This window comes from Frankia torreyi (assembly GCF_000948395.1).
GTDB classification, from domain to species: Bacteria; Actinomycetota; Actinomycetes; order Frankiales; family Frankiaceae; genus Frankia; species Frankia torreyi.
Genome location: NZ_JYFN01000055.1, coordinates 1 through 46,183, shown reverse-complemented (window position 1 = coordinate 46,183; position 46,183 = coordinate 1). Strand labels below are relative to the sequence as shown.

32 protein-coding genes and 1 pseudogene are annotated in these 46,183 nt (G+C 74.1%); 21 read left to right on the top strand and 12 right to left on the bottom strand.

What is annotated here, in order from left to right; genetic code table 11:
* A partial coding sequence (locus tag FF36_RS40135) for a TIR domain-containing protein (protein ID WP_052681396.1) occupies nucleotides 1-4,601 on the bottom strand: 4,601 nt, incomplete at its 3' end.
* A gap of 100 nt (nucleotides 4,602-4,701) precedes the next feature.
* Nucleotides 4,702-5,256: a pyridoxamine 5'-phosphate oxidase family protein gene (locus tag FF36_RS24755; RefSeq protein ID WP_044887567.1), complete on the bottom strand. Its 555-nt coding sequence runs from the start codon at nucleotides 5,254-5,256 to the stop codon at nucleotides 4,702-4,704.
* A gap of 33 nt (nucleotides 5,257-5,289) precedes the next feature.
* Here FF36_RS24755 and FF36_RS24750 point away from each other — a divergent pair, with 33 nt between their 5' ends.
* The 3 genes from FF36_RS24750 to FF36_RS24740 all read left to right on the top strand — a co-directional run bounded on the left by FF36_RS24750 (nucleotide 5,290) and on the right by FF36_RS24740 (nucleotide 8,287).
* On the top strand, nucleotides 5,290-6,345 hold the full coding sequence (locus tag FF36_RS24750) for a helix-turn-helix transcriptional regulator (protein WP_044887566.1): 1,056 nt from the start codon (nucleotides 5,290-5,292) through the stop codon (nucleotides 6,343-6,345).
* 129 nt (nucleotides 6,346-6,474) lie between these two features.
* Nucleotides 6,475-6,924 carry a DUF456 domain-containing protein gene (locus FF36_RS24745; protein ID WP_082122198.1) on the top strand — a complete coding sequence of 150 codons (450 nt, stop codon included), beginning with the start codon at nucleotides 6,475-6,477 and terminating at the stop codon, nucleotides 6,922-6,924.
* 193 nt (nucleotides 6,925-7,117) lie between these two features.
* On the top strand, nucleotides 7,118-8,287 hold the full coding sequence (locus FF36_RS24740; protein WP_242422824.1) for an arginine deiminase family protein: 1,170 nt from the start codon (nucleotides 7,118-7,120) through the stop codon (nucleotides 8,285-8,287).
* On the opposite strand, the gene FF36_RS24735 is transcribed toward FF36_RS24740, so the two are convergent.
* On the bottom strand, nucleotides 8,256-8,519 hold the full coding sequence (locus tag FF36_RS24735) for a hypothetical protein (protein ID WP_236706543.1): 264 nt from the start codon (nucleotides 8,517-8,519) through the stop codon (nucleotides 8,256-8,258). The genes FF36_RS24740 and FF36_RS24735 overlap by 32 nt on opposite strands.
* 161 nt (nucleotides 8,520-8,680) lie before the next feature.
* Between FF36_RS24735 and FF36_RS24730 the strand changes: the two genes are divergently transcribed.
* On the top strand, nucleotides 8,681-9,322 hold the full coding sequence (locus tag FF36_RS24730) for a hypothetical protein (protein WP_044887563.1): 642 nt from the start codon (nucleotides 8,681-8,683) through the stop codon (nucleotides 9,320-9,322).
* A gap of 231 nt (nucleotides 9,323-9,553) precedes the next feature.
* Here FF36_RS24730 and FF36_RS24725 read toward each other — a convergent pair whose 3' ends face one another.
* Nucleotides 9,554-11,149, bottom strand: a complete 1,596-nt coding sequence (locus FF36_RS24725) for an FUSC family protein (RefSeq protein ID WP_044887562.1) — start codon at nucleotides 11,147-11,149, stop codon at nucleotides 9,554-9,556.
* A gap of 99 nt (nucleotides 11,150-11,248) precedes the next feature.
* Between FF36_RS24725 and FF36_RS24720 the strand changes: the two genes are divergently transcribed.
* Both FF36_RS24720 and FF36_RS24715 read left to right on the top strand, forming a co-directional pair.
* Entirely contained in the window at nucleotides 11,249-11,749 is a 501-nt protein-coding gene (locus tag FF36_RS24720) for a MarR family winged helix-turn-helix transcriptional regulator (protein ID WP_044887561.1), read from the top strand.
* Nucleotides 11,746-13,146: an alpha-amylase family glycosyl hydrolase gene (locus FF36_RS24715; RefSeq protein ID WP_242422821.1), complete on the top strand. Its 1,401-nt coding sequence runs from the start codon at nucleotides 11,746-11,748 to the stop codon at nucleotides 13,144-13,146. The genes FF36_RS24720 and FF36_RS24715 overlap by 4 nt, the downstream gene beginning before the upstream one ends.
* A gap of 73 nt (nucleotides 13,147-13,219) precedes the next feature.
* Here FF36_RS24715 and purU read toward each other — a convergent pair whose 3' ends face one another.
* From purU to FF36_RS24700, 3 genes are all read right to left on the bottom strand, one after another.
* The gene (purU, locus tag FF36_RS24710) at nucleotides 13,220-14,164 is read right to left on the bottom strand and encodes a formyltetrahydrofolate deformylase (protein ID WP_044887559.1); all 945 of its coding nucleotides are present in this window, start codon (nucleotides 14,162-14,164) and stop codon (nucleotides 13,220-13,222) included.
* 232 nt (nucleotides 14,165-14,396) lie between these two features.
* A complete protein-coding gene (locus FF36_RS24705) occupies nucleotides 14,397-15,182 on the bottom strand; it encodes a 4'-phosphopantetheinyl transferase family protein (RefSeq protein ID WP_044887558.1) in 786 nt (261 codons plus the stop codon).
* A gap of 5 nt (nucleotides 15,183-15,187) precedes the next feature.
* The gene (locus FF36_RS24700) at nucleotides 15,188-16,138 is read right to left on the bottom strand and encodes a metallophosphoesterase family protein (protein ID WP_110431510.1); all 951 of its coding nucleotides are present in this window, start codon (nucleotides 16,136-16,138) and stop codon (nucleotides 15,188-15,190) included.
* A gap of 297 nt (nucleotides 16,139-16,435) precedes the next feature.
* On the opposite strand from FF36_RS24700, the gene FF36_RS24695 reads away from it, so the two are divergent.
* The gene (locus FF36_RS24695; RefSeq protein WP_044887576.1) at nucleotides 16,436-16,810 is read left to right on the top strand and encodes a YkvA family protein; all 375 of its coding nucleotides are present in this window, start codon (nucleotides 16,436-16,438) and stop codon (nucleotides 16,808-16,810) included.
* A 45-nt stretch (nucleotides 16,811-16,855) separates the two neighbouring features.
* On the opposite strand, the gene FF36_RS24690 is transcribed toward FF36_RS24695, so the two are convergent.
* Nucleotides 16,856-18,208 carry a WD40 repeat domain-containing protein gene (locus tag FF36_RS24690; RefSeq protein WP_052681395.1) on the bottom strand — a complete coding sequence of 451 codons (1,353 nt, stop codon included), beginning with the start codon at nucleotides 18,206-18,208 and terminating at the stop codon, nucleotides 16,856-16,858.
* Between the two features lie 595 nt (nucleotides 18,209-18,803).
* Here FF36_RS24690 and FF36_RS24680 point away from each other — a divergent pair.
* Nucleotides 18,804-19,412 (top strand): DsbA family protein, encoded by a 609-nt coding sequence (locus FF36_RS24680; RefSeq protein WP_044887556.1) that lies wholly within the window; start codon nucleotides 18,804-18,806, stop codon nucleotides 19,410-19,412.
* A gap of 158 nt (nucleotides 19,413-19,570) precedes the next feature.
* On the opposite strand, the gene FF36_RS24675 is transcribed toward FF36_RS24680, so the two are convergent.
* Nucleotides 19,571-20,146 carry a TerD family protein gene (locus tag FF36_RS24675; protein WP_044887555.1) on the bottom strand — a complete coding sequence of 192 codons (576 nt, stop codon included), beginning with the start codon at nucleotides 20,144-20,146 and terminating at the stop codon, nucleotides 19,571-19,573.
* Nucleotides 20,147-20,518: 372 nt separating this feature from the next.
* Between FF36_RS24675 and FF36_RS24670 the strand changes: the two genes are divergently transcribed.
* The 8 genes from FF36_RS24670 (at nucleotide 20,519) to FF36_RS24635 (ending at nucleotide 34,945) form a co-directional block, all read left to right on the top strand.
* Entirely contained in the window at nucleotides 20,519-20,737 is a 219-nt protein-coding gene (locus tag FF36_RS24670; RefSeq protein ID WP_011603482.1) for a hypothetical protein, read from the top strand.
* Between the two features lie 233 nt (nucleotides 20,738-20,970).
* Entirely contained in the window at nucleotides 20,971-22,347 is a 1,377-nt protein-coding gene (locus FF36_RS24665; RefSeq protein ID WP_044887554.1) for a toll/interleukin-1 receptor domain-containing protein, read from the top strand.
* Nucleotides 22,344-24,365: a TIR domain-containing protein gene (locus FF36_RS24660; protein ID WP_242422817.1), complete on the top strand. Its 2,022-nt coding sequence runs from the start codon at nucleotides 22,344-22,346 to the stop codon at nucleotides 24,363-24,365. Before FF36_RS24665 ends, FF36_RS24660 begins: the two co-directional genes overlap by 4 nt.
* A 175-nt stretch (nucleotides 24,366-24,540) precedes the next feature.
* Nucleotides 24,541-25,278 carry a hypothetical protein gene (locus FF36_RS24655; protein WP_044887553.1) on the top strand — a complete coding sequence of 246 codons (738 nt, stop codon included), beginning with the start codon at nucleotides 24,541-24,543 and terminating at the stop codon, nucleotides 25,276-25,278.
* The gene (gene fxsT, locus FF36_RS24650; RefSeq protein WP_242422816.1) at nucleotides 25,271-29,305 is read left to right on the top strand and encodes an FxSxx-COOH system tetratricopeptide repeat protein; all 4,035 of its coding nucleotides are present in this window, start codon (nucleotides 25,271-25,273) and stop codon (nucleotides 29,303-29,305) included. Before FF36_RS24655 ends, fxsT begins: the two co-directional genes overlap by 8 nt.
* Nucleotides 29,306-29,376: 71 nt before the next feature.
* Complete coding sequence (locus tag FF36_RS24645; RefSeq protein WP_044887571.1) at nucleotides 29,377-30,543, top strand: hypothetical protein; 1,167 nt, start codon at nucleotides 29,377-29,379, stop codon at nucleotides 30,541-30,543.
* Nucleotides 30,544-30,671: 128 nt separating this feature from the next.
* The gene (locus FF36_RS24640; protein WP_044887552.1) at nucleotides 30,672-33,050 is read left to right on the top strand and encodes an aKG-HExxH-type peptide beta-hydroxylase; all 2,379 of its coding nucleotides are present in this window, start codon (nucleotides 30,672-30,674) and stop codon (nucleotides 33,048-33,050) included.
* A gap of 116 nt (nucleotides 33,051-33,166) precedes the next feature.
* Complete coding sequence (locus tag FF36_RS24635) at nucleotides 33,167-34,945, top strand: bifunctional 3-(3-hydroxy-phenyl)propionate/3-hydroxycinnamic acid hydroxylase (RefSeq protein ID WP_242422813.1); 1,779 nt, start codon at nucleotides 33,167-33,169, stop codon at nucleotides 34,943-34,945.
* A gap of 168 nt (nucleotides 34,946-35,113) precedes the next feature.
* Here FF36_RS24635 and FF36_RS24630 read toward each other — a convergent pair whose 3' ends face one another.
* On the bottom strand, nucleotides 35,114-35,479 hold the full coding sequence (locus FF36_RS24630; RefSeq protein ID WP_044887551.1) for an ArsR/SmtB family transcription factor: 366 nt from the start codon (nucleotides 35,477-35,479) through the stop codon (nucleotides 35,114-35,116).
* A 386-nt stretch (nucleotides 35,480-35,865) separates the two neighbouring features.
* Here FF36_RS24630 and FF36_RS24625 point away from each other — a divergent pair, with 386 nt between their 5' ends.
* Both FF36_RS24625 and FF36_RS24620 read left to right on the top strand, forming a co-directional pair.
* The gene (locus FF36_RS24625; protein ID WP_082122199.1) at nucleotides 35,866-36,264 is read left to right on the top strand and encodes a MerR family transcriptional regulator; all 399 of its coding nucleotides are present in this window, start codon (nucleotides 35,866-35,868) and stop codon (nucleotides 36,262-36,264) included.
* The gene (locus FF36_RS24620; RefSeq protein WP_044887550.1) at nucleotides 36,264-37,241 is read left to right on the top strand and encodes an aldo/keto reductase; all 978 of its coding nucleotides are present in this window, start codon (nucleotides 36,264-36,266) and stop codon (nucleotides 37,239-37,241) included. Before FF36_RS24625 ends, FF36_RS24620 begins: the two co-directional genes overlap by 1 nt.
* Here FF36_RS24620 and FF36_RS24615 read toward each other — a convergent pair.
* Both FF36_RS24615 and cobN read right to left on the bottom strand, forming a co-directional pair.
* Nucleotides 37,231-38,055, bottom strand: coding sequence for a response regulator transcription factor (locus tag FF36_RS24615; RefSeq protein WP_082122197.1), 825 nt, complete (start codon nucleotides 38,053-38,055; stop codon nucleotides 37,231-37,233). The genes FF36_RS24620 and FF36_RS24615 overlap by 11 nt on opposite strands.
* A gap of 214 nt (nucleotides 38,056-38,269) precedes the next feature.
* Nucleotides 38,270-42,067, bottom strand: a complete 3,798-nt coding sequence (gene cobN, locus FF36_RS24610) for a cobaltochelatase subunit CobN (RefSeq protein WP_044887549.1) — start codon at nucleotides 42,065-42,067, stop codon at nucleotides 38,270-38,272.
* Between the two features lie 131 nt (nucleotides 42,068-42,198).
* On the opposite strand from cobN, the gene FF36_RS24605 reads away from it, so the two are divergent.
* The 3 genes and pseudogenes from FF36_RS24605 to FF36_RS24595 form a co-directional block, all read left to right on the top strand.
* Nucleotides 42,199-43,611 (top strand): nitrite reductase, encoded by a 1,413-nt coding sequence (locus tag FF36_RS24605; RefSeq protein ID WP_044887548.1) that lies wholly within the window; start codon nucleotides 42,199-42,201, stop codon nucleotides 43,609-43,611.
* An 11-nt stretch (nucleotides 43,612-43,622) separates the two neighbouring features.
* The gene (locus tag FF36_RS24600; RefSeq protein WP_199865489.1) at nucleotides 43,623-44,267 is read left to right on the top strand and encodes a precorrin-8X methylmutase; all 645 of its coding nucleotides are present in this window, start codon (nucleotides 43,623-43,625) and stop codon (nucleotides 44,265-44,267) included.
* Nucleotides 44,264-45,886: pseudogene (locus tag FF36_RS24595) on the top strand (precorrin-2 C(20)-methyltransferase); the annotation flags it as partial. The gene FF36_RS24600 and the pseudogene FF36_RS24595, both read left to right, overlap by 4 nt.
* Between the last annotated feature and the right edge of the window lie 297 nt (nucleotides 45,887-46,183).

Sequence of the window (46,183 nt, the reverse complement as noted above, 5' to 3'; positions counted from 1 at the left end):
CCGTCGGGGGAGAAGGCGACCGAGCGGACCGACGCCTCGTGGCCGGCAAAGGTGCGGAGCGCCTGACCGAAGGCGATATCCCAGAGCGTGGCGTTGCCATCGGCGGCGCCGGTGGCCAGCAGGGTGCCGTCGGGGGAGAACGCCACCGAGCGGACCGGGCGGTCGTGGCCGGCCAGGGTGCGCAGCGGGTGGCCGGTGGCGACATCCCACAGGCGGGCGGTGCCGTCGGTGGCGCCGGTGGCCAGCAGGATGCCGTCGGGGGAGAACGCCACCGCCCACACCCAACCGTCGTGGCCGGTGAGGGTGCGCAGGGGCCGGCCGGTGGCGACATCCCACAGCCGGGCGGTGCGGTCGTCGGCGGCGGTGGCCAGCAGGGTGCCGTCGGGGGAGAACGCCACCGACCACACCGAGCCGTTGTGGCCGGTGAGGGTGCGCAGGGGTTGGCCGGTGGCGACATCCCACAGCCGCGCGGTGCCGTCGGCGGCCGCGGTCGCCAGCATGCTCCCGTCGGGGGAGAACGCCACCGAGTTCTGGGGCGCATCGGCGGGCGCCGTCACCGTGTCCGCCTCGTCCGAGCCGGGAATCGCGGCCGCGCCGAGTTCCGTCGCGCCCGCCGCGGACCCGAGTGATCCGCCGAGGACGGCGGCCCGCGACCAGTGGCTGCCCGCCACCCTGGCGTCCGTCACCGTCACGGCGGTGAGGGTTGCGCCCGACAGGTTCGCGCCCGACAGGTCCGCCCCGGCGAGGACGGTGCCCGTCAGCCGGGCGCCGCGCAGGGAGGCGTCGGTGAGTATGAGGCCGCTGTGCCGTCCGCCCTCGATCCGGGCGCCGTCGAGCACGGCCCCGGCCGCCTCGACATGCTCGGACACCACGTCTACGAGCGTGGCGCCGGTGAGGTCCGCCCCCCTCAGGTCGGCGCCGGACAGCCGGGTACCGCGCAGGGACGCCCCACCGAGGATCGCCGTCCTCAGGTCGGCGTCGCGCAGGTCGGCGCCGTCGAGCCGGGCGTCGGTGAGGTTCGCCCCCTGCAGGTCGGCGCCGCGCAGGGCGCGTCCGGACAGATCGCGTCCGGACAGATCGATGCCCGCGAGCCGGGCGCCGTTACCGAGAAGCACGTCGAGGCGCCGCGCCACCAGGACGGCGTTCTCCCGGGCGATCGCGGGCGCGTCCGGGTCGCTCGCCGTGGACTCCGCCCAGGCGATCAGTCGGCTTCGGGGGGCCAGATCGACCAGGAAGTCGAGCATGAGACCGGACATCTCCTCGGCGGCGAGCAGGTCGCCGGCGGTCGCCGGAGCCTCGGCGCTGACGACCTCGGCCGGGGGTGCACCGCGCCGGGACACCGTGGCCTCCTGGGCGGCTCCGGCGAGCCCGGCGGCGACCTCGACCGCGACGAGGTATTCGAGCACCGAGCGGTGGATGAACGAGAAGCGGCCGTCGGGATCGCGGCGCAGCGCCGTACCAGAACCGAGCAGATGCGCGGTCTCGTCGACGCTGAGGACGCTGGGCCGGCCCATCACGCGCAGCACCTGTGCCGCGATCTCGGTGAGCCGGGCCAGATCGACGGCCACCTCGCCGCCACGCCACATCGCGACCGCCAGCTCGCGGACCGCCGTGCGGCGCCCGGCCAGGGTGAGCTCCACAGACCGCTTCGTCTCGTACGTCAACCACTGATCGACAAGCTCGGCGTAGAGCGCGGCGCGGGTCACGCGGCCGTCGCCGGTGCTCGCGGCCCGGTCCCGGACGGCGCGCAGTCGCTCGTCGTCGATCTCGACGATGAACGACAGCAGCCGCGGGTTCCGGGCGAGCTCGAGCAGGTCGTCGACGTCGTCGATGAGCGCGAGGCGGGTGGCCGCCTGCCGGGCCGCCTCGGCAAGGGCGGTCTCGTCGGCCGGCCGGCCCGCGGTCAGCGCCCGGGTGAAGTGCCCGACCAGGTAACGCTCGATCTGCGCCGGGGTGAAGTCCTCCAGCCGGACGATGAAGCGGCCCAGCGTCCGCTCGACCTTCTCGCCGGTCTTTTTCAGCACATCGTCGTCGTTGATGAAGAACTCGGCCCGGCTGGTCACGACGACCTTCGCCCGGTTCGGCCCGGCCGCGCCGCCGCCCGCCGCCGACCCGGTGCCGTCGAGGATCGCGAGCAGGCCGTCGAGATAGGCGCTCGCCCGCGCGTAGGTGACCCGGGCGGCCAGCTCGTCGAAGCCGTCGAAGATCAGCACCACCCGGCCCTCGCGGACCATGTATCGGAAGGCGTCCAGGTCGGGCTGGCGCACCCCGGCATCGACCAGGTGCTGGACGGCGAGCAGGTCGAGGTCGAACGACTTCTCCAGCTTGCCGAGTTCGATCAGCATCGGGTCGACGTGCGGGAGGCGTTCGGGCACGGCCAGGGCGAGTTGGCGGGCGAGGAACGTCTTGCCATGGCCGAACGTGCCGAGCACCAGGATGAACCGTGCGTCGTCGGTGGCCAGCCAGTCCAGCACCATCTCGAGGGCATCGCCGCCGACCGGCGTCCGGCTGCGGTCGATGCGGCGGATGTGCTGCGGGACGTAGGCGGCGGGCGGGTAGTCCGGGTCGCTGAGCAGTTCCTCGGTCTGGCGGACCCGGTAGTCGCGCAGGTCGAACACGCCCTGGTACTCCGGCATGCTCAGCAGCCGGACGTCCCGGCCGCGGGCGAAGGCCACCAGCTTCGGCGAGGCCGGGTCGTCGCCGGTGTACACCAGATCCGTCAGCCGTAACGGGAACGCCAGGTAGGCCCGGGTCATCTCGGCCGCGAAGGACTCGATGGCGAGTTCGTCGGCTCCGCCCTCGACCAGGCCGATCAGGCGCAGCTCGACGATGCGGCCCTCCCGTCGCCACCCCCGCAGATGCGTCGGCGTGTCCCCGGCGGCCTCGACCCGCTCGACGACGGCGTCCCGGTGGTGCAGCCGTGCCACCTCGGCGAGCTCGTCGAGGGTGTCCCGCGGCCGGGCGACCGCCGCCGGCCGCCGCCGCTGCGAGTCGTCGGCGTCGAAGGCGTCGTCAGGCTCGGCCTGTTCGGCCGAGGCTCGGACCGTGTCCTGAGCGGGCCAGGCGTCGTGACCGAACGTCTCGCTCGCCGGGTCGAGCGAGAGCGAGACGCGGGCCGACAGCGCGTCGTCGGCCTCGAAACCGGCCGGGGTGCCCGGCGCGAACACGCGTGACCTGCGCTCGAATCCCGCCGCGTCGATGTCGATGAGCTGGTAGCGGCCTGGTCCCGGGGCCTGCACCGCGGCGGCGGCGTCGGCGCTGCGCGGGTCCGCCGGCCCGGGCCCTGCCGGGATCGCCAGCAGGCCGGCCGGAAGCCGGCCGATGCGGCCGTCGCCGTGGCCGCCGTGCAGCAGCAGGTGCAACCGGGGTGCGAGGAGCCGGTCCAGCTCCCCGCCATCGTGGAGGAGGGCCCCGGCATCCGTGCCGGCGACGCTCGCCGGGCCGTGGTGCACCGCGCCGATCCGCAGCCAGCCCTCCCATCCGCCCTGGTCCAGTTCCTTCACCACCGCGCTCAGCTGGCGCTCGCCGACCTCGCCGGTGCGCACCTCGTGGGTCTGCGCCATCGTCGAGTTCAGCCCGGCGACGACAACCTTCAGCTCCGGGAAGGCGACGACCGACCATTCGTGTCCCTGCTGGAAGCGTGCCTCGGCCTCCGCCCCGTGCAGCCGCCGCAGGAAGCCGGCGAAGAACGCCCACTTCGGCCAGTGCGGCGGTACGGCTGTGCGATGGTAGGCGTCTTCCAGCGCGACATACGCCTTGCAGAGCGCGGCGTTGACGTCGAGGTCGCCGGGCACGACGACGATCCGCTCCCGGGCGAGGCCCAGGCCGTCGGCGAGACCGGCCAGGAAGTCGTGGGCCCGATCGAACTCGTCCTCGGACGCCGTCCGGGTCAGGTCCCCGGTCACGATCATCAGGTCGGCGATCGCGGCGTGTCCGTCGACACCGGACCGCTTCGCGCCGAGGCCGCGTAGGTCGTCAAGCATCGGTGTCAGTGTCGACTGCGCATCGCCGTCAGTCTCGTCGGAGCCACCGAAGCGCAGGTCGGACAGGTGCAGCACCGAGATGGACCGCCGTCGCCGTTCGCCCGCGCGGCTATCCGCCCCCGGCGGGGGAGGCAAGGTGGGCGGACCCGGGAAAGGGGGAGCGGTCGCCGGCCTCGCCCGACCCGCCACCGTGGCGTGCATCTGCGCGGCCAGCGTCGCCGTGGCCGCGGCCTCGTCCAGGCCGACCAGGTCGATGTAGCCGCGGCCGGCGAGCAGGCCAGTCGGCGTGCACAGCCGCGCGCGCACCGGGACGATCACTCGCCCGGCACCGAGCGGGTCGCGGCGGAATCCGGCCTGCCACTCCGCCTGTCCGTACGAGGACCGTTCGAGGTACGCCTCCGACAGGACGGGCACGATCCGTTCGGCCCGGGTCAGTCCGTCCTGCATGCACGTGACGAAGTCGGTGCCCGCGACGAAGTCCCAGGCCTGGACGAAGACCCGAAACGGTTCACCCGGCGTGCGCTCCAGATTTTCGAGCTGCCAGGCGATCCACTCCGCCCAGGCCCTGTCGTCGCCGGTGTAGCTGATAAAGAAGTCGTGCTCCCATGCCCGTGTCACCCCGTTCGGCATTTATCGAGCATGCCATAGCCGGATCGCCGCCGGCCGGCAATGGAGGAGGTTTTTCGTCCGCTCGTGACAAGTCTGGTGTCGGCGCAGGTCACGGGTTTGCTCTGGCCCAGGTTTCGTGGATGGTGGCAGAATTGTTGCCGCGGCGCTGGAGGCGCACCGCGGAATAGCCGGGGCGCCAGCTTGCCAGGACGATCTCCTCGGCGGGCTCGTCGACGGTGGTGCGGACGATCTCGGTGAGCTCGACGCGGAACAGGTCGAACGGCTCGGGGGGCTGCACCTGTTCGGCGAAGCGGGCCTGGGTCGCCGGGTCGTCGACCCAGCGGGCGAAACCCGCGATCCGGACGTCGCCGCCGGCCATGTCGGTGCCCGGCCCGGGGTTGGCGGACAGCGCGAAGCGGGGGTCGCGGCGCAGGTCGCGGGACTTTCGGGCGGCGGGCATGCTGCCGAGCCACAGCTCGCCGGAGCGGAACGTGACCTCGATGCCGCTGGTGCGCGGGGAGCCGTCGGCGCGGATCGTGGCCAGGATGTGATGGCGGAAAGCCTCGAACCGGGTGCGCATGGTGTTGGCGAGGGCGGGTTGGGCGGTCTCGAAGTCGCGCCAGGATGTCGTCACCCGGCCATCCTGCGGCGCAAACCCTGCCATCCTCCGTCATGGTTTCCGGCCTAGCATCGCGGGGTGCGATCGAGCCGGCTGACCGCGTTGCTGCTGCACCTGCAGGCCGTGCGGCGGGCGACGGCGGCGGAGCTGGCCGCCGAGCTGGAGGTGTCCGTCCGCACGGTGCATCGCGACATCTCGGCGTTGCAGGACGCCGGGGTGCCGCTGTGGACCGAGCCGGGCCGGGCCGGCGGGGTGCGGTTGATGGACGGTTGGCGCACCAGCCTCGACGGGCTCACCGGCGACGAGGCGGCGGCGCTGCTGCTGCTCGGCGCGGGGCCCGAGGTGCTCGGCGGGCTGGGGCTCGCCTCGGTCGCCGCGGCCGCGCGCACGAAGATTCTCGCCACGCTGCCGCCGCGGCCTCGAGCCCAGGCAGGGCAGGTCCGCCAGCGGTTCCTGCTCGACGCGCCGGGATGGTTTCACCGCGAGGAGGCCGTGCCGCACCTGGCCACGCTCGCCGAGGCGGTGTGGGCGGGTCGCCGCGTCGATCTGCGCTACGGGGATCTGCGCTACGGGGATCTGCGCTACCGGCGGGAGAGTGCCGCCGCGGCTCCCCCCGGCCCGTCGCCGGACGGCGTCGATCAGGGCCGTGTCGATCAAAGTGTGGCGCGCCGCGTCGATCCGCTCGGCCTGGTCTGCAAGGCGGGTACCTGGTACCTGGTGGCCCGGCACCGGGGCGATGTTCGCAGCTACCGCGTCGGGCGGATCCCCCAGGCCAGCGTGCGGGCGGAAACGTTCGACCGGCCGGACGACTTCGACCTCGCCGCCTGGTGGCGGGCGGGCAGCGACGAGTTCGCCCGCTCCCTGCTGCGCTGGAGTTGTCGGCTTCGGCTGTCCCCGGCGGCGCTGCGCGGCTTGCGGCACGCCGTCGACCCGTTCGCCGCCCGCGACGCCATCGCCGGCGCGTCGGCGCCGGACGGTGCCGGCTGGCGGGTGGTGGAGCTGGCCACCGAGGGCCCGGATGTCGCGCTGTCCCAGGTGTTGGCGCTCGGTGACGGGGTCGAGGTGCTGGCGCCGGAGGAGCTGCGGGCCGCCCTCGCCGAGACCGGGCGGCGCATCGCCGCACGCAACGCCTGACGAGAACTGCGTGGTCGCGCGTTTGTCAGGCGGGTCCGGGGAGGTCCCGGTACCGGTACCTTCTCGGAAAGGCGGTTCGAGGGAGGTCGCGCCATAAGTACCGGTGAGCTGCTCGCCGTCGCCCTGGTGATGGCCGTGGGCCTGGTCGGGATCGTCCTTCCGGTGCTGCCCGGTCTGGTCCTCGTCTGGGGCGCGGGGCTGTGGTGGGTGATCGCGGACGGCGGCGGGGTGGGTCGCTGGATCGTGCTGGCCCTGATGACGGCGCTGTTCGTGATCGGCGCGCTGACGAAGTACGTCCTGCCCGCGCGGGCCACCGCCGGGCGGGGGGTGCCCTGGCAGAGCCTGGTCCTCGGCGCGGTCTGCGCGATCGTCGGCTTCTTCATCGTGCCGGTTCTCGGGCTGCTGATCGGCGGCGTCTTCGGCATCTACGTGGCGGAGCTGATCCGCCTCGGTGACTATCGCACCGCGGGCGGCACCACCTGGGCGGCGATCGTCGCGTTCGGCGTCGGCGTGCTCGTCGAACTCGTCGCGGGCGTCGCGATGGCGGCCGTCTGGGCCGTCGGTGAGCTCGTACTCTGACCCCGCCGACACACCCGGGTCGCCATCTTCGCGCATTCCGTAGAAGAAAAGTCCTTCGCCGCGGCGATGAGTCGGTCTATCGATAGACCGGATTTCGTCAGACCGGATTTCGTCGTGGTGATGTGGCGAGCCGGCGGCCATCGTGGTTCCGTGCGCCGTTGCATACTGCCCAGATGAAATGTGGCGGCGCGCGGTGAGCGGGCCGATGGTGCTGATCCAGAATCCGACGGTCGTGCAGCCGGTGGAGACGTCGGTGTTCCGGCCGGGCCGGCCCGCCTACGACCCGGTCCGGGCTGCGGCGGAGTCGGCCGCCGTGCGGGCGGCGCTGACCGACCTCGGGGCCGATCCCCGCGCGCCGTCGGAGATTCTCGCCGCCCTACCCCGTGAGGTCCTGCTCGAACTGGCCGCCCGCGCCGTCAGCGCCGACGACGACGCCCGGCTGTCCGCGGCCCGCGACGTGATGCGCGACTGGTCCGTCCCGGCGCTCGTCCCGGTTGTGCTGCGCCAGCCTCGGCTGCTGCTCGACCCAGCCGCCGGCGGCGGCGTGATCGGCCCCGACCAGCCGGACGAGAGCTACGCCCTGCGCCCGCTCGCCGGCCTGATGTTTCCCCGCGACCACTACGTCGACCTCGGCGGGGCGATCGCCATCGGCCGGCTGCGCCGTCGCGACCGGGCGCGGGAGACGGTCGTGATGGCAGCGGTCCTGCGCGGCCTGCGGGGACGCTCGGCGGAGGTGCGGGTGCCCGAGCCACTGTTCCTGGCCGGCGGCGACCTCGTCACCTGCGACGGTGTCGCCGTCCTCGGCACCGGCGCGCGGACCAGCCCGGCGGCGTGGGGGCTGTTGCGCCCGCACCTGCTCGCCGCGTTCGGCCGGGTCGTGCGGGTTCGCGACGAGCTGCTCCGCCCGGGTGAGCCACACCTGGACCACTGGCTGGGGCTCGGCCCCGGCATCGCGCTGGTTGCCGCGGACCGGCTGCACGCGCCCGCCGTCGTCGAAAGTTACGGCGCGGCCAGCCGGGAGACGACCCTCGTCGACGCGCTGCGCAGCATCGAACTGGCCGTCTGCCCGCTGGCTCCGGAGACGGTCGCCGCGTTCGCCGCGGGGGTGTTCTTCCTGCCCGGCCCGCGGCCCGGGGCCTGGACGGCGGGCGGCGACGAGCCGGCGGCGCTGGTGTCGACGGCCAGCGCGCCGTGGACCGAGCCGGTGCTGTCCCGGTTTGGCGTGCACACCGTCGCCGTCCCGTTCGACGAGCATCACAAGCAGCTCGGCAGCCTGCACCGCGCGCTCAACACCGTCCCCGGTGTGCTCGGGGACGAGCCCGGCCGGGCGATCAGTGGATGGCGTCAGGACGCTGTCGGGTGAACCGGCGCGGCAGCCGGCCGAGCAGCCGACCGCGCCGCGTTTCGGTCGGCTCGGCGGCGACGCCCGGTTCATGATCGGCGGATGTCGGGGGTGGCGCGCTCGCGTCGGCGGCCGCCCGGGCCTGGAGCCGGGCGCGAATCTCGTCGGGGGAGTAGGAGCCGCGCTGGCGCTGGTCGCGGGCGACCAGGACGCCGGTCGCGGCCACCCCCGCCAGCCCGGCGACGCCGAGCACCTTCCCCCACCGGGCGAGCTGCAGCCCGCCGGCCGGACGCCCCCCGCCGGCCTGACGCGTTCGTCCAGGCTGACGCGTTCGTCCAGGCTGACGCGTGCCTCCAGGCTGATGCACTCCGTCAGGCTACGGCGTACCGGCCCGGATGGGGCATCCTTACCGGCATGCCCGATACGCGGATCGGCCTGACCGACGCCCTGGAGCTGGCCCGCACCGGTGACCTGTGGCTGTTCCGCGGTCGCACGGCGGCGGACCGAGCCATCCAGACGACGACGAACAGTCCGGTCAACCACGTCGGCATGGCGATCGTGCTCGACGATCTCCCCCCGCTGCTGTGGCACGCGGAGCTGGGTAAGTCGCTTCCCGACGTCTGGGCGGGCACGCACCACCGCGGGGTGCAGCTCCACGACCTGCGGGCGGCCGTGGAGGTCTGGGCCCGCCGCTATGGCCAGCGGGCCTGGCTGCGGCAGCTCTCGCCGGCGGTCGGCACCGGACGGGAGGACGCCGCGCTGCGCACGGTCGCCCGCCTCGACGGCACCCCGTTCCCGTCCACCGCCCAGCTCGCGACGCGCTGGCTACGCGGACGGTTCCCGCGCCCGCGCCGGGCGGTGTCCCCGCAGGCGCTGCAGACCGCCTACTGCGCCGAAGTCGTCGCCGTCACCTACGAGGCGATGGGCCTGCTCCCGCCCAACCGGGCGCCGAACTGGTACGACCCGGGGCGGTTCTGGAGCGGGGACGCGCTGGAGCTGCGCGCCGGCTTCAGCCTCGGCGGCGAGATCGCCGTGGACCTCACTGCCGGCACCTGACTGGGCTCGCGAGTCTGGTTGCGATCAGGAAAGGTTCGGCTGTGCTCCCTGATCCGGATCGTCGAGGCATGGAAGCAGAGACGCATTGATCGCGGCGGCTGCGATCGGGCAGCGCGGCGCGGCTCTGCGGCTCCGCGGCTCCGCGGTTCCGCGGAACCGCACGATCGCTGGGACCTGGGCCTGAGGCCGGGCGGTCTCGTGCGGTTCCGGGGCACACCACCGGCGCCTGATTCAGTGGCGGGCCGCGGCGGCAGCGGCGCGGCCCATGGCGCGACGGGTCTCGACGACGATGGTGCGTGCTCGAGCGATGTCGCGGCGCGCGACGGGGCCAGGTGGGGCGCCGCGGGCGTCGAGTTCACGGGTCAGCGCGCACAGGGCCGGTCGGCAGGCGAGCAGGGCCGCGACGGCGTCGTACCGGTGCGGCCGGATGGCCTGGCCGGGTCGGCGGTGTCGGCGTGGTCGGCGGGTCAACGCCCGGTGCGCCCGTAGCGGCGGGGCGACCAGGGCGAGCTGATCGAAGGCGGTCTCCAGCCGGTCGTGTGCATCGGCGAGGGCGGCCCGCATGACCTCGGGTGTCGTCCTGCTCGGGCGTGGCATGCGGGCGCGGCCCGTCTGGCAGACGACCAGGTAGTCCGTCAGGGCGGCAAGGAGGTCGGCGATCCGTCGGCGCAGGACGTCGCCCGTGCGCACCGGCAGGACGAACCAGGCCGCGGCCAGACCGATCGCCGCGCCCAGCACCACCGCGGCCAGCCTTTCCCGCAGCAGCCCCGTTCCGGTCTGCCCGTAGTACCCGTAGAGCAGAGCGAGCACGCCGGTGACGCACGCCGTCCAGTAGGCGTAGGACGCCGACCGCAGCCACACCCCGAGCGCGAGCAGGACGAAGATGAGCACGATCGACACGTCGTCGCCGGCGGGGAAGCGGCCCGCGACGACGGTGGCCGCCGCCGTCCCCACCGCCGCGCCGGCCAGCCGCTGCGCGCAGCGGTAGGCGACGTCGCCCCGGCCGCGGTTGCCGCTGTGGACCAGGTAGGCGGTGAGAACGAGCCAGGACCGGTGCTCGCCGAACACGTGGCGCCCCACGGCGAAGGCCGCCCCGAGGGCCACCGCAAGCTGGACCGCCATCCGGGTGCTCGCGGGAAGTCGCCGCCTGCGCCGTGCGATCCCGGGCGCCGAAGGCGGCGCGACTCCGGGCGCCGAAGGCGGCGCCGTCCGATCGGCCGCGACCGGCCTTGCTGTCGGCTGTTCCCGCCGGGCCGGCCGGCGAGGCGGACCTGGTGCGAACAGCCGAGCCTCGGCGTGCCGAGCGATCGTCACCCAACCGATCGCGATCAGCGCGATCGCGACGAGGTTGAGCCGCGACGTCGGCCCTTCGCCGGGCGGAACCGGGGTGACGAGCAGCGCGATGAACGGCAGCGTGGCCAGGGTGCCGGCCCAGGTGCCCACCGGCCCGAACCGCCGTGCCCAGACGGCGCCGCTGACCGCCGCGGTGAACAGGACCTCGCCCACGGTCCGATGCCGTCGGGAGAGGTCGGCGACCTCGCTCGCGAGTAGCGCCACCGACGGCGTCACGAGCAGCGGCAGCAGCCGCGTGGCCCGCGGGCCGTCCTGCCCGCCCCGCCCGACCCGGCTGAGCGTCAGCGCGAGGACCACGCCGAGTACGGAGATGCCGGCGGACGCGCCGGTCAGGCCACGCAGCGCCAGTGACGTGCCGAACGTGGCCAGCACGGCGCCCATCGTCACCGCCGCCGCCCGCAGCTCGGTGCGTCGATCGACGGACGGCGAGCCCGGGGCGCGAGCCGCCCGGCCACGTTCGAAGATAGTCGTCACAGCGAACTAATCTCCGCCCCCTGGTGGCACAAGTTGCATGGTAGCCGCATTCTACGGGCCTGATCACGACGGCTGATAGTAAGTGATAGCGTGCTAACTGTGCGAGCAGGACAGGCGGCAGGACAGGCGGAGAGCGCGGCGGCGGTCCGGCGGGCGGTGACGCGGCTGGGCCGCCGGCTGCGGGCGGAGCGACCGGCCGGCGCGCTCAGCGGGACCAAGCTGAGCGTGCTCGGCCACCTCTACCGGCTTGGCCCGAGCACCCCGGGTGCGATCGCCGCGGCCGAGCGGCACCAGCCGCAGTCGCTGTCGCGCACCTTCGCCGAGCTGCAGGCCGCCGGGCTGATCAGTCGGCGCCCCGGGGAACGCGACCGGCGGGCCGCGGTGTTGACGATCACGCCGGCCGGACGGGAGGCGCTCGTCCGCGATATGGCGGACCGCGACGCCTGGCTCGCGCAGGCCCTGGACATCTTCACGCAGGCCGAGGTGGACCTGCTGCGGATCGCCGCCGGCCTGCTCGAATCGCTGGCGGATCGCCCGGTGGGCCTGCGCGGCCTCGCGGGCGGCACCGACCTGGGCGCCGTCCTGGAGCAGCCGGCGTGACCACCCACCGGCCACCGCCTCCGCCTGCCTCATCACCGTCGTCCGCGTCGTCCGCGTCGCCGACCGGCGAGCCGGACTGGGTGCGCCACGCGATCTGGTGGCACGTCTATCCGCTCGGATTCGCCGGCGCCGACACCACCGGAGCCGACCGGCGGCCCACGCGCGGGCTCGCCCGGATTGCCGACTGGCTCGACTACGCGGTGCGGCTCGGGGCGTCCGGCCTCGCCCTGGGACCGATCTTCGCATCGTCGACCCACGGGTACGACACGGTCGACCACTTCCGGATCGACCCGCGGCTCGGCGACGACGCCGACTTCGACGATCTCGTCGCCCGCGCCCACCGGCGGGGGCTGCGGATTCTGCTCGACGGGGTGTTCAACCACGTCGGCCGGGAGCATCCCGCCTTCGCCGCATCGCCCGACGGCGGGGACGCGCCGCCGCGCCCGGACTGGTTCGTCCCCACGGGCGGGACCGGGCCGGGTGGACGGCCCGAGTACGCTACCTTCGAAGGCCACGGCAGCCTCGTCACGCTGCGGCACGCGAACCCGGCCGTCGCCGACCACGTCACCGAGATCATGACCCACTGGCTCGACCGGGGCGCCGACGGCTGGCGGCTCGACGCCGCCTACGCGGTCCCCGCCGACTTCTGGGCGCAGGTGCTGCCGCGGGTGCGTCGTGCCCACCCGGACGCCTACCTGGTCGGCGAGGTCATCCACGGCGACTACCCGGACATCGTCCGCCGCACCGGCCTGGACGCGGTCACCCAGTACGAGCTGTGGAAGGCGATCTGGAGCTCGCTGAACGACGCCAACCTGTTCGAACTGGCCTGGGCGCTGGGCCGGCACGACGGCTTCCTCGACAGCTTCGTCCCGCTCACCTTCGTCGGCAACCACGACGTCACCCGGCTCGCCAGCCGGCTGCGCGAACCGCGCCACCTGGCCCACGCACTCGTCGTGTTGTGCACCGTCGGCGGCACCCCGAGCGTCTACTACGGCGACGAGCAGGCGTTCGTCGGCGTCAAGGAGGACCGCGTCGGTGGCGACGACGCCGTCCGCCCCGCGTTCCCGGTCGGCCCGGCCGCGCTCGCCCCCTACGGCTGGCCGATCTACCGGCTGCACCAGGACCTCATCGGTCTGCGGCGGCGTCACCCCTGGCTGCACACCGCCCGCACCCGCCCGCTGCACCTGACCAACGAGCAGCTCGTCTACGAGACGAGCGCCGAGGGGCAGCGCCTGCTCGTCGTGCTCAACCTCGCCGGGGCCCCCGCCGACTGCCCCGCACCCGACGCCGGGCAGCTTGTCGCCGGCCACGCGGACCTGGTCCAGCCCGGCACGGCGCAGGCCCTCGCCCGCCTACCACCCTTCGGCTGGGCCGTCCTCGCCCCCGCCGACCACTGATCCCCGACCACTGACCCCAGCCCACTGATCCCCGCCCGCGGACCCCGCCGACCGCCCCCTGGCTGCACACCGATCAGGAGAACACGACCGTGCGGCGGCCGCTGATGAGGACGCGGTGCTCGACGTGCCAGGTCACAGCGCGAGCGAGCGCGCGGCACTCGACATCGCGGCCCAGCGCCGCGAGGCGGTCGGGACCGTCGGCGTGATCGACCCGGATGACGTCCTGCTCGATGATCGGGCCGTCGTCGAGCTCGGCGGTCACGTAGTGCGCGGTCGCGCCGATCAGCTTCACCCCGCGGGCGTGTGCCTGGTGGTAGGGCCGGGCGCCGGAGAAGCTCGGCAGGAACGAGTGGTGGATGTTGATCGCCCGGCCGGCGAGCAGCGCGCACAGCTCAGGGGAGAGGATCTGCATGTAGCGGGCGAGGACCACCAGGTCGATCCGTTCCCGCTCGATGATCTCCAGAATCCCCTGTTCCTGCCGGTCGCGGGTGGTCGGGTCGACCGGCAGGTGATGGAACGGGATGGCATAGGAGCCGGCGAGGTCGGCGAAGTCGGGATGATTCGACACGATGGCGGGGATGTCGACGTCGAGCAGCCCCGACCGGTGCCGGTAGAGCAGATCGTTGAGGCAGTGTCCGAACCGGCTCACCAGGATCAGCACGCGGGGGCGGACCGCCAGGTCATGGACTCGCCAGTCCATCGCGAACGGGCGGGCCACGGGGGCGAAGCCGGCCCGCAGCGCGTCCAGGGCGAGGCCCGGTTCCTCGGCGACGACGTGCACCCGCATGAAGAACCGGCCCGAGTCGGTGTCGCCGAACTGGGCGGCGTCGGCGATGTTGCCACCGGCGTCGGCGAGGAACGCGGAGACCGCCGCGACGATCCCGAGCCGGTCGGGGCAGGACAGCGTCAGGACGAACTCGCCGGCCGCCGTCCGGGCGGCGGGGCCGGTCGGTGGCCCGGGGGAGCGGCCGGGATCGGCGGAGTGCGGCGTCGCGCCGCGGTCTTCAGGGATGGGCACATCCCTTCCTACCTCGGCACGACCGGCCACACCCGGCGCGGCGCACCGGTCCTGCCCTTGCGTACCTGGCCGGAGCCGGGGCGGCGGCACGGGGGCCGGGCGCCCTACCGCGGCTTGCGACCCTGCACGCCCCTCGTGCGCGGCCGCCGGCCGGCGGGGAAGGCGCCGGGGCCGGTTCGTACCGCGGGGCGTCGTCGGCCGGCCGAGAGCGGGCGGCGCCCGCGATGGTGCCTCACCGCGCGTCCGGCACGGGCGGCACCGGTTCGCCGTCGAGGTGTGGGACGGTGATGGCGGTGAGCAGCAGGCCGCGGTCGACGAGCCAGTGGCCGTCGAAGCCGGTGAGTTCGCCGCCGTCGAGCGTCGGCCCGGTCACCAGCAGCTTCGCGGTGAACGTGCCGCGGGCCGGGGCGACGGTCACCGGCCTGGACAGCGCCGTGCCGCTGTCGGCTGCCGAGCCCGTCGGGACGGCTGTGCCTGTCGGGACGGCTGTGCCCGGGTCGATGGTGAGGGCGGCGTCCTCGAAGCCGAGCCAGCGCTGGGCCAGTGGGAACCACGCCTTGTACACCGACTCCTTGGCGCTGAACAGCAGCCGGTCCCAGTGCACGGTCGGCCGGGTCCGGGTGAGAGTGGCGAGCCAGCCCTCCTCGGCCGGGACGGTGATCTGCGCCGTGACGCCCTGAGGGTTGGGTTCGTTCGGTTCGGCGTCAATGCCGATCGTGCGCAGCCGCCCGGCGAACGCCACCGCCGCCGCCCGGTAGCCGGCGCAGTGGGTGATGCTACCGACCACCCCGTCCGGCCAGCGGGGGGCGCCACGATCGCCCGGCAGGATCGGCGCCGGCGGCAGGCCGAGGCCGGTCAGCGCCTGGTGCGCGCAGATGCGGGCGGTGGTGAACTCCCGGCGGCGCTTGTCGACGGCGCGGGCGAGCAGCGCGGCCTCCTCGGGGAACAGCACGGCGTTCGGGTTGTCCTCGAACGCCTCGACGGCGACGGCCGCGTCCGGCAGCAGGCTGGACAGCATCGCGGTCAGCTCCGCGCCGTCGACGGGGACCGGGTGGGACTCGGCGACGCCGCTCGCCCCTGCGCTCCAGCGGCCGGGGCCCCGCCGGGCTCCGACGGGTAGGGCAGGATCTGGCGGGGGCCGGCGAAGGGCCGGCCGTAGGCCTCCCATGCGACGCGTTCCCGGGGGTACCCCATCGAGACCTCTTCGAAGCGGACGCCGTCGTACCAGGTCGTGCGGGGGATGTGCAGGTGGCCGTAGACGACCGCGGCCGTGCGGTGACGCCGGTGCCAGTCGGCGGTGGCGGTCGTCCCGCACCACAGCACGAACGTCGGGTAGCGCAGGATGTCGGTGGGTTCCCGGACGAGCGGCCAGTGGTTGACGAGCACCGTCGGCACGGCCGGATCGAGGGCGGCCAGCCGCTCGGTGGTGTAGGCGACCCGGGCCCGGGACCAGGCGTCGATGGTGGGATGCGGATCGGGGTGCAGCAGCCACTCGTCGGTGCACACCACCCCGGTCTCCCGGGCCAGGGCGAGGGCCTGCTCCTTCGTCGCCGTGCCCGCCGGGCGGAAGCTGTAGTCGTACAGGGCGAACAGGGGCGCGACGACCACCGGGCCACCCTCGCCCGTCCACACCGGGAACGGATCCTCCGGGGTGACCACGCCGAGGCCGCGGGCGATCTCGACCAGGTGGCGGTACCGCTCCTCGCCGCGCAGCCGGAGCGGATCGTGCTTCGGCGTCCACAGCTCATGGTTGCCGGGCACCCAGATCACTTTGGCGAAACGCTGGGTGAACAGTTGCCAGACCGCCTCGATCTCGCCGGCGACCTCGGCCACGTCACCGGCCAGAATCAGCCAATCCTCCGGCGAACCGGGCTCGATACCCTCGACAATCAGCCGATTCTCCGAATAACCGACATGAATATCACTGACGGCCATCAGCCGACCGGGCGGCGCAGGTGAATCCACGGGGGACACGTCGAAAAGCCTACCGGCGCAGGCCGGCATGTGTCCGGCCGACGGTCGAACCTCGGGTCGTCACCCGTCCGACAACGCGGCGTCGATTCCACGGCTCCCCCGCCGCCCGCACCGGACAACAGCGCGACGACGGGGTGTCGGCGGCGTCGCGGCCGCGGTGGCGTGCGGCGGGCCGGACCGGCACCGGCGGGCGGCGTGGATGTTCGTAACGGCGGGACATCGGGCATGCCGTCAGGGATCATCGCCCCCGGGCCGCCGACCGGTCGCCGCGGGGACCGACCTGGAGTGGAGTGGATGATGGGTGACAGCTTCGGCACGGCGCTGCTCGTCGTCCTCGGCGCGCTCGTGGCCCTCGGCCTCGCGCTGGCGGTGGCCGCCCTCGTCGTCATCCGCCGATACGACCTGCCGCTGCGCGGCACTGTGGCGACGCTGGCCAGCCTCGCCTACGTCGTCTCGCCGGTCGATGCCGTCCCCGAGATCCCGCTCGGGCCGATCGGGCTGGTCGACGACCTCATGGTGATCATCGCTGCGGTCGTGTACGTCCGCGGCCTGATCGCCGCCCGCCGCGGCCTCGACCCCGCCGCGCTCGACCATCCCGGCCGGGCGCCCCGCGACCTGCCCCGCCAGCCGCCGCCGAGACTGCCCCGCGGACGCCAGGGCAACCGCCGCTGACGCCCCCGCGCCCGTCTCGCCGAGCCCGCCCGGGCCGAACCGCCGCTAACCGACGTTCCACAGCCGTACGGTGCGGTCCTCGCTGCCGGTGGCGAGGATGGTTGCGGTGAGAGCCAGCGTGGTGACGGTACCGGTGTGGCCCGTCAGAGGCCGACCGAGCTCGCTCGGTGCCGCCGGGTCGGCGATCTTCCACAGGGCGATGGTGTCGTCGCCGCCGACGGCGAGAATGTCCCCGGCGAGGGCCACCGCGGTGACGGCGCCGGTGTGCTCGGTCAGGGGCTGGCCGAGCGGGCGCGGACGCGCCGGCTCGGTGATGTCCCACAGCCGCACGCTGCGGCCGTCCCCGGCGGCGAGGAGCCGGCTGCCAGGAGCGAACGCCACCGGGCGGGCGGTGCCGGGTTGATCGGTCGCGGGGGGTAGGAGACCGAGCCGGGTCGGAGCGGCCGGGTGGGTGACGTCCCACAGCCGCACCGTGCCGTCGGTGGCGGTGGTGGCGAGGGCGCGCCCGTCCGGGCTGAAGACCGCCGCCGATACGGGGGCCACCTCGGTGAGGGGCACCCCGATCGCCCTGGGAGCCCGTGGGTCGGTGACATTCCACAGGCGGGTGGCGTGGTCGGCGCCGGTGGTGGCGAGGGTGCGGCCGTCCGGGCTGAACGCCACCGAACTCACTGCGCCGGCGTGCGGGGTGATCGTGGCGAATGGGCGGGGGTCGGTCGGCTTGGTGACGTTCCACAGGCGGACGGTGCCGTCGGTAGCGGCCGACGCCAGGATGTGTCCGTTCGCACTGAACGCCACGGACGTCACGGGCTGGACACCCCCAGCCAGAGGCTGGCCGAGCGGGCGGGGGTCGGTCGGCTTGGTGACGTTCCACAGGCGGACGGTGCCGTCGACGGCGGCGGTGGCGAGGGTGCGCCCGTCCGGGCTGAAGTCGACCGAGGTCACCGATCCGGCGGCCGTCAGTTCCAGGCCGATCTCGTGGGGGGGCGTGGCGGCCGCTCCGCCCCCGCCCCCGCCATCGCTGCCGTGACGCCACTGCACGGAGGACAGCACGATGGCGGCGCAGACTGCGAGCACAGCCGCGACGGTGACGATCACGCGCCCGCGCCCCCTTGCGGCGGGACCTGCGGGTCGTCCCGGCCGCCGCCGTTCACCGCCGAGCACGAGGGTCGCCGGGCGCGTGGGCGGGGTCGGCGCTGCCGGCTCCGGCCGGGCGCCGCGGTCGGCAGGTGGGGGCGTCGCCGTCCGGTCGGGCTCGGCTCCCGTGCCGGCCCTTGCCTGGATGAGCAGGGCGTGGACGCGCCCCGGGAAGGTCTGCGGCTCGCCGGGCGGCGCCGAGAACTGCGGCGTCCGCCGCGACAGGACGGCGATGACCTGGCCGGCGAAGGAGTCCGCTCGCATGGTCACTCCCCGGCCGGGGCATCCGACGGGGCCGCCCCGGCCGGCGCCACCGGCCCGGCCGGTGTACGCACCCCCGCGCCCCTGGGTCCGGGGGTGGATGGATCCGCCGGCGCAGCGGCGGGCGGAGGGNCGAGCGGGATCGCCCGGGCGAGGCGTTCGACGACCAGCGGTGCGGCGATTCCCACCGACACCGCGGCGAACGCCGTCGTCACCTGTCCCGATGCGGCCGCCGCAGCGGCGAGCCCCGCGCCGATCGCGAGCCGGACGACCTCGGCCACCAGGTAGGCCCAGGCCCCGACCTCCCGGGGCCGGCCCGTCCGCCACGGCCAGCGGCCCGATCGGCGGACCGCGGTGTAAAGATCGAGACCCTCGACCGCGAAGCCGCCGAACAGCCCCCACAGTGCCACTTCGACCCCTGGCATGAGCGAAACGTAACTGATTCGTCCCGTACGGCGCCGGAGATCGATGATGAGACCTGGATGTGTGCTCGCCGGCCGGTCGCCCCCCCCGGAGAGCGCACCGGCGTTGTGGCACTTGCCGTCGGCCGGCCGGGTCGGCGCGGAACATCGTGGGGCGCGTCGCTGTTCCCCGGGTTATGACCTCCGCCACGTTCGCGATCACCTGGGATTACCGCTGCCCGTTCGCGCGCAACGCGCACGAACACGTGCTCACCGGTCTTGCGGCCGGTGCCGACTGGAATGTCAGCTTCATCCCCTTCTCGCTGGGGCAGGCGCATGTCGAGGAGGGCCAGCCCAGCGTCTGGGAGAAGCCCGAGCAGGATTCCGGCATTCTCGCCCTGCAGGCCGGTGTCGTGATCCGGGATGAATACCCCGACCTGTTCCCGGCGGCTCATCGCGCGTTGTTCGCGGCGCGCCACGACGAGGGTCGTCATCTCGAGGACCGCGTGGTCATCCGGGAGACGCTCACCGCGGTCGGGCTGCCCGCGGACGAGGTGCTCGCCCGGGTCGACGACGGCGGGCTGGCTCGGGTCCAGACCGAGCACGAGCGCTACGTCGCCTCCCACTCCGTCTGGGGCGTGCCCACCTTCATCGCCGACGACCAGGCGGTCTTCGTGCGGTTGATGAACCGGGCTCCGCTCGGTGCCGAGGCGGCGCCGTCCATCCGGGCGGTGGAGCGCGTCGTCGACCAGCTCACCGGCTGGCCGGAGCTCAACGAGTTCAAGCACACCTCCATCCCCCGTTGAGCGCATCCCCGAGTTGAGCGCATCCCCGAGTTGAGCGCATCCCCGGGCTGAGCGCATCCCCGGGCTGAGCGCATCCCCGGGTTGAGCCCATCTCCGAGCCGGTGCCGGCCGGGACGGTCGGGTCGCCCACGGGGCGTCTCGGCCGGCCGGCCACGGGTTCAGACGTCGAGACCGTACCCGCGGGCGATCTCCGCCAGGCCGGCGACGCCACCCTCACCGAGCGCGCGAAAATGCCAGCCGCCGCCGTCGCGGTGCAGTTCACCGAACAGCATCGAGGTGTCCCGCGCGGCGGTGCTCGACAGGTCGTAGCGCACCAGCTCGTCGCCGGTGTCGGTGCTGACGACCCGGATGTACGCGCCGTGCACGTCACCGAAACTCTGATGCCGGTAGTCGGCGTTGTGGATGCTCACCGGGAACACGATGCGGGTGATCGCGCTGGACAACAGGTCGAGGCGCACGTCGATCTGCTCGTCGTCGCCCGCACCCTCGCCGGTGAGGTTGTCCCCGCGGTGCACGATCTCCCCGCGCGGGCTGCTCAGATTGTTGTAGTAGACGAAATAGCTCAGGCTGGGCGCCCGGTCGTTCTCCTGCAGGGCGATCGCACTCGCGTCGAGGTCGAACTCCTCCGCTCCTGGACGGTTGGGATCCCAGCCGAGGCCGACGGTGATGTGCGTGAGGGTTTCGGTGGCTTCGGTAAGAGCGACGCTGCCGCCCTTGGCGAGATCAATGCCCACTGTTCTCCGTTTCCGCGGCTTTCGCCGATCGATCCGGCCGGACCGGCCGGCCGGCCGGCCCGATTCACGTGATCAGCCAAGCACAGACGGACGCCGCCGGGGAGCGCATCCGGCGAGACTTCGCCGTCGTCGGGGGGGACAGCCGCCCGTGCCCGCGCGCCGACCACGGTCGACCGGGCCGGTGGGGCGACGACAGCGTGGACGGTCGGTCACCGCATGGTGGACGGCGGCACCCTCGCGCGGCGCTCCGGACGTCGTTGCTCACCCTCCGGCGGCTGCCGGTTTCACTGTGCGTCGGACGGCTGCCGTCCGGCGCCCGCGGGCCCGGCGTCGCGGGCGCGGCGAGGCCCGGATTGGCTAACGTCGGCAGGCGTGGATCACCTACCACTGCTCGTCGGCTCCGGCGACATCGCCCGCGCCCTGGGCCTCACCCGTCAGGCCATCGATCACCGACTGCGGGTCGATCCGGCCGCACCGAGTCCCGCCGCGGTCGTCAACCGCACCGCGACCTGGGGTGGTACTCGGATCTGGTGGCGGGAGGAGATCGACCGATGGCTGCGCCTCGAACCCGAACACTGGGAAGTGCACTGAGGGAAAGAACCCTCGTCGCCGGTTGACGGGGAGCAGAGAAGGCGTGATGGCGGCCCTCGGGCAGTGGAGGGTACGCGGAGTGGCGCCACCCGGGTGATGACGTGTTGAGACGTCATTGATACTTCCGTGTCGCGGGCATCGCCATCCGGGCGGTCGGCTGATAGCGTTTGGCGACACCGTCCGTCGGATGGCGGTGAGCCCGGGGGCGCGGTGATGGTAATCGAGTGTGCGCGATGAAGAGCTACTTCTTCGTCTCCTATGCCGCCAAAGAGGACCGTCGCTGGGTCCAGCGCTTTCACGCCGATCTGGAGTATGAGCTGGGCCTGCTCGTCGGGACCGCGGTCGGCGGAATCCTCGATACCAGGCCGCGGCCCGGCATGGACGCGGACCTCGCCCTCGCGGCGGGGGCCGGCCGTATCCGCTCGATGGTCGCGCTCTGCTCCGACCCGTTTTTCAAGGACGGTTGGTGCGGGCGCGAATGGGAGGTCTTCGGCGCCCGCGTCGAGAACTTCAGCAAGGCCGGCGCGACCAGGCTGGAGGATGGTTTCCTGCGGGTGTTGTGGCGGCCGACCCACGACCCGGTGCCGCCGGCGGCGCGCCCCGCCCTCGCCGACGCGCGGGTCGGGCTGCCCGAGGTCTACGGCCAGCACGGATTGCTGTGGCTCATGCGCAACATGCGGCGCGGGCCCAGCGGCTACTACGCCTTCGTCCGGCTGTTCGCGGCCCGGGTCATCGCCGCCCAGCAGATCGATCTCGACCCTCTGCCCGAGCTCGCGATCCGCGCCGCCGGCCCCGCCTTCGGCTCCCACGGCATCGACGGCACCGGGCAGGCACCGATCGGCGCTTCCGCGGAACTCGACGGCCGGCCGCCAACCAGCGGGGTGGTCCGGCGGCAGGGGCTGGGGTCACCCGCTTCGGGGCCGCTCGCTTCGGGGCCGCTCGCTTCGGGGCCGCTCGCTTCGGATCCGCTCGCTTCGGATCGCAGCCGTGGCGCTCGAGGCGGCGCCGCGGGAGAGGGCGCCGAGCGTGGTGGCGGGGATCGGGGCGCCGGCGCTCGGCGCGGTGGGGGCCGGGGCGGTGGGGACGATGGCGGGGGGGCCGTCCGGCCGCGGGCCGGGTCGGTCCCGGCGGGCGACCGTGGGGGCCGCGGGGCCGGGGCGTTCGCGACGGCGCCGGTGGATTCTCCGGCGGCCCCGCGGCGGGTCGCCGTCAGTTATGTCGGGGCCGACCAGCAGTGGGCCGACTGGCTCGAACAGCTCCTGCGCCGCGGCTGCCACGAGGTCCGGCAGGTGCGGTGGGCGCAGAACCGCGGCGAGCGGCTCGCCGAGACCGTGGACCGCATCGCCTCGTGGGATCCGGAGATCACGGTCGTGCTGTTGTCGCGGCACTACCGTGCGCCTCGGCCCGAGCATCCCGGCACCACCGAGACCGAGGCCTGGGAGCGCCTCGGCCTGGAGGGTCCGCTGGCCTGCCGCGTCGTGCGCGTCACGATCGACCCCCAGCCGTTGCCCGAGCCGCTGCGCACCCTCCGGACGCTGGACCTCAGCGGTCTGGAACCGGCGGTGGTCAACGAACTCCTGATGGAGGTGCGGGCCGGGGGCGACTGGTGAGCCCCGTGCCCGCCTTCGGCCGCCCGGGCCGCCTGCCCGGGCAGTCCCCGCCCGTGTGGCGCAGCCGCCGGGAGAACGAGCTGTTCGCCGGCCGGGACGACGAGCTGGAGCGCGTCTGGGACGGCCTGTGCCGGCACGGCCATCTCGTCCTCGTCCCCGAGGAGGACCTGTCCGACATCGGGAGGGCGGAGCTCGCCGGGGAGTACCAGCACCGTTACAAGCTGCGCTACGACGTCGCCTGGTGGGTGGACTGCACCCGGGGCGCCGACATCGCCGCCCAGCTCGACGAGCTCGCCGACCAGGCCCGCGCGCGGCTGGCCGACTGCGCCGCGGATGCCGCGCCGGTGCCTGGCGAGGGGTGGCTGCTGGTCTTCGCGGGGGTGGGCAGTCCCGAGGAGGCCGAGCCGTACCTGCCCGGCCGCGGCGCGCACTGCCTCATCGTCGCCGACCGGACGGTGGACTCCTGGCGGGATCGGACGGTGGCCATCGGGCCGCTGCGTCGGCGCGAGTCGGTCATGCTGCTCACCAGCGCCGCGCCCATGGTCGATCCGGCCACCGCCGCCCGGCTCGGCGAGCTGCTCGGCCACCGGCCCGGGCTGCTGGCCGAACTCGCCGGCTACCTGATCCGGGAGACGGCGGTGACCCCGGAGCTCTGCCAGCGTCTGCTCGAGATGGCGGTGCCCCGGCCGACCCCGCCCGCCGCCGAGCCGTCGCCCACATCCAGCGGCGCCGAGCCGGCCGTCGCGGGAGAGCCGGCGGACCCTGACGGCGCTGTCCGCCTCTCCGAGGGCAACGGTTCCGCGGAACCCCGCCGCGGTCGCGGCGTGCCGGACGGCCCCGACGTCTCGGGCTCCCGCGGGGCCCCCGACAGCCGCCGTGCCGCGGGCGGCCCCGGTGCTGCTCACGGCTCCGGTGCCGCGGGCAGCATCCGGGCAGCCCACGGCGGCGGTCCTGGTCACGGCGGCGACGCTGCCCACGGCGGCGGTCCTGGTCACGGCGGCGACGCTGCCCACGCGCAGGCGGCGGCCGCCCGGGAGGTCGACGCGCTGGTGGCGGCGCTGATGGAGGTGGAGTACATAGCCGAACCCGCCGGGTTCGAGCACTGGCTGGACGAGCTGACCCGCCTGCTTGGTCGCACCGTCGCACTGACCTCGCCGTGGCTCGCCGTCCGGCTGACCACCCTGGTCACCGAGGCAGTCCGCGAGCCAGGTCGCAGGATGCTCGACGCGCTGGTCCAGTCGCTGGAACTGGTCGCTCCCCGGGACGATCGGGCGGTCTCCGTCGTCCGCCGGCTCGTCGCCGAGCTGGCCGCTCGGCGTGCCGGTGGGCCCGAGCCGTCCGCCGATCCGGGGGTGCGGGCAGCCGGCCCTCAGTTCGTCTCCTGGCCGTTGGGCGACGGTGTCGCGCCGTCCGCGCCGCCGCCGCCCCGCGGGCCGGCCGGCGCGGCCGCCTACTACTTCTTCACCAGCCATGCTCATCGTCATGACCGGGACCGCGTCGTCGCCTTCCACCGGGAACTCGAGGCGGAACTGCGGCGCAAGGTCCGCCGGCGGGTCGAGCCGGCGGGCTTCCTCGACGCCGAACGGATGGGCGGCGGGGAACACTGGCCCACCGCGCTGCGCGACGCCGCGCGGACCGCGCCGGTGCTGGTCGCCCTGTGGTGCGACGACTACTTCGAGAGTGACTGGTGCGGCCGGGAGTTCGGGGTCTTTCAGGAACGGATTCGCCGGGCGACCAGGCCGGGGGGGAAACCTCCGGCGGGCATCATTCCGGTGCCCTGGCTGGTACGGGAGGCGGACGTGCCCGAGGCCGCGCGGGAGCTGCACATCGCGCGGATCGATCTTGGTCGGAAATACGACAACCTGCCTGTCCTGGACCTGATGCGACACCCCGCAGCGTTCGCGGAGTATGTGAGCCTGTTGGCCTACCGGGTCATGGACGTCGCTCGCGACGAACTACCGCCGCTGGCGGCCGACGCGACCGAGCTCGTGCGTTCCCCGTTCCACCCCGAGTCGTGATGTACCGCACAGGATCGGTTGCCCGACCGTCGGCGCGTCGCGGGTCGGGAACGGAATCCGGGGACCGTCGAGGAAAGAATGCGGTCTGGCCGGAGCCGGTCGCCGTGGACGTGAGAGGCACGGGTGTGATGGTGGGGCGGGCGCGCTGTCGTGGAATGCGACCCGAGGGGCGCCGATGACCCCTTTCTTCCTCGTGCATCATGCCCTTGCCGGGGGCGACGGCAGCTATGTGCAACGCTTCGCCGGCGACGTGCAGGACGGCGTCTACGAGCGGTTCGGTCGCCGCGAGGCGTTCACGGGCGGGGTTGCCGGGGCGGAGGCGTCCGCGCCGGGCTCGCCGGGACAGTCGAACGCGCAGGTGCTGTTGTCGCCGGTGCTGGTGGCGCTGTACTCCGACGCGTACTTCTCCGACCCGCAGTGCCGGGTCGAGTGGTCGCTGTTCCGGGAGCGGCTGCGCTGGCACCAGCACTTCACCGGGCGCCGCTCGCCGGCGCTGATCGGCGTCCCCTGGTCCATCCGGGCGGTAGCGCCCCCGGTGCCGATCCGGCAGACGGACATGATCGACGACGACTTCGGCGCCGAGTTCGCCGCGGGTGGAGCGCTGCGGCTGATCCGTGCCGCCCCCGCCTCGCCCGGCTACCGGCACCTGGTCGGGGCCGTCGTCGAGCTGATCGCGCGGGCTCGGGTGGACGGGCCGCCGTCGCTGTCCGAACGCGACGCCGAGCTCGTGCGGCTCTCCGGCCGGACCGCCTGGGCGGGCGGGGCCGCCGCCCAGGATCCGCGGCGGCCCGCACCACGCGCGGCGTTGCGCCTCGGCGGGGAGCGCCGGTGGCGGATGGCCGATCCCGAGCACACCCGCCGGCCCATCCTGCGTCGAGCCGGCGTCGCGGAAAGGGGCGAAGACGATGACTGAGGTCACCGGGAGAACCGAGGCCGCCGGGAGAACCGAGGCCGCCGGGAGAATCGAGGCCGCCGGGAGAATCGAGGCCGCCGGGAGAATCGAGGCCGCCGGGGGAACTGAGGCCAACGGGAGATCGGACCCCGCCGAGAGCCCGGCGCACATCGTCACCTTCTACTCGTACAAGGGCGGCGCCGGTCGCACGATGGCGGTGGCGAACGTCGCCTGGCTGCTCGCCGCGTCCGGCAAGCGGGTGCTCACCGTCGACTGGGACCTGGAATCCCCCGGCCTGCACCGCTACTTCCGGCCCTTCCTGCAGAACAAGGAGCTCGACAGCAGCGACGGCGTCACGGAGATGCTGGAGGGTTTCATCCGGGAGATCGACCGCCTGCAGAACGCCGGGCACCCGGGGCTGGAGCAGGTTGTGAGCCCGCCGGACGCGGCCGCCATCCGGGAGATCACTGCTCATTACAGCGACTTCCGGCACAACGTCGAGACGATCGAGTGGCCGGGTTTCCCCGCCGCCGGGCGCATCGACTTCCTCGGCCCGGGCCGGCAGACCGCCAAGAACGCCGTCGTCGCGGTGGCGCTGCCGTGGCCGGCGTTCTTCGAGGACACCGACGGGCGGGCCTACTTCGCCGCGCTGCGTGACCGCATGCGCTTCGCCGGCTACGACTATGTCCTGATCGACAGTCGGACCGGAACCTCGGACGCCGCGGGCATCTGCACCCAGTTGCTACCGGACACCGTCGTGGTCGGCTTCGCGCTGAACAACCAGTCGATCGACGGCGGCGCCGCGGTGGTGCGCCAGATCCGCGGCGGCGAGCGGGCCATCCGTATCCTGCCGGTCCCGATGCGGGTGGAGGACACCGAACAGCGCAAGCAGGAACTACGCCGCCGTGCGGCCTTCCACGCGTTCCGCCCGGCGCTGAGCGACCTGTGCGGACCGGATCTCCAGGCGCAGCGGGCGCGCCTGATCGAGCTGGAGGTCCCCTACAAGGCTGCCTACGCCTACGAGGAGGTGCTCGCGACCTTCCTCGAGGACCCCGCGAGCCGGTCGGGCCTGCAGGCCGCCTACCGGGTGCTGGCCAGCGTGATCACCGGGGATGAGTCGCTTTCCACCCGGCCGGTGCCCGCCGAGGAGCGGGAGCGGGTGCTGCGCGCCTTCGAGCACTACGGGCCGCCCGCCCCGCGCTCCGTGGCGGTCTTCGGCGCGCCGGAGGACCGGCCGTGGGTCGACTGGCTGGTCTCCGTGCTCACCCCGACCGGCGTGCGGGTTCGACCGGTGTCCCCGACCTCCGTCACCCAGGAGGACTTCCCCGCGGCCGACGCGCTGATCGTCGTCGGCTCGCCGAACCTCGGGCCGGACACTCCGGGCGAAGCGGCACTGCGTGCGGTGGTGCGCGCCCGCGGGCGCGACGGGGTCGCGCGAGCCGCGGCGAGCATCATCCAGGTCGGCGTGACGCGGCTGGACGACGACTACACCAGCGCCGAGCTGATCGGGCTGACGACGCTCGCGGAGCGGGAGGCGGCGGTCGAGGTCCTCGAACGCCTGGCCCTGCCCGTCCCCGGGATCGGTCTCGGCGACCTCACCGCGGTCACTGCCCGCTATCCGACGCGCCGCCCGCGGGTCTGGACGATGCCGACGATGTTCAGCCAGCCGTTCATCGGCCGTCACGTCCTGCTCGACACCCTGCGCGATCGGTTGCTGCCCGGCGGTCGGGCCACCGGCCCGGCCCTGCTGGTCGGCGGCGACGGGATCGGCAAGAGCGCGGTCGCGGCCCAGTTCGCCCTCCGGTTCGGGGCGGACTACGACGTCGTCCACTGGATCCCGGCCGGTGACGAGACGTCCGTGCGGCGCTCCCTGGCCGACCTCGCCGTCCTGCTGCGCCCGGACAGCGACGTGCCGCAGGCCCAGCGTTCCCCGTCGGAGCAGCTCGAACGGGTGGCACTGGACGCGCTGCGCCGCGGCGACCCGTCGTCGCGCTGGTTGCTGATCTACGACGGCGCGGGGGACCCGGCGTCGCTGGCCGGGCTGGTGCCGACGGCCACGTCCAACGGGCACGTGCTGATCACCTCGGCCGAGCCGGGGTGGCGGGACCAGCCCGGCGCCCTGTGGGTGGAGCCGTTCGCGCCCGAGGAGAGCCTGGCGTTCCTGCGCCAGTGGCTGCCCGCGGTCGACCGGGAGAGGCTGGAACTGGTCGCCAAACGCCTCGATCACCGCCCGTCCGGTCTTCGCACGGCCGTGGGTCGGCTGCGCCAGGACTGGCGCGGCGCGGAGATCGACGACCAGGCGGTCGACGCCTACCTGGCCCAGGCCGTCGGTGCCACGGCCGAGACGACGACCTGGACGGTGTCCTTCGAGACGCTGCGGTCCGCGGCGAGTCCGGTCCGACGGGCGGCGGCCCGCCTGTTGGAGCTGTGCGCCTTCCTGTCCCCGCAGGGCGTCCCGCGCGGCCTGCTGGAGTCACCGGTGATGCTGCGCTACCTGGCCGGAGAGGTCGGCGACGACACGATCGCCGACCCGACCGTGCTGCCCGAGTTGTGGGGGGAGATCCGCAAGCCTCGGCTGGCCGAGGTCGACGCCGTGCCGGAGGGGCAGTTGCGGCTGGCGGCGCGCTGGCAACTGCTGCTCGTCGAGCGGATGGCCCCGGCCGCGCGGACGGCGGCGCGCCAGGCGGTGCTCGGGGTCTTCGCCGAGATCGCGCTGGCCGCCCCACGGGCCGCCGACCCGGGAAGCTGGCCGATCTACCGGATGCTGGAGGAACAGGTCGTGCCCTCCGGCGCGATCGACAGCCCGTCGCCCGCCGTGCGCCAGTGGCTGGTGTCCCAGGTGTACGCGATGTGGCGGTCGGGCCGGCTGGAACTCGGCCGGGACATGGCCGAGCGCACGCTGGACCGCTGGCGGGAGCTGTTCGGGCCGGACGACCCGCTGACCCTGCGGATGGCCACCCACCTGGCGATGCTGCTGCGGGACCTCGGCCGGTTCCAGGCCGCCTACGACCTCAACACCGACACCCTCGCCCGCCAGCGCCACCACCTGGGCATCTATCACCGGCACACGCTGATCACCGCGATGAGTTACGGCATCGACAGCCGCGAGCTCGGGCGGTACGCGATGGCGGCGGCCGAGGACAGCAGCACCCTGCTGGGGTTCCGGGAGACCCTCGGCGACAACCACCTCGACACCCTCATGGCCGCGAGCAACCTTGCGTTGTCGACCTTCCTGGCGGGCCGCGCCCGAGAGGCGCTGAACCTCAGCCTGGACACGATGCAGCGGCTGCGGCTGGTCGGCGGCGAGAACACCTCGCAGTTCTGGTGGTTGCAGGCGCGGGCGGGAATCTGCCATCGCGAGCTCGGTGAACTGGAGCAGGCCGAGGGGCTGCTGCGGCAGGCCGCGACGAGCCTCGCCGACATCGAGGGGAGCACCACCCACCTGACGCTGCGCTGCAACAAGCACCTCGCGGTCGTCCTGCGCCTGCGGGGCAGCGCGGATGCCGCCGATCACCTGGCGGCGGAGACGCTGCGACGCTACGTCGAGATCTACGGCGAGGCGGACCTGGGCACGATCGCCTGCCGACTCAGCCGCGCGGGTCACCTGCACGCCCTTGGGGAGCATCACCGGGCCGCGGTCGAGGCCGAGTCGTGCCTGCGGGAATACCTGCGGCTGCATGGCCCCGAACATCCGTTCACGAACATCTGCCGGTCCGATCTGTCGATCTATCTGCGCGCCGACGGGCGGCCGGCCGAGGCGCTCGCACTCGCCGAGCAGGCATATCTCACGCTCGCCGACGAGCTCTATCTGCACCATCCGTTCGCCTTGGCCGCGGGGGTGAACCTCGGTGCCGCGCGGGTCGCGTTGGACGACGTCGACGAGGCCCGCCGGCTGGCGGAGGAACTGCTGCAGGAGGCCGAGATGTCCCTGGATCGGCATCATCCCCATCTGGCGACACTGCGTAATAACGTGGCGGTGCTGGCCGCCGGGAACGCGGATGGCGGGCACGGTCACCGGGACATCGACATCGACATCTCCAGTGTCTGAACCGATCTCCGCTCCGCATCGGACGCATGCGCCGGCCACCACCCGTCGGGACCCGGCAGAAGGAGGAGCTGATGGTGACTGTTCCAGATGACTCCCTTGAACCCAACATCTTCACCGCCCGGCATATCGGCGACGAATACAACGGCATCATGCGGGAATTTCGCCGGGCGGTTGCGATTGCTGGGGCGCAGCACATCGAATACTACGATCGCGGACTGCCGACGGTGGCGGCGGATCTGCTCGCCCACCCGGTTCTGGCCGAGAACTTCCGTGGTGCCCGCACGGTTGAGCGGGCCCGCCGGGACTACGAGACGATCGGCCGCCAGCTCAACCATCGGATGACCGAACTGAATGCCGCACTGTTCGGTGTGGCCGGCGGTCGCCTGATCAGGACGGTCTTCGCGGCGCCCGATCGGGCGGTGCTGTACTTCGACATCGACGAGGGGCAGTACATCGTCGGCGTGAGCCTCACCGCGGACGCCCTGGACGCCGCCGACCTGACGCTGTCGGCGGCGGCGGCGCGGATCCGGACGGCCCGGGGCCTCGCCGACCCCAACTATGGCGGGTACCACCAGGGCGGCTACTACCAGCCGCCGGGGGCGCCGTCGGCAACCGGAGCGCTCGACGCCCGGCCGAGGGAGGACGCCGGTGAAGACCATGCCGGTGAAGACCATGCCGGGGGAGACCATGCCGGCGAAGTCGAGGCCGGCGAAGTCGAGGCCGGGGGAGCGGCCCACATCTTCGCCTCGCTGCCACGGCCCTCGGTGCCGGTGTTCGCCAATCCCTGGGCCACTCTGATCCACCGGCGCTGGTCGCCGCTGCGCGATGGCCGCGAGGAGCTGTTCCAGGCGCAGGCGGTGAACATTCTTCAGCCGGCCGACCTCCAGTACATCGCGCTGGTGCGCGAGGGTCGGGTGAGCGCCGCGGACGTGCTGGACCACAGCGACCTGAACGAATTCTTCGTCGGTCCCGGGCGGACCGCTCGGCGGGACGCCTTCGAGCGGGTCGGCGCCGAGTTCCTGGTGCTGAGCGACCTGCTCGACGGGCTGCTGCGCTCGGTGCTCAACCGTCGCCTGACCCGCACCGTTCTCGACGTGGAGAAGGGCGCGCTGTATTTCCACCGGATCAGCCGGGACGAGGTTCTGCTCGGCGTCACTGTCGACCAGCGGCGGGTGGCCGACGCGGATCGGCGGTTCCAACTGCTCGTGCACCGATTCACCGCCGCCCGCGGGGAGTGATAGGCGGGCCTCGGTGCCGACGGGAACCCGTCGTTGGACGGGATCGCCGCCGATCCCGCCGCGCTATTCTTCGTCGTGCAGGTTCCTGCGCCGCAGGACGCGCACCGGCGTGGTGGGAGGCTCCACCGATGGCACACGATCCGACCCCCCTGCCCGGCGGTCTGGTGGACCTCTGCGGGTTCGACATCGACCGGCTCGCCGCATTGTCCGGCCCGGTGTCCGGGGAATGGCTGCGCCAGGTCGCGGCCTGGATCGGATATCCGGCCGCGCCGCTGCCGCCCGCCCTCGCCGCCGCGTTCAGCGGTTCGCTCACCACCGCCGGATACCAGCCCCGCAGCCGCCTGTACGGCGAGGTGTCGGACGGTGAGGTCCGGCGTGGCCGCGAGGTCGCCGAGCTGGCGCGTCCCGGCGAAGCGGCCGCGCTCCCGGCCGCCCCCTCCCCGGCGGCCGCGCGCCCCCGCCTTCCCCACGACCCTGCCCCGCTGACCGCCGCCGGGGCGTGGGCGGGGTTCGCCGGCTCGCGGGCCGGGCCGCCCGCGCCCTCGGCTCGCCACCGAGTCACTCACGGTGACGTCGACGCGGTGGCACGCGGGCGGGCCGGCCCCGCCGTGCTCACCGAGCTGCGTCGAGCCCAGATCAGCCGGCGGATGCTGCTGCTCTGGGCCGTCCTGCGCAGCATGCGCGCCGCCGATGTCGATGCCGAGACGCAAGCCTGCCTGGCCACGGCGGTGCGGGCGCTCGCCCGGGCCCAGCGGCGGGCGCCCGGTGAGGTGCACGCCCTGCTGCTGCACCCGACGGTCGGGATCTGGCTGGTGGACAGCCTGCGCCGGTGCTGGCGGGCGGCTGCTCGGGTCGACGGTGCTCGGGTTGACGGTGCTCGGGTTGACGGTGTCGGCGCGGCCGACGTCGACGGTCTGGGTTACCTCGGCGGGATCGCGATCGCCGCGGCCCTGCGCGCCCGGCAGCCGTGCCGGGTGCCGGTCCGGATCGTCGACGGGCTGATCGCCGTCCCGACCGTCGGCTGCGCCGTCGTGGGCGCGGCGGGCGGCTGGGCGCTTGCCGTCGTCACGCCGGCCGGCGCCGGGGGCGACCGGCCGTCGGCGCTGCGGGTGATGCTTCCCGACCGGTGCATCGTGGTGCGGCCCGATGATCCGCACCCGCCGACCGGGGGCGCCTGGCTCCCGGCGCGGTCTGCGTCGGCCGCCGCCGGGACCGCTGCCGCTGCCACTGCCGCTGCCGGCGGCCTCGAGCTGTCGCTGGAGGACACCGACCCGTTCCGCGGCAGCGACGCCCTCCCGCTGCCCGTCGCGGCGCGCGGCGGCCCGGCCACGGCGGCGCGCTGGCGGCGGCTGACCGGCGCGGCCGGAGCCATTCTGGCCTCGACAGATGCCAGCCAGGCGGCCGAGGTCGCCGGTACCCTGCGCGCCCTGGTGCCGCTGCGCGACGCGCCGGATCAGCCCAGCAGCAGCGCCACGGTGACCGACGCCCTCGGCACCATCATGATCACGCCACCGCTCGACGCGATGCGGCTTGCCATCGCGCTCGTCCACGAGGCGGCGCACAGCCGGCTGGAGATGCTGGGCGACATCACGCCGCTGGTACGGGCGGTCGAGGGCCCTCGGGTGCACTTCGCCCCCTGGCGCCCCGATCCCCGTCCGCTGGTCGCCGTCCTGCACGGCGCCTTCGCCTACTCCCGGATGGCCGCCTTCTGGGCGGCCCGCTGGGCGCGTCCGCCGGGCGCCGATGATCTGCAGGCGGCCTACGAGCTCGCCTGGTGCCGCGGGGCCCTGCGCCTGGCGCTGCCGGCGCTGCGGGCCGCCGGCGGCCTCACCGAGGCCGGTGACCACGTGGTCGCGGCGATGGAAGCCGACTGTGACGGCTGGGACCGCGTCGAGCTGCCGGCCGCGCTGACCCGGGCCGCCCGGCGCGTGTTGCGCGACGTCGGCGTGGTCTGGCGGCTGCGCAACATCCGCCCCGACGCCGAGCACATCGCCGGTTGGGCGTGGGACTGGCTGGCTGGCCGGCCCTGCGGACGCCCGGCGCCGCCGCGCTCCCGGGTGGAGCCCTGGACCACGCCGCACCCGGTGCACCGCCACGCCCGCCAGCGGCTCACCGCCCTCGCCTTCGCCTCGCCCCGCTGCGGCGGCCTGCACCTGCCCGGCGCGGCCACGGCCGGGGATCGGGCGGCCGTCGCCGGTGACACCGCCCGCGCGGCGGTCGAGTTCCGCCGGGAGCTGCGCGAGCGGCCGGGACGGGTGGAGTCCTTCGCCGGGCTGGCGCTGATCCACGCCGCCCGGGTCGGCGGTGGGCTGGAACGACGGCTCTGCCTCGATCATCCCGAAGCGCTGCTGGCGCTCGGTGAGCGGATCCGCGCCGCCACAGGTCGCACCCCCGACCTGCCCGACCTCACCGCCTGGATCGCCGCCGCCCGCCCCACGGGCCCCACCCGGCCGGTTCGGCGCACGGTCACCCGCGCGCAGCGAACCCCCGCCGCGTCCACCTGCTGACCCGTGGTTGTGCCGCTCCCGCGTAAGAGCGGGAGTGTCACGGAAAGCGTCAGGCCTATGGCGTTCCGCGTTCATATCTTCTACGGTTGGTAGAAGTCGAGGCGGAGGAGCGCGCGATGACGGATGGCGCGGTGCTGGATGTGCTGGTGGTCGGCTACGGGCCGGTCGGCGCGGTGCTGGCGGCGCTGCTCGGCCGGCGCGGCCTGTCGGTCGGCGTCGTCGAACCGCAGAAGGAACCCTTCCCGCTGCCCCGGGCCGTGGGCCTCGACGAGGAGACGCTGCGGCTGCTGGTCGGGCTGCCTGGCCTGGCCGGCTTCCTCGACCGGGTGCACGCCAGCGGCCGCAGCGCCATCCTCGGGCCGAACCGGCGCGTGCTCATCGAGCTCGGCCTCGGGGAGAGTGAGCTCGGTACCCCGGTCGCGGCGTTCTTCCACCAGCCATCGTTCGAGCGGGACCTGCGCGCCGGCATCGCCACCCTGCCCGGCGTCACCGTGCATCTCGGCCGGTCGGTGACGGCGCTGCACCAGGCCGGCGAGCCGGCGGACGCGGGCGATCCGGGTGATCCGGGCGATCCGGGCGGGACGGTCACCGCCGAGCTGGACGACGGCAGCCGGCTGCGGGCCCGCTGGGTGGTCGGCTGCGACGGCGCCTCGAGCCCGGTGCGCGGCATGCTCGGCGTCGACTACGCCGGGTCGACCTTCACCCAGCCCTGGCTGGTCGTGGATGTCGAGACGCCGACGCCGCTGGCACACCTGCCGTACTTCTCGTTCGTCTGCGACCCGCGGCGCCCGGCGGTCACCATGCCGATGCCCGGCGGCCACCGCTGGGAGTGGATGCTGCTGCCCGGGGAGGACCCGGCCCGGATGGCGCAGGCCGACGGCGTCCGCGCGCTGCTGAGCGACTGGGTGGACCCGGACACGGTGCGGGTGGTACGCACCGCCGTCTACACGTTCCACGCCCGCACGGCGGCGCGCTGGCGGGTCGGCCGGATCCTGCTCGCCGGGGACGCGGCGCACAGCATGCCGCCGTTCGCCGGCCAGGGCCTCGGCGCCGGGCTGCGCGACGCCGCCGCGCTGTCCTGGCGGCTCGCCGAGGTCATCGGCGGGCTCGCCGGCGAGGAGCTGCTCGACGAGTACGAACGCGAACGCCGCCCGCACGTCGAGGCGATGACGTCCGCGGCGCTGCGGGTCGGCCGGGTCGTGCAGACGACGAACCCGCGGCTGTCCCGACTCACCCGGTCCGTGCTGGTCACCCTCGACCACGCCCCCGGCCTGCGCCGTGCGCTGCGGGGCGGCGCGGCCCGACCGCGGCCGCGGCTGCCCCGCGGTGTCGCCGGCACCCGTCCCGCCGCCGGGCGGATCCTGCCGAACCCGCGGCTGCGCACCATGGACGGCCGCGTCATCCGCCTCGACGATCTGCTCACCGACGCCTGGACGCTGATCGGCCACGGGATCGACCCGACCGCCGGCCTGGACCCCGCCGCGCGGGACTGGGTCGACCGGCGGGCCGCCACCGCGCTCACCGTCGTCGCCCCCGGCGGTCTGCGGGCCGTCAGCGACGTCTCCTGCCCGGCGGTCGAGGACCTCGACGGCACGCTGCTGCACGCGCTGCGCACCCGCCGCCCGCTCCCGATCGCGCTCGTCCGACCCGACCGCTACCTCGCCGGCCTCGTCGCGGCGCCGCTGCGAGGTACCGACCTGCCCACCCCGCCGGCCACGCGCGGCTCTGACACTCCGTGGGCGGCTCGGCCGGCGTCCCGTTATTCGACCTCGCGAAGAATCCGTTCCAGGCTGGTCAGGCGGCCGCTCATCTCCGCGAGCTGCTTGCCGATGTCCGTCAGTTTCGCCGACGTCTGGTATTGGGCGTCGGTCGCGCCGTCAGCCAGTTCGCGGTAGTTGGATTCCTTGCTCAAAGCGACCTTCATGCGGGAGCGGGCCACCGCATACCAGGCGATGACGGCCACGAACAACAGGGAGACGATCAGCGAACCGAACGTCCACACCATTCCGTCGATCGACCACGAGTGCTCGTCCGAGGCGGCGTCCGCCAGACTCTGGATCATGTCAGTCTCCGTTCTTGCGCGACGGGGGGACGGGTCGGTCGGCCGCGCCGTCCGCATCGATGGTCAGGGTTAGGGCGGCGGCCGCCAGCATCTCGGGTGTGAGGGTGAGCGCGAACGGCACGATCTCGTAGAACTTCATGGCCTTACCGTCTTCGGATACCTCGATGTGCGGCGAGACGAGTCCGGCGGCCTCCAGCCGGCGAAGGTGGACCTGGAGAAGGGGACGGCTCATCCCCAGGTCCCGGGCGAGCTGGCTGACATAGGCACGTCCACCGACCAGCGCCGCGATCGTCCGGAGGCGATGGGGGTTGGCGAGCACCGCAAGGAGGCGACACAGCTCGTCGCCAGTGACTTCAGGCTGTCGCACAATCACCTCCACCTACCTGCAAAAAAAATTTTGCACGTGCCGCGGATGGTTGTCAAGTGCGGGTGGGGGCGGTCCCTGGCGGCCTGTGAGCATCGTGTGCGTCGTCCTGCGGTGAATCGCGGGAGTTTTGACTTGGAGTGCGCTCCAGGTCCTAGCGTGGTCCCATGGCCACGCTCGAAGCACCCGCGACGACGTCCAGCCCGACCATCCCGCCCCGCCAGGCACCTCCCCGGCAGGCACCTCCCCGCCAGACAACGTCGCCCCGGCAGACAACGTCGCGCCAGGCCTCGTCCCGACAGGCCCCGCTTCGCCAGGTCCCGCCGCGATCCGAACCGGCGGGCGTGGTCGAGCCGGGGGATCCGCCCCACGCAGCCTGCGAGGAGCCGGTGTTCGACCCGCTGGCGGGGGACAGCGGCACCGGCACCCTGACGATCGCCGAGGCCGCCGCGGCCACCGGCGTCAGCACCCACACGCTGCGCTACTACGAACGCGCCGGGTTGATGCGGGACCCGGTCGCCCGGGCCACCTCCCAGCACCGGCGCTACTCCGCCGACGACATCCGCTGGGTCACGTTCCTGACCCGGTTGCGGACGACCGGCATGCCGATCCGGGAGATGGCCCGCTACGCCCGGCTGGCCGGCGCGGGCGAGGGCAACGAGGCCGAGCGCCTGGCGCTGCTCACCGAGCACCGCCGCCGAGTGCTGGAGCGCCTCGACGAGGTCCAGCGCAACCTCGCCGCCATCGACAAGAAGATCGCTGTCTACCAGGAAAGGATCGACCGCTGATGCGCAGGGTCACGTTGGGCAGCCAGGGACTGGAGGTCTCCGTCCAGGGCCTGGGCTGCATGGGCATGTCCGAGTTCTACGGCGCCGGGGACGACGCCGAGTCCGTCGCCACGATCCACCGCGCGCTCGACCTCGGCGTCACGCTGCTGGACACCGCCGACATGTACGGTCCGCACCGCAACGAGGAGCTCGTCGGGCGGGCGATCGCCGACCGCCGCGACCAGGTCGTGCTCGCGACCAAGTTCGGTATCGTCCGCGACCCGGCCGACCCCACCGTCCGAGGGATCGACGGCCGGCCGGAGTACGTCCGCTCGGCCTGCGACGCCTCGCTGCGCCGGCTCGGCGTCGACCACATCGACCTGTACTACCAGCACCGGGTCGATCCGACGGTGCCGATCGAGGAGACCGTCGGCGCGATGGCCGAGCTCGTCGCCGCCGGGAAGGTGCGCTACCTCGGCCTGTCCGAGGCGGCGCCGGCCACCATCCGCCGAGCCCACGCCGTCACGCCGATCACCGCACTGCAGACCGAGTACTCGATCTGGTCCCGCGAGCCGGAGGCGGAGATCCTGCCGACCCTGCGCGAGCTCGGGATCGGGTTCATCTCCTACAGCCCGCTGGGACGGGGCTTCCTCACCGGCGCCTTCCGCTCGGCGGCGGACTTCGCCGCCGACGACTTCCGTCGGAACATGCCGCGGATGAACGGCGAGAACCTGGCGGCGAACCTCGCCGTGGTCACCGAGATCGACAAGCTCGCCGCCGAGAAGGGCGTGACGCCCGCGCAGCTCGCGCTGGCCTGGGTGCACCACCAGGGTGACGACGTCGTGCCGATCCCCGGCACGAAGCGGCGCCGCTACCTGGAGGACAACATCGCCGCGGCGGAGATCGCCCTCACCCCCGCCGAGGCGCAGCGGCTCGGCGCCGCCGGGTCCGTGGTGGCGGGCACCCGCTACCCCGACATGTCGGGGGTCAACGGGTAACCGAGGCCGCCGAGGCCGGGGGCGGGGCCGAAGCCAGCGGCGGAGGCGAGGCCGAGCAGACGCGGTAGCCGATGCCGCGCACGGTGAGGATGTGGGTCGGGGCGGAGGGATCCACCTCCACCTTGCGGCGCAGCCGGCGGACGTGGACGTCGAGCATCCGCGCCCCGCCGAAGTAGTCGTAGCCCCAGATCCGTTCCAGGAGCTGCTGGCGGGTGACGGCCCGGCCGCCCGCCACGGCGAGTTCGCACAGCAGCCGGAACTCGGTGCGGGTCAGGTGCTGGTCCTCGCCGCGCCGGCTGACGGTCCCCTCGGCCGGGCGGATCTGCAGGTCGCCGACGCTCAGCGCGCTCGCCGTCGCCTGCTCCGGATGGACGCGGCGCAGCAGGGCCCGCAGCCGCGCCAGCACCTCCGGGGTGACCGGGGGAGCGGTGACGTAGTCGTCGGCACCGGCCTCCAGGGCCGCGACGACGCCGGTCGGGTCCAGCCGGTCGGCGACGACGACGAGGGGGACGTCGCCGGCGGCGCGCAGCCGGCGACAGAACTCCAGCCCGTCCATCGGCGCGGCCCGACCCGGGTCGTCCGGAGCCGACCGATCATCGCCGGCCGGCCCGAACACCAGCTCGTCCAGCCACAGCACATCGGTGGCCAGCGGCAGGCAGGTCAGCACGAGATGCGCGCCGCGCGCGGCCAGCAGGGCGAGGGCCTGCTCGCCGGTCCCGGCCGTGTCGACGCCATAGCCCTCGCCGAGCAGGGCGGGCACCAGGTCGCGCCGCAGGGCGGCCTCGTCCCCCACCAGCAGAAGTGTCGTCCGCACCTTGGTTATTTTCCCGGATCCGGCCTGGTTGTCCCCTCCGAGGCCCGTCCGGACCAGGGCCCACCGACCCCGTCCGCGCCGGGAAACCAGGGCTGACAAGGCCCTCGACGGCTCCCGACATGCCATTCGGCACATCCGACCGGTGGCCGAACGGCCCCGGACGGGGGTACCGCTGGTCCGCCCGGCGCGGGCAGCCCGGCCCGGCCCGATCGGGTCAGGCCGGCCCGGCGCCCGCGGCGCCGTCCTCCAGGTCGCCTTCGGTACGAAGGTAGAGCTCCTGCAGGGCGTCGAGGGTGGCGGGCTCGGGATGCTGCCACATACCCCGGGCGGCGGCCTCCAGCAGCCGTTCGGTGATGCCGTGCAGCGCCCAGGGGTTGGACTCGGTGAAGAACTTCTGGCTGTCGGCGTCGAGGGCGTAGGTCGCGGCGAGCCGCTCGTACATCCAGTCGGCGACCACGCCGGCGGTGGCGTCGTAGCCGAACAGGTAGTCGACGGTGGCGGCCATCTCGAACGCGCCCTTGTAGCCGTGGCGGCGCATCGCCGCCAGCCAGCGGGGGTTCACCACCCGGGCGCGGAAGACCCGGGAGGTCTCCTCGGTCAGGGTCCGGGTGCGCACGGCCTCGGGCCGGGTGCTGTCGCCGATGTAGGCGGCGGGCGCCCGGCCGGTCAGGGCCCGCACCGTCGCGACCATCCCGCCGTGGTACTGGAAGTAGTCGTCGGAGTCGGCGATGTCGTGCTCGCGGGTGTCGACGTTCTTCGCCGCCACCGCGATGCGCCGGTAGGCGGCCTCCATGTCGGCACGGGCGGGGGCGCCGTCGACGCCGCGCCCGTAGGCGTAGCCGCCCCAGGTGGCGTAGACCTCGGCGAGGTCGGCGTCGTCGCGCCAGTTGCGGCTGTCGATCAGTGGCAGCAGCCCGGCGCCGTACGCCCCGGGTTTCGACCCGAAGATGCGCAGCGTCGCCCGCCGCTCGTCGCCGTGGGTCGCCAGGTCCGCGCGGGCGTGGGCGCGGACGTGGTTGTCCTCGTCGGGTTCGTCGAGACCGGCGGCCATCCGCACCGCGTCGTCGAGCATCGCGACCACATGCGGGAAGGCGTCGCGGAAGAAGCCGCTGATGCGCACGGTCACGTCGATGCGGGGGCGGGCGAGCTCCGCCAGGCCGATCGGTTCCAGCCCGCTGACCCGGCGCGACGCGTCGTCCCAGACGGGCCGGATGCCGAGCAGGGCGAGCACCTCGGCGACGTCGTCGCCGGACGTGCGCATCGCGCTGGTGCCCCAGACGGACAGCCCGACGGACTGCGGCCAGTCGCCGGTGTCGGCCCGGTAACGGTCCAGCAGCGACGTCGCCATCGCCTGGCCGGTCTCCCACGCCAACCGGCTGGGGACCGCCTTCGGGTCGACGGAGTAGAAGTTGCGGCCGGTGGGCAGCACGTTGACCAGGCCACGCAGCGGGGAGCCGCTGGGGCCGGCCGGGACGTAGCCGCCGTCGAGGGCGTGCAGGACGCTCGCGATCTCGTCGGTCGTCCGCGCGAGCCGCGGCACGATCTCGGTGGCGGCGAAACGCAGCACCGCCCCGACCGCCTCTCGCCGCGCATCCGCGGGTGGTTCCGGTTCCTCCTCGGGGCCGGCTGGTGCCGCGGGCAGGACGGCGTCGAGGGCGGCGGGGACGGCGGCGGGCTCCCAGCCGCGGTCCTCCATCGCGGTGACCAGCGCGAGCGCGGTGCGCTCGGTGGCGTCGACGTCGGCGCGGGCGGCGCTGTCGTCCTCGGCCAGGCCGAGGGCCTCGCGCAGCCCCGGCAGCGTCCGCTGGCCGCCCCACATCTGGCGGGCCCGCAGCATCGCGAGGACGAGGTTGATCCGCGCCTCGCCGGCCGGGGCGACGCCGAGCACGTGCAGGCCGTCGCGGATCTGCGCGTCCTTGACCTCGCACAGCCAGCCGTCGACATGCAGCAGGAAGTCGTCGAACTCGGCGTCGTGCGGCCGGTCGGCCAGGCCCAGGTCGTGGTCCAGCCGGGCGGCCTGGATGAGGGTCCAGATCTGGGCGCGGATCGCCGGGAGCTTCGCCGGATCCATCGCCGCGATCGAGGCGTGCTCGTCGAGGAGCTGCTCCAGGCGGGCCAGGTCGCCGTAGCTCTCCGCCCGTGCCATCGGCGGGACGAGATGGTCGACCAGGGTCGCGTGCGCCCGCCGCTTGGCCTGCGTGCCCTCGCCGGGGTCGTTGACGAGGAACGGGTAGATCAGCGGCAGGTCGCCGAGGGCCGCGTCCGTCGGGCAGGACGCGCTCATCCCCACCGTCTTGCCGGGCAGCCACTCCAGCGTCCCGTGCTTGCCGAGATGGACGACGGCGTGCGCGCCGAAGCCCCCGGCCGCCGCCGGGGCGGCGAGCCAGCGGTAGGCGGCCAGGTAGTGATGGCTGGGAGCCAGGTCCGGGTCGTGGTAGATCGCCACCGGGTTCTCCCCGAAGCCGCGCGGCGGCTGGACCAGCAGCACGACGTTGCCGGCCCGCAGCGCGGCGAGGACGATCTCGCCGTCCGGGTCGCGGGTGCGGTCGACGTACAGCTCGCCCGGCGGCGGCCCCCAGTGCCGCTCGACGCTGGCCCGCAGGTCGGCGGGCAGCGTTGCGTACCAGGCCCGGTAGGCGGCCGCGGAGATCCGCACCGGGTTGCCGGCGAGCTGCGCCGCGGTCAGCCACGCCGGGTCCTGCCCGCCCGCCGCGATGATCGCGTGGATGAGGGCGTCGCCGTCCTGCGCGGCGACCCCCGGCAGGGCGTCCGGGCCGTCGGCGGGACCGACGTCGTACCCGGCGGCGCGCATCTCGCGCAGCAGCCGCACGGTGCTCGCCGGGGTGTCGAGGCCCACGGCGTTGCCGATCCGGGAGTGCTTCGTCGGGTACGCCGACAGCATCAGCGCGACCCGCCGTCCGGCGGGCGCGACGTGCCGCAGCCGGCCGTGCGCGACCGCGATGCCGGCGACCCGGTCGGCCCGCTCGGGATCGGCGACGTAGCTGGTCAGCCCGTCGGGGTCGACCTCCTTGAAGGAGAACGGCACGGTGATCAGACGGCCGTCGAACTCGGGGATCGCGACCTGGGTGGCGGCGTCCAGCGGCGACAGCCCGTCGTCGGAGTCCGCCCACGCCGCCCGGCCGCCGGTCAGGCACAACCCCTGCAGGATCGGGATGTCCAGCGCCGCCAGCGCCCCGACGTCCCACGCTTCGTCGTCGCCGCCGGCGGCGGCCTGCGCCGGCTGGCTGCCGCCCGCGGCGAGCACCGTGACGACGAGGGCGTCGGCCCGGCCGAGCGTGGCGAGCAGGTCCGGCTCGGCGGTGCGCAGCGACGCGCAGTACACCGGCAGCGGCACGCCGCCGGCCCGCTCGACCGCGGCGCACAGCTCCTCGACGAACGCCGTGTTGCCGGCGACGTGATGCGCTCGGTAGTACAACACCCCGATCACCGGGCTGCCCTGGTCGGCGGCCGTCGGTGCCGGTTGAGCTGTCGGTGCCGGTTGAGCTGCGGCGGGCCGGTCGAGCACGCCCCAGGCCGGGGTCGTCACCGGCGGGGCGAACCCGCCGCCGGTGAGCAGCAGCGTGTCGGCGAGGAAGCGGTGCAGCTCGCCGAGGTTGGCCGGCCCGCCCTCGGCGAGGTAGGCGTGCGCCTCGGCGCAGATGCCCGCCGGCACCGTGGAGATGGCCATGAGCTCCGCGTCCGGGGCCCGCTCCCCGCCGAGGACGACCACCGGCCGCGGCCCGGCGAGCAGGGCGGCCAGGCCCTCCTCCCACATCCGCCGTCCGCCGAGGATGCGCACGACGATCACGTCCACGCCGTCGGTCAGCTCGTCGAGGTCGCTGGCGTCGCTGGCGTCGGTGACGTCGAGGCGGGCCGGGTTGCCGAGCCGGTAGCGGGCGCCGCTGGCCCGCGCGGAGAGCAGGTCGGTGTCCGACGTCGACAGCAGCAGGACGACGGCGTCGAGCTCGCTTTCGGCGGTGAACTCGGACGGCGTGCTGGGCGCAGGGGTCATGGTGCTGCCTCTCCCGGGGTTGGGCGCCTCACCATCGCAGAACGGCCGCTGGGTGTGTCAAGCGCTGTGCGGATACCGCCACGAACAACGATCAACCGACAGGTGCCGGGCGAGGCACGTATGCTCCGCCGGTGCCCACCAGCCCGCGGGAGCGCGCCCATGACGCCTGCCCCGGCGTGCTGCGGACGCATCCGGCCGCGGACGGCGCGCTCGCCCGGCTGCGGATTCCCGGCGGAGCCCTCGACAGCGGCACGGCGCGCGCGCTCGCGGCCTGCGCCCGGGATGTCGCTGACGGTTTCCTGGAACTGACCTCCCGGGGGAACGTGCAGCTTCGCGGCCTCGCCGACGGCGCCGCCGCGGTCCTCGCCGCGCGGGCCGGGGCGGTCGGGTTGTTGCCGTCGACCACCCACGAGCGGGTCCGCAACATCGTCGGCTCCCCGTTGTCCGGGCGCGCCGCCGCCGGGGTGCGGGACATCGCCTCGCTCGTCGACGCCCTCGACGCGGGGCTGTGCGCGGACCCGCAGCTCGCCGCCCTGCCCGGGCGGATGCTCTTCGCCGTCGACGACGGCAGCGGCGACCTGGCCGAACTGCCCGCCGACCTCGCCCTGCGCGCCCTGCCGGCGGGGGAGACGATGCTGATCGTCGCTGGCGGGCCGACTGTCGCTGGCGGGCCGACCGCGCTGCGGATGCCGGACCGCGCCGCCGTGCCCGCGCTGCTCGCCGCCGCCCGGGCCTTCCTCGACGTCCGCACCGCCGGGGGCGCCGCCGCGACAGCCTGGCGCGTCGCCGAGCTGCCCACCGGGCGGGATCGCCTGCTCGCCGCAGCCGCAGCCGCCGCTGGTGTCGATGTCGCCGCCGGTGTTGATGTCGGCGCCGGTGTTGATGTCGGCGGTGGACCGCCGGGCGCCCGGCCGGGTCGGCACCGCCAGCGGGACGGTCGATGGGCGTTGACCGCGCTCGTCCCGCTCGGGCGGCTGCGGGCCGACCAGCTCGACCTGCTCGCCGCGGTCGCCGAGGCTGACGGTGACGGCCAGGTGATGGTGACACCGTGGCGGTCGGTCGTGCTGCGCGACCTCGACGCTGCGGCAGTGGCGCGGGAATCGGACCGGCTGGCCGCCACGGGCCTCGTCGTCGACGCGGACTCGGGCTGGGTCGGGGTCACGAGCTGCGCCGGGCGGCCGGGATGCGCCAAGGCGCTCGCCGACGTTCGCCGCGATGCCGGCCGATCGGCGGGGGCAGGTAGCGCCCCGGGGCGGCCTCCCTCGCCGGGCGACGGACCGCGGCACCGTCGGGATCGGCTGCCCGTGCACTGGTCGGGCTGCGCTCGCCGGTGCGGCCAGCTGGCCGGCGAGGTGGTCGAGGTCGTCGCCGATGCCATCGGCTACCGGGTCCGCCGCTGTGCCGGCAGCGGGACGCTGGTGCCCTGGTCGGACGGCGCCCTCCCGGGTGAGGTGTCGGCCGTCGACTGGGACGCGCTCGTCGACGTGGTGGCGGCGCAGCGGTCGGTTGCCCGCCCGCGTCGGGATGGACGGGAGAATCGTTGATGGAGGTGGCGATGGCGGCCGGAACGCCGCGTCCCGACTACGTCCGGGACGGCGCGGAGATCTACCGTCGTTCGTTCGCGACGATCCGCGCCGAGGCCCGTCTCGACGGGCTACCCGTCGACGTCGCCCGCGTCGCCGTCCGCATGATTCATTCCTGCGGCATGGTCGACCTCGTCGACGATGTGGCCTTCAGCCCCGGCGTGGTCGCCGCGGCCCGGGCGGCCCTGCTGGCCGGCGCGCCGGTGCTGTGCGACGCCCAGATGGTCGCCGCGGGGGTGACCCGCCGCCGGCTGCCCGCCGGCAACGACGTGCTGTGCCTGCTCGGCGACCCGCGGGTGCCGGGCCTCGCCGCAGAGCTGGGCACGACCCGCAGCGCCGCGGCGGTCGACCTGTGGGGCGAGCGCCTCGCCGGCGCTGTCGTCGCGATCGGCAACGCCCCGACCGCGCTGTTCCGGCTGCTGGAACTCGTCGCGGCCGGCGCGCCACGGCCGGCGGCCGTCCTCGGCGTCCCGGTGGGCTTCATCGGCGCGGCCGAATCGAAGCAGGCGCTCGCCGATGATCCGGCGGGCCTGGAGTTCCTCGTCGTGCACGGCCGGCGCGGTGGCAGCGCGATGGCCGTCGCCGCCGTCAACGCGATCGCCAGTGAGGACGAATGAGCGACCCGCGTGAATCGGCGGAGGCCAGCTCGACGGGCCGGCTGTGGGGGGTCGGGGTCGGTCCCGGTGACCCCGAGCTGATGACGCTGCGGGCGGCGCGGCTCATCCACGACGCCGACGTGATCGCCTATCACAGCGCCCGGCACGGTCGCAGCATCGCCAGGTCGATCGCCGCCTCGCACCTGCGCGGCGACCAGATCGAGGAGGCGTTGGTCTACCCGGTCACCACGGAGACGACCAGTCATCCCGGCGGCTACCGGGGGGCGATCGACGAGTTCTACGAGGACTGCGCCAAGCGGCTGGCGGCCCACCTCGACGCCGGCCGGACCGTCGTCGTCCTCAGCGAGGGCGACCCGTTCTTCTACGGGTCGTTCATCCACCTGCACCGCCGTCTCGCCGATCGCTACCCGACCGAGGTCGTGCCCGGGGTGACGTCGTTGTCGGCGGGCTGCGCGGTGCTCGGCCGCCCGCTCGTCGAGGGCAACGAGGTCCTCACCGTCCTGCCGGGCACGCTGACGCCGCAGATCCTCGCCGAGCGCATCGCCGGCACAGACACCGCGGTCGTGCTCAAGATGGGCCGGACCTTCCCCGGCGTTCGCGACGCCTTCACCGACGCCGGCCGGCTCGCCGACACCTGGTACGTCGAGCGGGCGACGACCGCCGGTCAGCGGATCGCCCCGCTCGGCGAGGTCGACCCGGCCACCGTGCCCTACTTCTCCCTGGCCGTGCTGCCGAGCCCGGTGCGCGGCCCGGACGATCCGGCGCCGCTGCGCGCCGGCCAGGCCGACTGGGTGCTCGTCGGCGCCGCGAGCCAGCCGGCGCCGGCGCCGGCGGTCGGGGAGGCCACCGATGCGCCCCGCGCCGTCGAGGTTGGCGAGGTTGGCGAGGTCGTCGTGGTCGGCGAGGTCGTCGTGGTCGGGCTCGGCCCGGGCGCGCAGGGCTGGTTGACCCCGCAGGCCGCCGCCGCACTCGCCGCCGCCGACGACCTCATCGGCTACGGCCCCTACCTCGACCGGGTGCCCGCCGATCCGCGCCAGCGCCGACACCCGTCGGGCAACACGGTCGAGGCGGAACGCGCCGAGCTCGCTCTGGAGCTGGCCGCCGCCGGGGCGAACGTCGCGGTGGTGTCCTCCGGCGACCCCGGCGTCTTCGCGATGGCGACCGCGGTCGTCGAGGCCGCGGCGCAGCGGCGGTTCGCCCACGTCGACGTGCGGGTCGTGCCCGGGCTGACCGCCGCCCAGGCGGTGGCGAGCCGGGTCGGCGCGCCGCTCGGCCACGACTTCTGCGTGCTGTCACTGTCCGACCGGCTCAAGCCCTGGGAGATCATCGAGGGGCGGTTGCGCGCCGCCGCGGCGGCCGACCTCGTGCTCGCCATCTACAACCCGGCGTCGCGGACACGCCGCGAGCAGCTCGAACTGGCCCGCGCGGCGCTGCTGGAGCACCGCGCGCCGGACACTCCGGTGGTGATCGGTCGCGACGTCGGCGGCCCCACCGAGACCGTCACCGTGACGACTCTCGGCGATCTTGACCCGGGCGTGGTCGACATGCGCTGCCTGCTGCTCGTCGGCTCCTCGACGACGCGGATCGTCCGCCGCGGCACCGGCCGCGACCTCGTCTTCNCCCCCCGCCGCTACCCGGCACCGTGAGGTGCGGGTTGGGGAAGAAGCAGTAACGATCTTCTCGCCGGCCCGATGGGGTGTTGGTGGTCTGGGTGCGGAAGTGCCCGGGAGTCGGTTCCGCGGGGCCGCACCAAGCGATCTAGTTAGGCAGCTTGACTGTGTGGAGGCGTTGTCTCGGAGGTCGAGTGCTGGGGGCCTGGGTTGGGCCGGTTGGTGTGGATGGAGTCGTGGAGGTTCGGTGGGCCGCCGTCGGGGGTGTGGATGGCGGTGGGGTTGATGTGTCGGGATGTGTCGGGT

Excerpts from the sequence above, each read along its gene's own strand:
- FF36_RS24755 (WP_044887567.1), bottom strand. The coding sequence starts at position 5,256 with ATGGCAGGGTTTGCGCCGCAGGATGGCCGGGTGACGACATCCTGGCGC.
- FF36_RS24745 (WP_082122198.1), top strand. The coding sequence starts at position 6,475 with ATGGCCGTGGGCCTGGTCGGGATCGTCCTTCCGGTGCTGCCCGGTCTG.
- FF36_RS24730 (WP_044887563.1), top strand. The coding sequence starts at position 8,681 with ATGCCCGATACGCGGATCGGCCTGACCGACGCCCTGGAGCTGGCCCGC.
- FF36_RS24705 (WP_044887558.1), bottom strand. The coding sequence starts at position 15,182 with ATGCTGTCCAGCCTGCTGCCGGACGCGGCCGTCGCCGTCGAGGCGTTC.
- FF36_RS24695 (WP_044887576.1), top strand. The coding sequence starts at position 16,436 with ATGGGTGACAGCTTCGGCACGGCGCTGCTCGTCGTCCTCGGCGCGCTC.
- FF36_RS24690 (WP_052681395.1), bottom strand. The coding sequence starts at position 18,208 with ATGCGAGCGGACTCCTTCGCCGGCCAGGTCATCGCCGTCCTGTCGCGG.
- FF36_RS24680 (WP_044887556.1), top strand. The coding sequence starts at position 18,804 with ATGACCTCCGCCACGTTCGCGATCACCTGGGATTACCGCTGCCCGTTC.
- FF36_RS24665 (WP_044887554.1), top strand. The coding sequence starts at position 20,971 with ATGAAGAGCTACTTCTTCGTCTCCTATGCCGCCAAAGAGGACCGTCGC.
- FF36_RS24655 (WP_044887553.1), top strand. The coding sequence starts at position 24,541 with ATGACCCCTTTCTTCCTCGTGCATCATGCCCTTGCCGGGGGCGACGGC.
- fxsT (WP_242422816.1), top strand. The coding sequence starts at position 25,271 with ATGACTGAGGTCACCGGGAGAACCGAGGCCGCCGGGAGAACCGAGGCC.
- FF36_RS24645 (WP_044887571.1), top strand. The coding sequence starts at position 29,377 with ATGGTGACTGTTCCAGATGACTCCCTTGAACCCAACATCTTCACCGCC.
- FF36_RS24640 (WP_044887552.1), top strand. The coding sequence starts at position 30,672 with ATGGCACACGATCCGACCCCCCTGCCCGGCGGTCTGGTGGACCTCTGC.
- FF36_RS24635 (WP_242422813.1), top strand. The coding sequence starts at position 33,167 with ATGACGGATGGCGCGGTGCTGGATGTGCTGGTGGTCGGCTACGGGCCG.
- FF36_RS24620 (WP_044887550.1), top strand. The coding sequence starts at position 36,264 with ATGCGCAGGGTCACGTTGGGCAGCCAGGGACTGGAGGTCTCCGTCCAG.
- cobN (WP_044887549.1), bottom strand. The coding sequence starts at position 42,067 with ATGACCCCTGCGCCCAGCACGCCGTCCGAGTTCACCGCCGAAAGCGAG.
- FF36_RS24600 (WP_199865489.1), top strand. The coding sequence starts at position 43,623 with ATGGCGGCCGGAACGCCGCGTCCCGACTACGTCCGGGACGGCGCGGAG.